The sequence below is a fragment of the Trinickia sp. HAY1-2D genome, assembly GCF_056754935.1.
The window spans coordinates 742,503-800,173 of the sequence record NZ_JBPGWX010000001.1; the positions used below are offsets into that span (position 1 = coordinate 742,503).

Below are 57,671 nucleotides of genomic sequence, written 5' to 3' on the forward strand. Positions count from 1 at the left end.
TGTCCGACTGCGCTTGGAGTTCGACTTTGCCTTTGCCTGCGAACAACTTGATACCGGCGTTTTGCACGAAAAAGCTGAGCTTGTCGCCGACGCTCGCAATCCAGGACTTCGCCGCCGACACATACGTGCTGGAGCCACTCACGAGGTTGATATGTTCGGTAGCCGCTGCGTGCAGCGATTGCTGAGCCGACAATCCCATACCGGAGGGGCTCGCCAGCAGCATGATGGGCTGCGAAAACGAGTTCGCAGTACCCGTGCCGCCGCCAGCGGTGCGGCCACCGCTCATCGTTCCTTGAGCATCGTTCTGTGTGGATGCGGCGAAGTCTTTGATTGCGCTTTGCGCCTCATCCAGCCCCTCAGCCTGGCCGTCTGCGGCCGCGAGCGACCGTCGCTGGATCACGCCGCTCGAGTCCATCAGATGTCGAGTCGCCTCCTTGGCATCGAGCGCCTGACTCGATGTGCCGCCGCGCGCATAAGTCGAAACGTAAAGCCCTTGTCCTGCGCGTACGGTACCCGACGAGTCGGTCTTCAAGTCGAAGCCCGTGCCGAGGTAATTCCCGCGTGTATTGCCGCTGTGGTCGACGAGGTACCCGATGTGGAGATATGAATTTGCCGTCGAACAATAAAGTTGCGCGCGACTTTGTGCCGTCGAGTCATCGAAAACGAGCTGATTGAAACCGTATCCGCCATACTCCTTGGACTTGAAGCCGGACAACAGGCCGTTCGTATGCCAGTGCGGCGTATTGATACCGTTGAAGAGCACGCCCGTGACGACGGGCCGGTCGCAGTCCCCGTCGATATAGTCGATGGCGACTTCGTGACCTACCCTTGGAACGAACACGCCCCCGAACGTGCTCCCCGCATGCGGCGAAACCGCGCGCAGCCAGCATGAAGACGACTGATCTTTGTTCCCCAGCCGGTCCCAATGCATCTGCACCTTCACGCGGTTCAATTCATCGGTGTACACCTCTTCATTGGCCGGCCCGACAACCGTTGCGGTTTGCATGTGCATTGCCGGCTTCTTGTGCTCGAACGGGCTACGATACGGTACGCGCTTGCGTTGCGCCTCGATCTCGACAAGAAAGAAGCTTTCGCCCCCGGTCGGATCGGTCGACGTAAACACCGTCTTGAGGTCCTTGTGTTCCGCGCGAACACGTGCCATTTGCCGCTGCAAGCTGTGCGGAAACGGGCGGCTGTTACCCAGCGGCAGATTGTTCTGGATGTACCAACGAACGGCGATGGTCGCAAATTCCCGGTCTTGAGCTTTATCGGTGTCATGCTCAGGGTGGTCCTTCAAGCGGAACCACCGGCCCGCATCCATGCACCGCACGCTGCCGACGCCAAAAAATCGCTTGCTCCGAGCATCCAACTCTTCGAGGCGAATGCGCACATAGCGTTCGCCCTGGTCCTTGCCCCCTTCGCGCACGGGAAAACTGTAGTGCCCCGCGTACTCATAGACCTCGAGTTCTTGGGGCACTCCGCCGCGTTGCGCCCAGGAAGTTCCCGCGCGCGCTCTCGGCATGCTCGGGAGCTTGTAATCGGCCGTGCGCACAGCGTATGCAACGCTCTCGACGATGCGCTCGCTGCCCCACTCCACGAGTGTATCGATACGGCCTTCTCTCTCGCCACGATAAAACGTGACCTCTTGCGAATCGAGGGGCTTGAACCGGTCAATATCGTCAGTGATCACGACCGTATGCAACTTCCCGTCGTTCGCTTGTTCGATGTACGTGAACCAGCCTTCGGATTCCATCAGCCGGTGGACGAAGTTCGCATCGGTCTCGTACTGTGTGCAGTAAGAGCGCTTGGCGCCCGCGTCCCTGACGTCGAACCGGTAATGTCCCCTTGCGAGCGGATGGCCTTCGAATACCTGCGCAATGATGCCGGCTGTCGTGAGGTCTTGAAAAATTCTCGCGTCCTTTCGGTGCCGCAGAAATCGCATCCATGACGACAGCGAGAGTTGATAGTACGTGAGGCCACCGTCCCCACCGAGGCGGCGAGTTGCGAATACATAACCGTGACAAGGAAGATACGTATCGTCGGGCTGAAGGACCCACAACGTGACCGGCTGCCCCATCAACTTTTTGAGTTCGAGGGTTCGCTCTCGCGAGACGAGGTCGATTATGAGTTCAAAGCCTCGGCCGATACGGGATTCGCCGACCACGCGCTGAGGCAAGAGCGTGGGCGTCCCGTCCGGGGTTTGCAGTATCAGCGTTCGGTTGGCTTGCTCGACTCCCGTCTCGAGCATGAGCGAATGAGCTGATCTACCCATGTCAAATAACCCCTTTCCAGCCACATCGGCAATCAAAAAAATGGAATCTTAAATTAAATGGATGGCAATGGAAATGATTTATGCCACCGGCTTAAATATCTTAAAAATTATTAACTATTTTCGGGAATTTATGCCGGGTGAAAACGTTTTAGGCGGCGTCGAGCTGCGCCGTGGCAGGTATCTTTTGCTTGGTTTTTCGACATGAACGGAACCGTTGACGCCGGAGAAACGGGGCGAAGTCATGGTGCGATGGAAAATCCGCAACAAGAAGACTGGAAAAATCGTCGACGGTGGCGAACGCGGGCGCTACGGTCCGGTGCGGATTTCGACTGCCGCCCGCCGGCAGCACCGTTTTCTGGTTGCACAATCCGGACTACGTGAAGGCCACGGGAGGAAAGGCATACCGATAAAACCCACTATCTTGCTAGTAACAGCGCTGGCCACCATTTCTCTAGGCAACGCTCACGCGGAGGAAACCTACGAGAGCTACGACGCGTTTTACGCCGCCCGACCAGGTGCAGTTTTCGGCGATCCAATCGAGTCCGAGTCTGGCGTGGCCTATTCCGTCCCGGGTAAGCAAGGCGTTCACACCGAACTGACCGCCGCGGTGGAAAAGCAACCGGTGCGGATCGCATTGGCAGCAGACCAAATAACGGCCAACGGCAAGGCCTTTCGGTATGGGAGCGCAACGACGTTCCCCGGTGAACACCCATCGGATTTCGCCCCCAGAGTGCCAACGTTTTTCTCGCCAGACGAACAAGCGCTCACCCCGCCGTCCTCTGCGTGCAAGGAGATAGCAGCGGGTCGGGTGAGTCCGATCGCCACAAACAAATCTACCTACTGGTCGACCCGTTGACGCCCAAAGGCAAAGTGACGTTTTTGCATTTACCGAGCTTGCTCTCGTCGTGCCGAGCAGTAATGGAGGCGAAAGAGGGAGGCTTCGCTTTTCCGAAAAACAGCTATTTGTTCGACGATGCACAGGAGTCGCGCGTCGGTCTGCTGATATCGTATTTCACCTTCGAGCATCGGCGTTTTGTCCCAATGCACAACAAGATGCGGCTTCGCTTTACTCAGCCAGAGGTGCCGTTCCGATTCGCGATTGAGGACAAGAACTGAATCGATCGCACCCTCGCAGCGCTGCGGGCCGACAAACCCAGTCAGGCGTACTGCCATGCAGCCATGACCGCCCTGCGGAAAAGCCTCGACACGCTGCAAGGCAAGAGCTGACCTACGAGGCTACCGCGCTGCAGCCTCACCCGACCCCACACCAACCGTCTGCAATCCCCCATCGGTCACATAGGGGACAAAACCGTCGGCCGCAATCTTCCGCGCGATTTCGCGGCAGCGGGCCGGCTCCTCGGGGGGCAGTAATCGATCGAGACGACAGGCAACCCATATCGGTCGCGAACCGCCCTCGCCTGCCCCAGCAGCCAGTCCCGGTCCGCCTGCGGCACCTCGCCATACTGGCGATTGCCTTGATCCCAGCGGCCGTAAAGCGATTCGAATGCCACCGCCGAAACGAGATCGTGCACCTCGGGCAATATTTCAAACCCGCGATTCAAAATCAAATGCGCATCGGGATAGCGCTTCTTGATCGCGCGAATCACTGCGACGAGGCCGGCACGCTGCCGTGCGCGGTCATGCTCGTTCTTGGCAATCAGCTGGTACGAGTCGAGCGTATCGAGAAAAAAGCCGCGAAACCCGCGTTGCGCGAGCGGCGAAATGACGTGTCTGACGAAGAATGCTGGCCACCCGCGCGCCGACTGATCGACTATCGCGGAGTCCCAGTCCTTGTTGCGCCCGGTCAGCCAACGTCGCGGCATGGCGGAAAAATAATTGCGATTCGCCAACACCTCCCCGACGCTCACATACGCGAACCATTGCGGCCCAGCGCCGGCATGCTCTCGCGGGTCGAATGCCGCATCGGGCTCGACCACCGCCACATCGAAATGCGAGAGGCGATCGACAGGCACACGATCGCCGTAAAAAAACGCCACGGAATCGAAGCGAGGCTCGCCTGTACGACGGTCCTCGGCGTGTGCCTGACGCGTCGGTGCAAGCGTGAGTGCCGCCATGAACGAAACGAGCACCGCCAACGCTCGCGTCAGCCCTCGATTGACTCGTCCCGGCATGAACCCTCGCCTCAGTTGCGCAACATATACGTCTCGTACTCGAGGCGGCCGAAGATGCGATCGAGCGCGAGCACGGACACGGCAACGAGAATCAGCAGCGTCAACGCGAACCCATAGCCGTAATAATCGGGCGCCATCCAGAGCGTGATCGCCGTCAGCGTTCCGTTGAGCGCGACGAATGCCACGCAAATGCGCAGCACGACACGGCGCTCGTCGAGATAGAACAGCACATTGAGGATCCCCAGCAAAAGAATCTGCAGGCTCGCCGCAATGACGTCGATCAGTAGCAACGGCATGTAAAGCGTCGAAATATGTAGCGCCTGAAGCAGACGCGGCCCGAACACCGCGACGAAGAGCAGCACGACCGTCTGGATCTTGACGATTTCGAACAAGCCCGCCCGCACGCTCGTCACCATCATGTCGCGCATATCGTTGATATGCCTCAGCGTCGCGCCGCGTCGCACGGCCTCATAAAACGCATCGTAGTATTCGACGAAATCGGCTTCGATGCGCACGAGAAACGCAGCCATACCCGGCATCACGCAAATATAGGCCATGAACACGGGAATGTCATAGATCACCGAAGCGTGCAGCGGACCGATGACTTGCGCGCCCGTACTCGGCGCATACCAGAACATGAACTTGTCGAGCCAGACGCCGACGTTGAAGCACAGCCCGACGAGCGCAAGGCTCGGATAAGCGAAGCGCCGGTCCAGCATCTCGAACGAAATGAACCGGGGACTGCGGTAGTTGCGATAAATGAGGCCGGACAGTCCGGCCAGCAATACCACGTGCCCCGCCACGAAGCCGCCCAGCAGACCCGAGATACCTTGCCGGTTGAGCAGCAACGAAAAGACGACGGTACACGCGTAACCGAGGACGAACACGAACAAGATCTGCCGGTACTGCTTGACGCTCGACAGGAAAATGACGGCCACCCAGATATTGCTGATCACCACACCGCCCGCCACCATCAGCATCCGATAAGCGAGCGGCTCCCCGCGAAACGCGAGGCCGACAGCGAGCAGACCGACCAGGCCCGACGCGGCGCTCGAGAGAAGCACCACCCCGTTATACGTCGATAGCACGAGATCGTCGCGCTTTTCGAACAAGCGATCGGAGATGAAGCGCGTGAACGAAAGCTGCAACGGCCCGGTGACGATCAGACTACATGCGATCAGATAGGTGACCGAAACCTGGAACTGCACGATCGCGTAACGCGGGATCGTGTAGCCGACGCTCATCAGGCCGATGATCAGGATGCCCAGAATCGACAGAATGAGCGGACCCGAGCTGATCAGACCCGCGTAGGCATATGCCCGCGCCGCACCGGCGAGCGTATCGCCCTTCAATATCTTGCGCAGTTCGAACCCGATACCAGCCATCAGCGCGCTCCCGGTGTCGACGAAGTGGACGATGGCGCGTGAGCCGCGCCGCCCGCATGCATCGGGCAACCCTTGGCTTTGTCCAGCCCGCGCCGTTCGCGCTCCGGCAGGGTGCGCAGCTTTTCATACAGTGCGCGATATCGCTCGATCATCTTCTCTTTGGTATAGAACCGGTGCACGCGAGCGATGGCTGCCTGCTGCGCACGCTCCCATTGCGCCTCGTTGCCCAGCATATCCAGCACGGCCTGGGCGAACGCCGCCGGATTGGCGATCGGCACGATTGCGCCGGCGGACCCGAGCGCGGCATCTTCGGCTCCGTCGCCTTCGATCAATTGACGGCATGCGCCGACGTCGGTCGTCACGGCCGGCACCCCCGCGGCGAACCCTTCGAGCACGACGAGCGGCAACGCCTCGCTGATCGACGTGAGCGCAATCAGATCGATGGACGGCAGCATCTCGTCCATGCGCTTGAACCCATGAAACTCGATACGATCGGCCAATCCGAGGCTTTGCGCGAGCGCGCGGCACTCCTCGGCATAGTCGCGGTCCTCTTCTTCAGGGCCGACGATCCACGCGACGATGTCGGGCATCGTCCGCGACGCAATGAAAATGCCGCGGATGAAGGTCTTTACGTCCTTGATCGGCACGACGCGCCCGACGAGCGCGACGACACGCCGCTTGCCCGTCGAGCGGCGCTCGACCAACGTCGAAAGAGACTTCACATCGACGCCGTTCGGGATGTTTTGTGTGATCGCCGCGTTGGCACCGTCCGCAATCTGGCGCTTTCGATTGGCTTCGTAAAGCGCCACGATCTCATCGGCCGCATCGTACGACATGCGTCCGAGCGCTTCGAAAAAGCGCACCCACAGTTCGCGGAAATAGCTGATCTTCGAGACGTCCTTTTCGAAGGCGCCGCGGTTATCGCTGATCCAATCGCTTTGCAACAAGTCGATCTTGCGCTCTTTCGTGTAGATGCCGTGTTCGGAAACGATCAGGGGACGCCCTGTCCGGTAGTGCAGCAACGTACCGAGAAAACCGGCATAGCCGGTCGATATCGTGTGGTAGATACGCGCCGGCGGCAACGTGCGCGTCATTCGCTCGAGCTGCCACAGCGGCTGGTGCATGATCCGCACCGTCCAGAAGTAATCCGTGAACGACGGGTCCGTGCAGTTTTCCCGATATTGATCGACGATGTAGTTCCAGGCCGCGCGGCTCGACAGAAACGCCTTTTCGTTGAGCGGGCCATCGTCGCCGATCAGCTTCGCGACCTCCGTCATCAGCGCCGTGCCGTCCGCCGCGTCCGCCGAACGCCATGCCGCATGCAGCCGCGCGGAGTGCGCGAAGGCATCCGCATCGCCTGCGATTTCATGAGCCGTCTCATGATCGGCAGGCTTTTGCTCGTAGAGGAACTGCTCCGTGAAGTGAACGACGTTCTCGGGCAACGCAAATGCGGGATCGCCATAATCCTCCCGGCGGCTACCGATGAATGCGATCGCAAAGCGAATATCGGGGAACGCGCGGATCATGCCGTCGACCCAGCTCGACACCCCTCCGCGGACATAGGGAAACGTGCCTTCGAGCAGCAGGCAGACATCGGCATCGGCCGCACGACGAAGCAATGACGAATTCATGACCAGTAGCGCACCAGGGGTTTGAGTATCGGTACGGCCGCCGTATTGCCGAGCGAACCCAGCAGCTCCGCAACGCGCGCGTATTCGCCGCGCAGATAGGCGATTTCGGCGAGCCACGGCACGAGCCGCTCGCGCGGGAATCCGCGCGTCTGTGCCCAGTCGATGTAGCGCCCCGCTTCTTCCGCATTGTTGCTGACGAGCGCGACGCGGCCGCGAATCAACCAGAGCGCGGCGTCGCTGTCGTCTATCGCCAGCGCCGCCTGGGCATGTTGATCGGCCTGTGTCAGCGTATGGCGGTAAACCGGTCCGTGTACGAGGTTCTGATAGATCAGTTCGAAGTAGAGCTCGGCCAGTTGGCGGTGCATGACATGCCGCTCGTGCCGTGCGCCTTCAGGCGTTTGCTCGAGCAGCTTCGTCGTGCGAAAGATCTGCTGCATGATCTCGTTCTCCGCACGATCGAGCGCCCCGTACGCAATGAGGCGAACGTCTTCGATCGGATCGGCGAGCAACTCGCGCAACAGCGCTCCAGTGGTGCGCGTCGGCATGCCCTGAATGGCTACGAGCGCCGACAATCTGTCTTGCGCGGCGACGCGTGTGTTGATGAGCCGCGCCTGCAAACGCGCGCCGCCCCCATGCGAGACGCGCGAGATCAGATAGGAAACGAACTGCGGGCGCGCCACTTCACCATACCGCCGCGAAGTGTCCTCGGCCGGAAAACAGGCCGCCCAGATACAGCCTACGAGCACCACGAGGCCGCCGAGCACGGGCACGAGCGAACATGCGAGCCACAGCCACAACAGCGTCCAACCGCGCGGTTCGCGATAGGCGTCCGGCAAAATCGCACGCACGAGCCACGCCTCGACGATGCCGAAGCCGAACGTGAGCGCGACCAGCGTGAGGAACGGATCGGGCAGCACGGACAGGCTCTGGCCATCCGCGATCACGCGCCAGCCCAGGAAGAACTCGAGCGCCGCCGTCACCGCAAGTGCCGCGGCGCAAAGCGTGCGCGAAAGGGAAGTGGTCTTAGCCATCGATGCCGCTTCGTTTCAAAAAGCGCGCGAGCGCGCGGCCCGGTTCGCCATCGGCAAGATGCAGCGTATGCACGCCGATGCGCGCCGCCTCGAAGTCGACGCGGAACTGGGCCTCGAGGCTGCCCTCGATGCGCGCGAGGTAGCCGTCGACGCCCGTGCCGTCGGTCGCCGGCATCAGGTTGACGATGACGGATTCGTTAGGGGTCCTGAGCGGCCAGATCAGATCGAGCGAACGCCGGCGGCGCAGCACGTGTTCATAGAGCGAATCGCCGGCTTCGTCGCGCGGAAACACCAGTGCGACGAGCGACGATGCAATCCCGCACTCGCGTTCGAGCCGCGAAAGCCGCGCGAGTTCGAGCGCGAAATCGACCGGGCACGCCGGCACGTCGCGCAACACGCTGTCCACGAGCGTCACATGCTCGACGCCATCGGCGTAGTAGCCGAGCATCACCAGCAGCAACTGAAGGTTTTCGAAATTGAGCGAAAGGAACGGCATCCGCTTGATCACGAGCATCGCAGGCATGCTGCCGTCGGCCGCCACGAGCGGCGCGCATACGACGAGCCCGGTCCGGGTCACGGCGCTGTCTTCGTTGCCGTGCACATGCGCGATGTGCTTGCTCTCGAGCGCGCGCACGAGCAACGGATCGCGGCCGTCGAGCTCGAACGAATCGCCGATCGTCGCGAGCGGCCGGCTGGCCAGATGGCCCTTCTCGATTGGATAAAGCGCCGCCACGTCGATCTGGCAGGCCTGTGCCACGAACTCGAGCAGCGCTTGCGCACCGACGATCGCCGCGTTTTCACCATCCGTAGCAGCGGGCCGGGCCATCTCGCCCTCGGCGCTGCGCGTGACCGACAGGCGTCGAAGCTCGGTGATGGCGTCGCGCAGTGTGGTCGGCTTGGTCAACAGATCTTTTTCGAGCCGCTCGTGCGACAGGCGCATCAAGTAGTGGCTGTTCGTCAATGCGACCAGACGATCGTTGAGGTAATCGTTGAGCGCACTGGCGCGCGCGGCGCGATTGCCCCAGGTATCGCCGAAGTGGCCCGCGACGATCGTTTGGACGAGACCACCCAGTAGAAAGGGCGTCTGCCAGGCGGCTTCGAACGTATGCGCGTCGAACATCGCGGCCCCGGTCACCATCGCGCCGCCCAGAAGACCGAGCAGCGTGCCGTAGCGCAATGCGACGATGAGCGGCGCGATCCACAGCCAGCCGAAGCCGGCATGGGCAAGCAACGGATCCTCGGGCGCGATGACGCGCGCAAGTACCAGTACGACGAGCATGAACGCGACCGTCTCCACGATCGCGAGCGGCCGCGCGACGGCCGGTGCGACGAAGCGGCGGAAACGCCCGAGATTTCCGAAGGGGTTCGAATGACGCGGCTTCGATGAGTTGCCCGCATGCGATGGGCTGACGGTGTTCACGATCGGCTCCTGATCCGTGTGTGGACTTACGAACGCGGACGCAGCGGAGAGAGCAAGCCGCCGATCAACGTCGACGCTACACCCGAGAGGCTCGAGCGGCTCCATCCCGTACGCGTACCCGTCGCGCTCCAGACCACGCGGCCCGAGGCGGCATCGATGAGCTCGAGCGTCACGCCGGCAACGGGTTCGCCGTCCACGCCGGTCTTGTAGCGCCACTCTTCGACGGCGCCGCTCAGCACGTACTTGACGTGCTGCTCACGCGCCCAGGCCAGCTTCTTTTCGCCGTTCTCGCGCTGCGCGGTATCGAACATCGCGCTCGACGATTCGTCGGTCGGGGCGATACGCACATCGCTCCATCCGTTCGTGCGCAGCACACCCGCCGCGATAGCCGCCGCGTTGCCGCCCGCCGCCGGCGTCTCCGTATAGTTGACCATCGGCACGACCGCGATCGAATCCTGCACGCCGAGTGCCGGCGCAGCGGTTTGCCTGATCGAGCTGCACGCGCCCAGCGCGAGGACCGACATCGCGAGCGAGACGATCCACTGCAGCGAACGACTCCACCGTTTGTTGTTGCTCATCGAATGACTCCTTGTTGACTCTGTTGATTCTGCTAGATTCGAAACCGCTTGCCGGATCGATGAAACGATCAGTAAAACCAGCTATAACGCGCGCCGATTTGCGTCACCGGCGTGCCCTGCCTGGACACGCGCTGATGCTCGAAGAAGAGCGCGGCGTGATCCCCGCCGAAGACCGACCCCGCGAGCCCGATACTGCCGCCCGGCCCCCATCCCTGATTCGAGTCGTGCATGATGCCGACGTCGAGGAACGGCCGCCAGGCACGCGTGTACCGCGTACGCAAGTCGTCTCCGAAACCGAAGAAGAGTCCGTACTGCGTATACGTCTGCGGCATCAGATCGCTTGCCGTGACGGGCCGATTCGCGATCGGCACGAGCCTCGTCACGAGATCGTCGGCGCTGCCGCTCGCGTGATAGTCGCCGTGGGCGCCGACGAGGCGCAGCGTGTAATCGGGGTAATTGGTGCGAATGCGGTAGCTGAGCTCGCCCGAGGTGAGTAACCCGCTGCCCAGATAGTTGCGGCTCTGGCTGTAAAAACGGCTCGCTTCCACGTTACCCGTCAGCGAAATGCGCTGCGTCAGGCGCCACGTGAAATCGCCGATCGCATTATCTTTCATGCCGCCCACGAACAGCAGCTGATTCTCGTCGACAGTCTGGTTGCGTCCGAGCCGCAAGCCGACCTCGAGCGGGCCGTTGCGGCCGGCCTGCGCGGCAAGCTGCAGCGTATAGAAACTGTTGAGCGCCTCGCGCCGGCCACCCGTGACCGAGAACATCGAATCGAGCGTCTGTCTGCGCAGGCTGAAGGCAATCGAGCGCTCGGTGCTCGGAACGTTGACGAGTTGACTCTGATCGGTCGAGCGCATGAAGCGCTGCACGCCCTCGACCCCCACCATGTATCGGTCGGAAAGCTTGCGACTCGCCGCGAGCGTCTGTTCGACATAGTCGAGCGGATGCTCCACGTGGTTCGTGACCGACGCGTCGATCGATTGCGGCCACGCCAGCATCGTGTCCACGAGGCGCGTGTGCAGTTCGTCGTCGGCGGGCGCGCCTTCGAGACCGGTAAAGGCGAGTTGCTGCGCCTCGCCCGGACGATCGATCGCGGATGCCGCGTCGATCCGCTCATAGAGCGGCAAGCGCGAGCGCGCCTCATCGAGCAAGCGCTTCATCTGCGCTTCGTCGTTGTCGGCCAGCGCAATCGCGAGTTGCGAATCGACGGGCTGCGACAAGCGTGCCGCATACTGCTGGGCCAGCCAGCGCTTGGCGAGCGGATTGGCCTCGCGCGACAACGCCCAGGCAATCGCCACGTCCTTCGCCACCGCATGACGCAGGCGCGTATTGTGGGCAAGCTCACTCCGATCGAGCTTGCCCGGACCCGGCAAACCGTCGACCGTTCCCAAAAGCGAACGCGACGCTTCGGGCACGTTGTTACGCTTATCGCCCGCGAGCAAATCGTCGAGCATGGCGAGCGATGCATCGCCGGTCGCGAACGTGGTCGACAGGGCAACGCGCCGCCCGCGAAGCTCATCGACGACCTCGGCGGGGCGTGCGCCGCGCGTCGCTCGCGTCGACTGACGCGCACTGTCCGGACCGCCCGTTACGTTTCGATCGCGCGCCAGTTGCAGCCAGACTTTATGCCGGATGGACCACGCGAGGTCACTGCGCCCGGCCATCTCCTGCGCATCGGCATAGGTCAGCAACCACAGCGGATCGCGCGAGAGCGAGGCCGACTGACGCCGCAGATACCCGAGCGCGACAACGGGCTTGTGCAACCGCATCGCCGCAGCGGCCAACGGTCCCCACATCGCGGCACTCGTGTCTTCGCGGCCCTGCATACGCCGCAATGCCTCGGCGACTTCCGCGTCGGAACCGTAGTCGACGAGCATCCACAAATAAGCTGAGCGCGTATCGCTGTTGGCACCGGGCAAGCTCAGGGCGGCACGAAGGTCGGCGATTGCCTCGCCGGGCCGCCCGGTCAGACGGTAATATTCCGCGCGCGCGCTCAGTACGGCCGGCGAAGTCTGCACCGCTTGCCGCTCGCTCGCGTCGAGGCTCGCGAACAGTTTCTCGATGCGATCCGTCGCGCCGGCTTCGGTGTAATAGTAGATCGCGTCCTGCAACGCGAGCATGCTGTGGTCACGCCTGAAACGCAGCTCGGCGACACGCGCCGCATCGATCGGGTACGGCTCGTAAAAATGCGTCATGTCGCCGAGATCGTCGGGCGTTGCGGCTTTGCCGGCCAGCAGGTGGCGGTAGGCCAGATTCGCCTCGTCGTCGCGCTTGAGCAGGCGCGCAAGCTCGCCGTAATTGCGCCAGTAGAGCGCATCGTTGTCGGTTGCGGCCGGGCTCGCGGCACGCAACGCCGAGAACGCGCCACGGTAGTCCCCCTTGCGATAAAGCACGCTCGCCGTTCGCAGCGCGGCATCGACATCGCGAGGCCGATGAGTCTGTGCCGAACGATAAGCATCGAGCGCGACATCGTCATGACCGGCACGCTCGGCCAACTGCCCGATGCGGGTATCGAGTGCATCCGCGTTCTTGCCGCGCGGCAGCGAACGCAAAAAGGCAATGGCTTGATCCGGACGTCCCAGCCGTTCGAGCGTCGCGGTCACCGCGTCGACCTTCTTCATATCTCCGGGCGCGGCTCGTGCATCGCGTTCGGCGGCCGCAAGGTACGCCTCGTCATCGTCGAGCATGGGCGCCATGCGCAGGACGTTGCCCCACGCGGCGGGATCGTTGCTGATGCGTGCGTACGCGAGCCAGGCATGCAGCGCGACCGCGGGATCGCGATTCCATTGCGCGGATTGCGCGAGACGCTGCGTCCACAATGCCGAACCCGGGTTGCGTTCGACCTGCGCTTTCGCGAGCTGCTCGGCGCTGGCCATATCGCCCGCTTCGACGAATGCACCATAGGCGACGTCGGCAGGGGTCGGCTTGGCCTTGCTCGCATGCGCGTTGTCAGCCGCCGGAGCGGGGGCCGTCGCTGCGATACGCATCACGCCATAGCCGTCCATTTGCTCGCCGCGAATGACAGCCACTGCACGTGTGGACCATTGCGCGCCGCGTGCCGGCAGCGGCCCATCCATATAGGCGTAGGCACGCTGCTGCGAGACGCCGCGCGTCGGCGCGCCATCTGCCTGCGCATACTTCGCGAGCATTTTCGCGAAGCGATCGACCGCATCGGGGCGGTTCGCGGCCCGTGCCAGATTGACGAGTTCGACGAGGGTAGCCGGATCGTCGGCAAGCGAGCCGAGATGTGTCTCGGCCGCCGCCACGGCGTCATCCATCAGATTCCCGGCGCGCAACGCGCCGATCCCCGACAGGAAGCAGCGTCGCGCATCGTCGCGATCGCGTGCGGCATCCTGCTTGCGGAACCACGCGGCGGCGGCGAGGCGGTATTCGCCGCCTTCGAGCGCATACCGCGCGACATAGGTGTCCCATTGCGGCCGGCCATGGGAGTCGGCGTTCGACAACTGTGCATAGAGCTGCGCTGCAAGCCGCGGATCGCCGGATGCGGCGGCGCGCGTCGCCAGCCAGGACAAATCCTTCTCCGCACGAGCGACCTTCGCCGCCGCGGCAATGCGGGCTCGCCACTCGGCGAGTGCGGCCGGACGGCGTGCATCGGCACTGCTCAGCGCAAAATAGCGCTGCTCGGCGATCGCCACGCGCACGAATGCCGCCGTGCGGTGCGCATCGTCGGAGCGCAGCGTGTCGAGGCGCTCGGCCATGCGCTCGGCGTCGTCGACACGGCCCAGGTGCGCATATTGCGATGCGAGCACCGTCATGAAGGTCTCGTTATCGGGTTGCACGCGCGACCATGCCTCGAGATAAGCGACGCTGAGCGAGCTCGGCGAACCGGTTGCTTCGACGCGCTGCCGAATATCGCCTCGCGGCGTAACCAGGTAGAGCGCGCCGAGGACAGCGCCGCTAAGCAGCGCGATCAGCCAAGCCGGAGCGATGCGCGGCGGTTGAGCGTTGGTCGTGCTCACTTGAGGCCACCTCGCTCGCAGTCGATCTCGACAGGTCGATAAGTCACATGCGATCCCTCTACAGCGGGTACATCGAAACGGAGTTCGCCCGCGTTGCCGCTCGCGGTGACGGGCTTGCCGCCGACTCGCACACGGCATGCCCGGGCATCGGCGAGCTTTACGAACGGCTGGTAGTAGCCCCCGAACTCGAACGCCATACCGTGAGCAGTCCGAACGAAATGCCGCACGAAACCGTTGGCCTGCTCGATATAGGGAGTGGCCGCGCCTGCCGCGCCGTCGAACGTGATCACCGCGGCGCCGTCGTCGATATGGACGTAGGTACCGTCCGGCCCCGGAGCGAAGCCCGTGACGCCGGGCGAGCGCCCGATATCGGGCCGGCTGTTGCCCGGCCAATGCACCTCGCGAACCGCGCCGTTGCCGCGCACGACCCACTGATCGCTGCCCGGCACGATGCTGCGCGCCACGGCAAACGTACGCCAATCGAGCACTTTCTCCGTGTAGTCCGTGATGTGCACGGGCAGGACCGGCTGCTTGAGGACAGCCGAGAAGATCTCGTCGAGCGCACGCAAGGACGCGATTTTCGTGCCGCTATACATGTGGAAGTAGACGTCGATCGGCTTGAACCGCAGCGGCCGCTCGGTCATATCGTACGTTTCGAGCACGCGCGTAAAGCCATAGAATGGCCCGAGCCAATCGTTCGTATAGACATTCTCGTCCTGGTTCGGCGCATAGATCTGATACGCCCCGGGACCCTTGTCCACGCCGATCGGCGCGATGTTCGTCCAGCTGTTGGCGCGCTTCGTGATGACCGTATCGCCGCCGTTGATATTCGCGACGCCGGCCGCGGCCACCTTCCGCACAACGAGCGCGGGCGGCTGGCAATTGCCGGGCCACTGCAGCACCACCGTCTTCTTTCCCGGCGGCGCGAGCCGAGTGTCGATATAGTCGATCGAGCCGCCAATCTCGCGATCTATATTGAACTGATAGTGCGGAATATCGAGCGAGAACGCCGTGTCGCCGCCGCCGCGGTCGACCCGCGTGCCGGTTTTGGCATCGACGAGCGTCCAGTCGAACGGGTGCGAAAAGGTGTGCGAGCCGATCTCGACATAAGGCAGCGCAAACATCTTGCGCGCGATTGCCTCGAGCCGCGGCGATATCGAAGGGTAGCGCCCGGCCGGGCCGACTTCGCCCTCGATGACCGAGAGCGTCATCGGGACGCGATAGCGTGTGAAGACCCTGTCGTACAGCGCATCGCCCGAGTAGTCCTCGCCGGGAAACTCGGCGCGCGAAGCAAAGCCGTCGCCGTCCACGTGCACCATGAACAATCGCCGGCCGTTCTCCGTGGTGACGCTCGGCGAAGGAATGGACCGCAGGCGCAGCGCCGCCGTCAAAAACGCCATCGGCTGAATCGCCCAGCGCTCCTGGTCGATGCCATTGAGCGGCACCACGGTGTAGGGGCTCAACGCGAAGCCGCCCCATGGGGTGATTGCTGCCTGATCGACGATCTCGCTGCCGGCCCGGGCGCGCAGCAGCGAACGACTGTGCGCACCGGCCTTGACGCCGGCAACATCGCGCGCCTCGAGGCCCGGGTCGATTTCGAAGCCGATCATCGGATCGCGCGCAACCACGTCGACATGTCCGGCGAAGGGGCCCGCGACCGGGCTCAGGTCGAGTTTGGCGCCGTCGTCGCCGGCCGCGTCGAAGCCGAATTGGCCGAGCACCGCAACGGGCACATGACTCGCAATGCGCGCATCGAGCCAGCGGCGCCAGGCATCGGCATCGTGCACACCGGCGCCCTCGAACCAGGCAACGACGCCCGCATAGCGGTCGGGCGTCACGTTTTCCGGCAGATGGGCGTCGTTGACGTTTGCGTACTCGACGCTGTAACCAAGGTAATTGAGCGGCGTGGCCAGATCCCGCACACCGGGCGAAAGATCGAGCGGTGCGTCGGGCGCGGTGTCCTGAATGACGAGTACTTTGCGCGGCACGACTTCGATGGCGCCGATCCCGACGACATCGCGCGCCTGATCGGTGACATACGGCGTGACGCCCGTGGCCGCGACCTGCGCGGCCGTGGCGCGGCTGCACTCGCGGTCCGTACGTGGGCAGAATTCGAGCGAGACGACAGGCACGCCACTCGCACGCATGAAGGCCTGGGCCTCGGCTATGCGGCGGCTTCGTTCGGATTCCGAAACATCCGTCGAGCGCACGTTGTCGTCGTCCCAACCGTGCACGAGGGGGCCGCCGACGACCGCATAAACCGTACTCCCATGCGGCGTCGCGGCTGCCAAGGCGTCAGGGCCGCCGATCAGCAGGCGGGCCTCCGGATGGGCCGACCGGATTGCATCGAACGCAGCGACCGCGGCCTTGCTCTCGAGCAGGAAGCCTCGATAGCCGCGCGCCCAGAGCGGCGCGATTTCGCGTGCCGCGAATTCGGCCGGCTCGCCGGCGGCCGTCGCGGTGACGCGCGCTACCCAGACGGTGTGCTCCAGCGGATGCGCTGACGGCGAGAAGCCGGACGAAGGATCGACGACGACCGCATCGAACGCCTGCAAGGCATCGACGGGCAAATGCGCGCCATTGAAAAAGGCAACGTTGACGGACGGATAAGGCGAGCGCGCGCCGACAGTGGGCGCCGCCGCGCCGGCGCTCGCCGAAACCGCGCTGGCCGCCAAACCGGACGCCAGAATGAAAGTCGCCGTCAGCCCGCGCAAGCCACCCATCGTCGAGCTACGCTTCGGTGCGCCGCCTCCCGCAACCTTTCTCCGCCGTGTCTTCAACGCTTGCCCCGTAGCAATTTTTTTGCGAAGCGGGCCCTGATCCGCGCTGGTCCGAGCGCATCAGCCTTCAGCCCTACCCAATTCCGTTTTCACAGACAACAAGGCTCCCCGCGGAGCGCCGGAAGCGCTTGCGCATCCAATCGAAAATCCGGAGGAATGTGTTTCCCGCGAGCAAGCAACGGCGCCCCTCGCAAGAGGCTCAACCAGTCAGCACCAGAATCGGGCAGATTCTAGCCGACATTCATCTTAAAAGTAAAACCTTTGTTACCGTTTTTGGCGAATTCCCTAATTGCAAAACGCATTGCGCTCGGAGGAAAACGTTTGCGAAACCATTGTTTGCAAAAATCGCTCGTTTGCTTTGCGTCGCATGCCATAGAACCGCGCCCAGCCTGCCGCACGAGCGCAGAGGCCAGCGCACGACAACGTTTGCGCACGCAATTCGAATAGCACAAATTACCGTTTTTCAATTGCGGGTCGGACGAACTTTTTTTGGAAATCCGCGATTTAAATAGTCGGATTCGTCAAAAAGGAGACACTCGGTGCCGTCCGACGGATCGGCCGCGGCGCTCACGGGCCCAGGATCAGTCGGCCGAATCGTCCGGGCGCGGGACGACACTGAGCTTGCGCCAGAGCGTGGTCTTGCTGATGCCGAGCATCGCGCAGGCGGCTTCGCGATCGCCGCCGCACGCCGCGAGCGCGGCTCGAACCTCGTCCGCTTCGATATGACGGCTGCGCTCCCGCAGCGTCCGGGTCTCGACTTCGCCCCGCCGCGCTCGCACGAACAATTCGGGCACGATGGCCCGCATCGCGTCGCTCGCCAGGGTCTCGAGCATGGCGTCCGGGCCGTCGGCGTCAGCCAGCTCGACAGCAATCCGTTCGACCACGTTTTGCAGCTCGCGGACGTTTCCTGGCCAGCCGTAGCGGCGCAACGATTGGCTGATGTCGACAATCAGGCGCTCGGCCGCTTCGATGCCCCGAACGCGGTTCGCGAGCCGGGGCTCGCGCTGCGCCGCCTGCAGTAGGAGCTGCGCGGCAAGCGGGACGATGTCTTCTGTTCGCTCGCGCAATGGCGGCAGCGCGATGCTGAGAATGTTGAGGCGGTAGTAGAGATCCGCCCGAAATGCGCCCGTTTCGATCGCATCGGCCAACGACCGGTGAGTGGCCGCGACGATGCGGATATCGATTCGGGTCGGCTCCGTCGCACCGAGCCGCACGACCTCGCGCTCTTGCAACACACGAAGCAGCCGGCTTTGCAACGGCAACGGCATTTCCCCGATCTCATCGAGAAAAAGCGTGCCGCGATGCGCGGCTTCGATCAAGCCCGCCTTGCCACCCTTGCGAGCGCCCGTAAATGCGCCTTCCTCGTAACCGAATAGTTCGCTCTCGAGCAGCGCTTCGGGGAATGCCCCGCAATTGATGGCGACGAACGGAAACTTGCGGCGCGCACTGAGGCGATGCATGCCCTGCGCCACCATCTCCTTGCCCGTGCCGCTTTCGCCGAGCACGAGCACCGTGGCATCCGATTTCGCGTAGCGGCGCATGAGGGTGCGCACACGCTCCATCGGCTCGCTGCGCCCCACCAGATCCTCGAGTCGATAGCGCGCCGCAAATCGATGCCCGAGTTGCGCCGAACGCAGCGTCCGGTCGAGCCGCTCCACGGCTCGCGATTCCTGAAACGTGAGCACCGCGCCCTGCGCTTCGCCGGCATCGGCAAGCGGCCCGCGGTGCACGAGGTAGCTGACGCCGCGCAGCGTCAGCAATGCATCGCCATGTGCGTCCGGCAGCGCAGCGACGACATCGGGCGCCAGCGTCGCCAGCGGCTGCCCCACCGCGAGCGCGGGGTCGATGCCCAGCGCCGCCGCCAACGGCCGGTTGATCGCTTCGACTCGCCCCTGGGCATCGAGAGCTACGACGCCGTCGCGAAGGTGTTGCAGCAAATTATCGATATGTTGGCGGCGGCGGGCTTCGCCGCGCGTGGCCTGCGCCACTTCGAGCGCCGTATCGAAGGCCGCGCGCACCGAAGCGTGCGAGTAGAGAAAGACCGCCCCCATTCCCGCCGCGGCGGCCAGGTCGGCCACGAGACCGGGGCCCACGACGACCTCGACGCCCCGCTCGCGCAACTCGAGCACGCACGCCTGAGCGTCTTGCGCCGAGCGGTACGACGAAAAGACGATGTCGAGCCCAAACGCCGTGACGAAGTTGCGAATCTCGGGCGGGGTCTCGCCAGGACTCACAAGCGCAACCGAGGCCGATTGCCACCGCGCGCGCGACAGCGAATGCATGATGTCGAGTCCCGTCGGACCGATTTGCACCACCGGCACGGGAACGCGCGTCCTCAGATAGGCGGCGTTGGAGCCCCCGGCCACGACGACATCCGGCGGTCGCGAACCGCCCTCGCGCACCTCGCGCACCGCGTCGTCATAAGCACTGGCGATGACACGGATCTCGGCACGCGCCTCGTATTCGCCGACGATTTCGAAGAAAAGTTCGCGCAGTCGGCTGATACCGAACGCCCAGATGACGGGCCGTGGCGAAAGATCGGGTGGAAAATGGCTCAACGCGGATCCCGCTTGAAGTCGACGGAAGGAGAGTACGGCGTATTATGATCCGCCATCGCCATATTTGAAATCGCTGATTTCAAATATGAAACGTGACGCGCACATACGAGAGACGACTTTCCCGCATAATCAGCAGCTTATGAAAGACGATTCACCCTGGCCCACACCTTGCATTGCAGGCACCGGATCATACGGAGCGATTCAATTGAACATCACCTCACAGCAATCGACGAGTGCAGGCGCGCTATTTCGCGCTGCCGTTGCGGCCGAGGGCCCATTGCAGGTCGTCGGCGCGATCACGGCGTACGCGGCGAAGATGGCCGAAGCCGTCGGCTTCAAAGCCGTTTATCTGTCGGGCGGCGGCGTCGCGGCCAACTCGCTCGGCATGCCCGATCTCGGCATCAGCACGATGGACGACGTGCTCATCGATGCGCGTCGTATCACCGATGCATGCTCGCTGCCGCTTCTCGTCGATATCGACACGGGCTGGGGCGGCGCATTCAACATCGCGCGCACCGTGCGCTCGTTCATCAAGGCCGGCGTCGCGGCCGTGCACATCGAAGACCAGGTTGGACAAAAGCGCTGCGGGCATCGTCCCGGCAAGGAATGCGTGCCGGCCGCCGAGATGGTCGATCGTGTGAAGTCGGCCGTCGATGCGCGCACGGACGATGGGTTCGTCATCATGGCCCGCACCGATGCGGCTGCGACCGAAGGGCTCGACGCAGCGATCGAACGTGCCGTGGCCTATGTCGAAGCCGGCGCCGATATGATCTTCCCCGAAGCGATGAAAACGCTCGACGACTACCGGCGTTTCAAGGAGGCGGTCAAGGTCCCGATTCTCGCCAACCTGACCGAGTTCGGTTCCACGCCGCTTTTCACGACGGATGAGTTGAAGACGGCCAACGTCGACATCGCGCTCTACTGTTGCGGCGCCTATCGGGCGATGAACGCGGCCGCCCTCAACTTCTATGAGACGGTCATGCGCGACGGCACGCAAAAAGCGGCCGTCCCGACGATGCAAACGCGCGCGGACCTTTATCACTATCTCGGCTATCACGCGTACGAGGAGAAGCTCGATGCGCTGTTCGCCGCCAGCAAGCCATCGGAGCATTCGGAGACAAAATCATGAGTGAAGCAGGCAAGGACGCGCTCGCGGCAGGTTCATTCAAGCCCAAGAAATCGGTCGCCCTGTCTGGAGTCAGCGCGGGCAGCACCGCGCTTTGCACGGTGGGCCGCACCGGTAACGACCTGCACTACCGCGGCTATGACATTCTCGATGTCGCCACGGCTTGCGAATTCGAGGAAATCGCCCATCTGCTCGTACACGAACAATTGCCGACGGCCGCGGAGCTCGCGGCCTACAAGCGCAAGCTCAAGGCGCTGCGCGGTCTGCCTTCGCCGGTGAAGGCCGCGCTCGAATGCGTGCCGGCCGGCGCGCATCCGATGGACGTGATGCGTACGGGCGTCTCGGTGCTCGGCACCGTGCTGCCCGAAAAGGACGACCACAGCGCGGCCGGCGCGCGCGACATTGCCGATCGGCTGATGGCTTCGCTCGGCTCGATGCTGCTCTACTGGTATCACTACTCGCACAATGGCCGACGCATCGAAGTCGAAACGGACGACGATTCGATCGGCGGTCACTTCCTGCATCTGCTGCACGGCAAGCCCCCAAGCGCGTCGTGGGTGCGGGCGATGCACACTTCGCTGATTCTCTACGCCGAGCACGAATTCAACGCATCCACGTTTGCGGGCCGCGTGATTGCCGGCACGGGTTCGGATATGTACTCGGCCATCACCGGCGCGATTGGCGCGCTGCGCGGGCCCAAGCACGGCGGCGCGAACGAGGCGGCGTTCGAGATCCAATCGCGCTACCGGACGCCAGATGAAGCCGAAGCCGATATCCGTCGCCGCGTGGAAGCCAAGGAAGTCGTGATCGGCTTCGGACACCCGGTCTACACCATCTCCGATCCGCGCAATAAAGTCATCAAAGAGGTGGCGAAACAGCTCTCGCAGGAAGCCGGCGACACGAAGCTCTTCGATATCGCGGAGCGGCTCGAACAGGTGATGTGGGATGCGAAAAAGATGTTCCCGAATCTCGATTGGTTCAGCGCCGTGTCGTATCACATGATGGGCGTCCCCACGGCGATGTTCACGCCGGTCTTCGTGATTTCCCGCACCTCGGGCTGGAGCGCGCACGTGATCGAGCAACGGATCGACAACAAGATCATCCGGCCCAGCGCCAATTACACCGGCCCGGAAAACCTGAAGTTCGTGCCGATCGAACAACGCCGATGAATACCGCCTATCGCAAACCGTTACCCGGCACGGGTCTCGACTACTTCGACGCGCGCGCCGCCGTCGACGCGCTCGTGCCCGGCGCCTACGACACGCTGCCCTACACGTCGCGCGTACTCGCCGAGAATCTCGTGCGCCGGTGCGAGCCCGCGCTGCTCGAAGCCGCGCTCGCGCAGCTGATCGAACGCAAGCGCGAGGTCGATTTCCCCTGGTTTCCGGCACGCGTCGTCTGCCACGATATCCTCGGTCAAACCGCGCTCGTCGATCTCGCGGGCTTGCGCGATGCCATCGCGGCCCGGGGCGGCGACCCGTCCATGATCAATCCGGTCGTGCCGACGCAGCTTGTCGTCGATCATTCGCTCGCCGTCGAATGCGGTGGCTACGACCCCGATGCATTCGCGAAGAACCGCGCCATCGAGGATCGTCGCAACGAAGACCGGTTTCATTTCATCGATTGGACGAAGCGGGCTTTTCGCAACGTCGATGTGATTCCGCCGGGCAACGGCATCCTGCATCAAATCAATCTCGAGCGGATGAGCCCCGTGGTGCAGGTGCGCGACGGCGTGGCGTTTCCCGACACGCTCGTCGGCACGGATTCGCACACGCCGATGGTCGACGCGCTCGGCGTCATCGCCGTCGGTGTGGGCGGGCTCGAGGCCGAAAGCGTCATGCTGGGTCGCGCTTCGTGGATGCGCCTGCCCGATATCGTCGGCGTCGAGCTGACGGGCGCGCGGCAACCCGGCATCACAGCGACCGATATCGTACTGGCGTTGACCGAGTTCCTGCGCCAGCAGAAGGTCGTGTCGGCTTACCTGGAGTTCCACGGTGAGGGTGCATCGCGCCTCACGCTCGGGGATCGCGCGACGATCTCGAATATGGCACCCGAGTACGGCGCAACGGCCGCGATGTTCTATATCGACGATCAAACGATCCGCTACCTCAAGCTGACGGGCCGCGACGAAGCACTCGTAGCGCTCGTGGAAACCTACGCGAAAACGACGGGCCTGTGGGCCGACAGCCTGGGCAGCGCGGTCTACGAGCGCACGCTCACGTTCGACCTCTCGAGCGTCACCCGCAACATCGCCGGACCTTCGAATCCACACAATCGCGTGCCGACCGCCGAGCTCGCCGCACGCGGCATCGCCGGCAAGGTGGACGACGAGCCCGGCGCGATGCCGGACGGCGCCGTCATCATCGCCGCCATCACGAGCTGCACGAACACCAACAATCCACGCAACATGATCGCGGCGGGGCTCGTTGCACGGAATGCGAACCGGCTCGGACTGCTGCGCAAGCCGTGGGTGAAGACATCGCTCGCGCCCGGATCGAAGGCCGTGACGCTCTACCTCGAAGCGGCGGGCCTGCTGCCCGAGCTCGAACGCCTCGGCTTCGGCGTCGTGGCCTATGCGTGCACGTCGTGCAACGGCATGTCGGGGGCGCTCGATCCGGCGATCCAACGCGAGATCGTCGAACGCGACCTCTTTGCCACGGCCGTGCTTTCGGGCAACCGCAACTTCGACGGCCGCATCCATCCGTATGCGAAACAGGCGTTCCTCGCTTCGCCGCCGCTCGTCGTGGCCTATGCCATTGCCGGCACGATTCGCTTCGATATCGAAAACGACGCCCTGGGCGTCACACCCGACGGCCGGCGGGTGACGTTGCAAGATCTGTGGCCGAGCGACGAGGAAATCGATGCACTGGTTTCATCCAGTGTGAAGCCCGAGCATTTTCGTCAGGTGTACGAACCGATGTTCGCACTCTCGGTGGAATCGAACGACGCGACCGATCCGCTTTACGATTGGCGCCCCGACAGTACCTACATCCGGCGCCCGCCGTACTGGGAAGGCGCGCTGGCCGGCGAGCGCTCACTCGCGGGCATGCGGCCCCTCGCCGTACTGGGCGACAACATTACGACGGACCACCTCTCGCCGTCCAATGCGATTCTGCCGACGAGCGCGGCAGGCGAGTATTTGGCCAAAATGGGCCTGCCCGAAGAAGACTTCAATTCGTACGCGACTCACCGCGGCGATCACCTGACGGCACAACGCGCCACATTCGCCAATCCGACGCTGCGCAACGAGATGGTCGTCGAAGGCGGCAAGGTCAAAGCGGGCTCGCTCGCTCGCATCGAGCCCGAAGGCAAGGTGACACGCATGTGGGAGGCCATCGAAACCTACATGGCGCGCAAACAACCGCTCATCGTCATCGCGGGCGCCGATTACGGCCAAGGATCGTCGCGCGACTGGGCGGCGAAGGGCGTACGTCTGGCGGGTGTCGAAGCGATCGTTGCCGAGGGGTTCGAGCGCATTCACCGTACCAACCTCGTTGGCATGGGCATCCTGCCGCTCGAATTCAAGCCCGGCGTCAATCGCAAGACGCTCGCCATCGACGGCACGGAAACCTTCGATGTGATCGGCGAGCGCACGCCGCGCAGCGATCTGACGCTGGTCATCCACCGCAGCAACGGCGAGCGCATCGCTGTTCCGGTGACGTGCCGGCTCGATACGGCCGAGGAAGTCTCGATCTACGAAGCAGGCGGCGTGCTGCAGCGCTTCGCACAGGATTTTCTCGAATCGGCAACTGCCGCGCCGCTCTGATCGAGAGGATCGATGCAGTGCTTTGGGCGGTACCGGTCCGACCAACCGGTACCGTCGATTCTTCCAGGACACCCTCATTCATGACTCACGCACCGCAGATCAGGATTGCCGCGACCTATATGCGCGGCGGCACGAGCAAGGGCGTATTTTTTCGTTTGCAGGATTTGCCCGCGGCGGCGCGCGTTCCCGGCCCGGTCCGCGACGCGTTGCTCATGCGCGTGATCGGCAGCCCCGATCCCTACGGCAAGCAGATCGACGGCATGGGGGGAGCCACGTCGAGCACGAGCAAGACCGTCGTCGTTTCGAGGAGCACCCGCGCCGATCACGATGTCGATTACCTCTTCGGGCAAGTTTCGATCGATCGTCCGTTCGTCGATTGGAGCGGCAACTGCGGCAATCTTTCCGCAGCCGTCGGTCCGTTCGCGATCGCGAACGGGCTGATCGACGCGCAACGCATTGCACGCGACGGGGTGACGACGGTACGCATCTGGCAGGCGAACATCGGCAAGACCATCGTCGCCCACGTACCGATGACCGGCGGCCATGTCCAGGAGACAGGCGCATTCGAATTGGATGGCGTGACTTTTCCGGCTGCCGAGATCGAACTTGAATTCATCGACCCGGCGGCCGACGAAGACGGCGCGGGCGGCGCGATGTTTCCGACGGGCAACGTGGTCGACGATCTCGACGTGCCAGGCCTCGGCATCTTGAAGGCGACGATGATCAATGCCGGCATTCCGACCGTTTTCGTCGACGCTGCCGCAATCGGTTACACGGGCACGGAACTGCAGGACGCCATCAACGGGGACGCCAAGGCGCTCGCGATGTTCGAGGCGATTCGCGCGCAGGGAGCGTGGCGCATGGGGCTCATCGCGACGCCGGAAGAGATCGCGAGCCGGCAACATACGCCGAAGGTTGCGTTCGTGGCCACGCCAGCGGATTACGTTGCGTCGAGCGGCAAGCGCGTGTCGGCCAGCGATATCGATTTGCTCGTGCGAGCGATGTCGATGGGCAAGCTGCACCACGCGATGATGGGCACCGCCGCGGTGGCAATCGCGACAGCGGCGGCGATTCCCGGCACGCTGGTCAATCTCGCGGCCGGCGGCGGCGAGCGCGAGATGCTGCGCTTCGGCCATCCATCGGGCACGCTGCGCGTGGGTGCGCAGGCAAGCCGCCGAAATGGCGAATGGACCGTGACGAAAGCGGTCATGAGCCGCAGTGCGCGCGTGTTGATGGAAGGATGGGTGCGCGTGCCGGAAACAACGTCATAGACCGTTTCGCGATGGGCACATTCCGAAATTTCTCATCGCGCGTGTTCGATCCCTACCGTTAGTATGAACGCCGTTATAGCCGGAGACCGACGATGGCAACGGTAGAGCGTTCGTTACGAAGACTGGTCGAGAAATGGCTCGGTCCAGTGGATCTCACTCGGGTGAGTGCCCGCCAGGTGCCCTCCCGCACGCCGCGACCGAGCCGCTGCGTGCGTGTGCAAGCGGATCGTCCGTCGGGGACCGTGACGCTGCTGCTGTTTCGCCATCCCGATGGCCACTGGCATGTCTTTCCTCCTCAGCCCGCACGGCCGGCGATGAACGCGTGGAGTCGTTCAGCATAAAGCGGCGGTTCGTTCGTACTGCCGCATCGTTGTTCGTTCCAACGCATCGGGCGTCTCTTTCCCCGAAATACGATCGAGGCCATTCCAAAACAGGAGGCTTCGATGCCGATTTCCGCTTCTGGTGGCGCCGACGGCTCGCAATCGCGCTACGTCCCGCCACATCGCTCCGCACCGCCTACTTCGTCTCGAGACGCCTCAGCCGCATCGCCGCCGCCGAGCGCGAGGCAACCTGCTCTGGGCGACCTTGCGGCGCGCGCGAGCCGCGCATCCAGGAACAGCGTAACCATCGGCGGAGAGCCGTGGGACGTTCTCGCACGCGCCGGCCAATGGACGATCGCGACGCAGACAGATCCGGGTACCACAACCGAAAGCGACGAGGTCAGCCGGTACCGCATCGTCAATCTTGGTGAGCGCGGCGACCGCCGTTTCTATGAAATCCGGTCCGGTGTCGACTACAAAGAACCGATCTTGCATCCCGAGCCCGAGAAGGCATTGCCAGTACCCACGGACGTCGTATATGTGCACGGTACGACGGGCGAATCGATGCGGCTTGCCGAACGGATCGCCGGCATCATCCTGAGAGATGGTGAGGGCGGGACCGTCGCTCGCTACAGCCTCACGAATGCGGAATCGAAGAACATCCGCTTGGCGCTCGGCAACAACGGCCGCCTCGAAGTCGACGGGCAGGTTTTTCACCTGCAATCGATCCTCTTGCCGGACGTAAACCGTGTTCGAAACTACGACGCATATTTCGGTACAGAACCGCCTGACGACGGAAAAGTGAAAGTGTGGGAAAAGGGCTATTTGCCGATTTAAAGCGCGACGCCAATCTCCGTTGCGAACGTAAAACCATATCAAGGCAACGCTTACGCCATCTTCCAATAAGAGATCACTCGAGATTCGGCTATGGAAATCAACCCACAGGTGCCTGGCCCGCAAAACCGGGTTCCACCGCCCCCGAAAGAGCATGCTGATAACGGCGACAAAGCCCAGCCTACCGCCCGCAGACGTGCCCAGGGTTCCTCCGAACTGCAGGGTCTGCCCGAAGAGGATTCCAAGGGCGAGGCACGACGCCGATGGCGGTCGCTCTTCAAAACGCCGGCACGCGAGATGCCATCGCCCGAATCCGCGAGTCAGGACACGGACGCATCGAAGAGAAAAATCGTTCGCGCGGTGGACGGTGCGATATCCGAGCAGGCGCAGCCGAACCCACTGGAGGCGCTCAACGGCAGCCTCCCGCAAATCGACGTCGCACTGTCTCAGTTATTGCGCTCGCTGCCGCCTGAATTCGCGGAAACATTCGATGTCGGCGCGATCGAAACGATGGATGATTTCCTCGCTGGCAGCGACAAGCTGCTGGAGACGCTGGAGCAGGCCGGGGTGCTCGATGCGCTGATGGAAGCCATGGGCCCGGAGCACGCCCAATCCGCACAAGCAAACGCTGAGGAGTCCGAACAACGCAGCAGGCTGCGGCGGGCAATTGCTTCGCCGTACGTTCCGGTGATCTCCCTGGCTATCGTTGCCACCCTGCTCAAGACCGCCGCATGGTATGGGTTGCCGTCCATATCGGATGATACGGTGCTCGCGTCCATCGGCCTGGGAGCGTTGGCGCACCCCGCTCTCAGAAAGGTCGTCGCGACCGCAGCGAAGATCGTTGGCAGTTGGCTGATCGCGCTGACCGAATACATTCCGTTCACCACGGCAACCTCCATTGCGGACAAGAACGACATCAATCTGGCCAAATTCCGGGGGATTCTCCAACCGATCGATCTCGGCGCCTTTCTCGGTGCCGCCGCGGTGCTCGATCACGAAAAGATCGGGCCGCACCATTACATCGGCTTTGCCATCGTCATCGCCGGTTCCACCCTTGCCAACTGGCCCGACAACGAGTTGCCGCCGCTCGAGCGCATGTTGCGCGACGCGGCAAAGCCCGATTCGGCGATGTCGAACGCGCTCGCATCGATTCGCGAACATACGCCGATCTTGAAGAACAAGGATCCGCGCGAATCGCGCAGCCAATTGCGCACTCGTCAGTCCGAAGCGCTCGCGCTTGCCCAGTATTTGAATGAGGATGTCACTGCGCAGCTCAAATCGCTGGAAAGCAGTTTGCAACGCGCGCTCGCATCGCGCGAACTCGCGGTCGCTGACGGCGCGGATAGCGAGCCGACAGAACTCGAAGCCGAACTCGGCAAACAATTGAGAAAAGTCCAGAAGATGTTGGCGGCCGCTCCCCGGCTCTCGGAGCAGTTGGAAGACTTGGCCCGGGTGGCCGGGGAGCAATCGGAACAGAAAGCCAAGCGGATGAAGACGATCTTCACTCGCGCATGGTGGATCGCCCAGGGCGCGGCCGCCACCGGGGCGGTCGTCTTCATGTTGAAGGACGACCCGATGGCCGCGGCGCTGAGCCTGTCGGCAGGGGCGACGGGCATCAAAACGCTGGCCTGGTTCAAGCACACGACCAAGAAGGACGAAGAACTCCTGCCCGAGAAGCTGACGCCGACGGATCCGAAGCGGCTCGAACTCGCGTACAAGATCGCCCGCGTGCTATATAGCTGGCGCTACGCGTTCTTCGAATACATCGAATTGACCATCGCCAATGGCGAGGCGGATGTCGTTCCCGTGCGCGGGGCAATCGAAGGTACCGACGCGGTCTGGACAATGGCGTTCCTGTCGATGGTGAAAGGTGCCGAAGTGAAGTTGAAACAGCTTTCGGGCCTGCTGTTGGCCGCGTTCGGCATCTGGATCGCCACCCGATGACGCCGCCGTGGCGCCTGGCGTCGCGCCACCGCGCGCCCGAGGGACCGGGTGCCCATGCTCTGCGCGATACGCGTGACACGCGTGACAAACACCGAACGTTCGTCCACGCTTCTGTTCGCGCCTCAGCACATAAATTCGCTCGCGCGGTGAGCTTTCGCAACCTTCGGACTATCTTGCGTTGCTCATGCTCGGTGCTTTGCCGCACCGCAAGACAGGCCAGTCCACGTAGCAGATGAGGAGAACGATGGAGCTTCGCCGCGCCAACTTGTCCGATGAAACCCCGGTTCGCGCACTCGTCGATGCCGCCTACGCACGCTGGATACCCGTTATCGGCGCGCGACCCGAGCCAATGCTGCGCGATTACGCCGCCGTGCTGCGTCACCACGAAGTATGGGTGCACTGCGCGCCAAAGGGCCGGATCGATGCCATGCTGGAACTCGTCGAGGCCCCCGATCATCTGCATATCGCCAATCTCGCGGTATCGCCCGAGCGACAAGGCCGGGGGCTCGGCAGCGCCCTGTTGAGGTTTGCCGAAAGCCGGGCGTGGCGCTTGCAGATTTTCAAGCTGCATCTTTGTTTGAACCGCGAAATGACGGCAAATCAGCGCCTTTACGAGCGGCACGGCTTTATACCGGCGCATGTAAGTCGAATTGACGGGCTGGAAATCGTTTTTATGGCCAAATCTCTCCGCCCGGTAGGGACGGATCGCATCCCATCGGGATTTGCGCCCGAATCGCCATCGGTTCGCTCCGCGGCATTTGGTCCCCCGGGCACGGTGTAAAGTTCTACTACCCACTAGGCAGCAGGCGACGCAATCATGAAGCCCATCATCCGCAACGTTGGCAATCTCGACGGAAGGCCAATCGGCGAGGACGCGACGGGTGCCAACAAGGCCCCGACGCAACACTCGCCGACCGCTCAATCGCTCCGCGGCTCGCCGCTGACGGAAATCGCCGGGACCCACAAATCGGGGCGTCCGCCTGAAGCGGGACGCGCCGATACCACGCGTGCGGGCGCATTCAGGTACGCCGATGCCGCATCGGACAAGACCGCTGGCACCGCAACCGCCACGAATCTACTGCTGGCTGCATCGACAGTACGCAATGTCGATAATCTACGAGATCTGATCTCCAACCTCGTCGCCTCGGCCAAGGCGAGTGCGGCCGCGCAGTCCGAGCCGTCGCTCGAGGCGCATTGCGAAGTGTTCGAGAAAGCGGCCGACCGGGTAGTCCATTGGACATCGTGGAACCAGCAGGTGGCCGGGCTGCGCGAGCTGAGGCTGGCATTCCGCGAACTGCCGCCCGAGGTGGGACAAACGCGGCTGGGTTCGGCAATCAACGCCGCCCATGAGAAAGCGATCAATTCGCGTGCTACCTACCTCGCCAATCAGATCGAAACGGCGGAGGACCTCCGGCAGGTGTTGGGCACGCCGCTGCTCGGCCAGGACAGCAGCTGGCCCGATTCGCTGCGCGAGCTCGCCCATGCCGCGTTTCTCGAGGCGGTTGTGGACCGCCTCAAGACACTCCCTCCCGATCAAGTCGGCGAATGGCATCAGGTTCTTTCGGAAGCAATCGTCTCGTCGCCGCCATGGGTGGCCTACAGCGCGGACGAGAAGCTCATGCAACTGGAGGCCCACGACCTGCTGCCGCCGGATGTCAGAGCGGCGTTCGAAGCGGGTGAGCGACTCGAGCAGGCAGCCGGATCGGTTCACGATATTGCAGACCTGCACGCACTGCTTGCCGAGCCCGGTATCCTCGGATTCGAGATGCCGGACGGTCTGCTCGGGCTCGTTCGCTCGGAGCACGACGGCAATTTGGGCCTTCAGGCACGACGGCGGCCCGAGCCGTTGGCGGTGGCGGCCACGCTGGTTGGGAGCTTCACGTCGAAGGAGGCGAATCATCAGGCATTTGACGAGATCTTTGCCAAGGTCGACAGCATCGAACCGCCAGGGCATCGCATCGCGTCGCTCATGGCCCTCGCCGGGGCTGCGAGCCGGCTGGGCGACGACCCCGCGCGTGGGCAGGCCTACAACCGTGTGTTGAACAACGCGCGAACGCTGCGCGAGAAGCAGCAAATCACTTCTCAGCAATATGCGTTGGTGCGCGATGCGCTGCATCGGGCCGTTCAAACGCGTCAGGGTGACGATGCCGGGCCCGCGGAACAATCGGCGCTGGACGTGCTGCGTCAAGACGCCGGCGCCCGATCCCGCTACGGCCTCGCCGCCTGAAGCATTCGAAGATCGAAGCTGCCCGCCATCCCAGGCGGGCGGTATTCACCACCTCTCGAAAAGAATCGAGCGCGGCACATAATAAACGCGACAACCCAATTAAATCCCCGCAATTTCACGAAAGCCATTTTTAAGAAACCTCGGATTTTTCGTTAAATCGAAGCAAGCTTCGCAAAAATTCAATCAAGAACACATCCGTGTCATAAAGTTGAATCAAAGAAAACGGATCGTTTCCACGCCTCATTCGTCGGTCGCTTTCGTCGACTGTTTTCATCGAGCACTCAATGGGCTAGCGGGTACGTTTCCCGGTCTCTTCGCAATGGGTGCCCGGAGTGCCAGAGCATTCCAGGCAAACGGGAAATTTGTCGGGCAGGCAACCCACGACTACGAAATATCATAGTCCGGGCCCTTTCATTGCCCGCTAAATTAGCGTATTGGGCGCGGTAAGGAGGAGAGTTTGAGAACCAGCAAGAACATCCAGCACAGCCTGCTGATGTTGGATCGCAGTCAGCGTTGCCTGCCCGAATTCGTCGAGCGTTCCTCGAACGCCGGCCGATCCGCCATTGTCGACGCGCTATCGGCTGCGACTGGCCCTGACCAGCGCCGGCTCGTCATTGCCGCGACCATCGGCACCATCGGCTTCGACTCGGTCTGCTATTGGCGATTTGCCCGCACGGGCGATCTGATGACCCGCGCCCTTTATGTACGCGAATTTTCGGCCCCCGAGTGGCCGGACCTCTACATTCGCGAACGCTATATCGAGATCGATCCGCGCATTGCGTTCGCATGCCAATGCGAATGGCCGTTCATATGGGACCTGGGCACACTCGCACAAAACCCGACCGGAACGCAGACGAATATCGACCTCGTGCGTCTGCACAGCCTCGTCGACGATTGCGACCGCGCCGCCCTGCGAAGTGGAGTCACGCTCGCGCTGTCGAATCCGCGCAGTTCGTTTCAAAGCGTCATCAGCTTCAGCGCCGCGAATGCATCGCGGCATTGGATCACCGATCGGGTGGTCGGGCAGGCTTATGCGGTCGGGCTTGCCTTGCACGAGTTCGTCCTGACACACGCCCCTTCTCTCGAAGAGAACGTGCCGGCCAAACCGATCACCCAGACGCAGCGCAGGATCCTCGGGGCGTTGACGCAGGGCCTGAGCGACAAGGAAATTGCCGATTTACTCGGGACCTCGGCGTATAACGTCGATTACCACCTGCGCCAGCTCAAGCGGCGCTATGGCGCGCAAAACCGCGTGCACCTGGCCTATCTTGCCGGATGCCGAGACGACTGGCGGCGCGACGGCAGCCCCCAGCGGACCGTCGTTCGCGCCGCGGCAACCGCCGCTTCGAACGCCGCGCAGACTTCGACCGTGGCATGAGTGTGACCGGGCTCGAAGCGGCCCGGACTGAACGCGCCAGCTACCGGGCAATCTTCGCGGGCTTGCCGAGGCCGAGCTTTTCCATGGCTTCGTGGGCATCGATGACCATCGCCGAGATCTCGCCGACAGTCGCGCGCAGCTCGGTGGCGCGCGTGCGTATCTGCTCGTACGCTTCGTTCTCCGTCAGCCGGTGCGCTTCGACGAGCACGCGTACCGCCCTCTCGATCTGCCGGCGCGCCTTGATGGCTTCTTCCAGCTTCACAACCTTGTTTTGCAGCCGCTGCTGGTAACGTGCTGCCGCTCGCGCGAGAACCAGAGTGCTGAGAATGCCCGTGGAGCGATATGGCTTCGTGATCACGCCATGCGCTTGCGTATCGAGCAGCATTTTCAGCGCGGTCGGATTCTCGTAGTCGGATAAGGCGATCAACGTCGCCGACGTATCCGCCGCGCTCCAATGCCCCGTGCTTCTCGCCTCCGGTCCGACGTGGAAAAACACGGCATCGGCATCGCCCGGCACCTGCGACGGAAACGGCCAGATCGCCCGCAGCGGACAGCCGAGCCGGCGCAATTGCTCTTCCAGAACATTGCGGTCTTCGCCGGGCGGGTGAATCACGAGTACACGCAGCGTGCGCAGATCCTCGAAGAGTCCGCGAGCCCATGCCGTCATGCGCGCCCTCCATCGAGCCAGAACTCGGAAAATCCATACGAGATCAGGTAGGGATCGGGCTTCACCGGCTTCGGGCTTTCCCAAACGATGTCGAACGAACCGTCCGGCTGGCAAACGGCGATACGGGGCGTCAGGATCGCGTGATTGTTTTCCGGGTCGATTCTGAGCAAGCCCTCGGGCGAATCGAACTCGACACCATGAACCGCATCGACGAGTTTTGCCGCATCGAGACTCTTCGTCCGGGCCAACGCGAGCGCGAACAAATGGACCTGGTTATACGCCATTTCGGACCACATGCTCGCGGGCTGATCGCCGAAGCGCCCGCGCCACGATTCGAGAAAGCGCCGGTTGCCGGCCAGATCGAGTGTATTGAGGTAGCTCGCCGAGACGATATGGCTGCCGCACAACTGCGCGCCGATCATCCGCGTTTCACCCTCGGTCATCGTCAGGCTTGCGATCGGGATGCGCTCCGGATCGATATCGTGCTCGCGATACAGGCGGTAAAACGCACGTGCACCTCGCCCGATCAAGGTGGAAAACACCACATCGGGTTCGAGCGCCTTGATCTGTCGCACCACGCCGACCAGATCGTCGACATCGGCATCGCTCGGCAGATAGACTTCCTCGACGATTTCCCCGCCGTGCTGCTCCACCATGTCCCGCATGATCCGATTCGACTCGCGTGGATAGATGTAGTCAGCCCCCGCGAGAAACAAGCGCCGGCCGTGGTTGCGAAGCAAATACGCAGCCAATTGCATGCTGTTCTGGTTCGGCACGGCCCCGGTATAAATGACGTTGGGCGAATATTCGAAGCCTTCGTAGATGGAGCAATACCAGAGCAACGCATTGTGGCGCTCGATCACCGGCAGCACGGCCTTGCGGCTCGACGACGTGGAACAGCCGAACAACACCGTCACATCGTCTTCCTGCACCATCCGCGTGGCGAGTCGGCGATACTCGTCGGGGTCGCTCTTCGGATCGTATGCCACGGGATCGAGCAGACGGCCATCGATGCCGCCTGCCGCGTTGATTTCCTCGATTGCCAGCACCGTCCCGAAGAAATGCTCGGACTCGGTCGCCGCGGTCACGCCGGTTCGAGAATACAGCACACCGATACGCCATCCGGGCTCCGCCGATGTCTCATTGTTCGAGCGCCGCGGCTTCGACTCCATGGTGTCTTCGTCTCGCATGGCTCAATCGTTCTCCAACGTCGCGGCGAAATGTCCGACATGAGCGCCGACGGCGCGCTCGACGAACGATGCGGCATCGAGGCACACGGCATCGTCCCACGGCCGGCAGATCACCTGCACGCCTATGGGGCCGCCACGCAGACCCCACAACCCCGGAACGCTCACGCAGGGACATCCGAGCAACGTCCAATTGCGATTGAACGAGGGGTCCCCCGTCGAGCCAAGTCCTTCGAGCGCTTCATCGGGCGCGCTCGGCGTGATGAGCGCCGTAATGCCGTCGAATAGCTCGGAAAGCTTTTTCCTCGCCTGCTCCACGAAGGCGCATGCGTTGACGTAAGCGGCCATGTCGACGGTTGCGGCCCGATCGAGAAACGCGCAGAGCATCGGTGAGAGTTCGGCGCGATGGTAGTCGTACTCGTAACCGAGCGATCGATAGGCCTCGTAACGCTGGATCGTTTCGTGCGCGGCGGCAATGTCGGCCATCCAGGGCGCAAAGCGCACGCGCTTGATGCGGCCGCCGGCATCCTCGATCGCGCGGACCGCGGTCTCGAGCGCGGCGGCGGCATTCGCGGATGGCTCGCCCCACGAGTAGCGGTCCGGCAAGCCGAACACCGGGCCGGTGCTGTCTTCGCTGACGGCAAGGCGCCGGCCCGAAAGCACTTGCGCGAAATAAGCCACGTCGCTCACGCCGGCTGCAAAAAGGCCGACCGTGTCGAGCGACCAGGAAAAGCACTTCATGCCGACCGTCGAGAGCATGCCGAACGTCGGCTTGTAGCCGGCTACGCCGCAAAACGAGGCAGGCCGGATCGTCGAGCCGCCAGTCTGCGAGCCGATAGCGAACGGCACGATACCGGCCGCCACCGCAGCCGCCGATCCGGACGACGAGCCGCCGGACGTACGCCCCAGGTCGGAGGGATTGCGTGTCACCGTCGGCGCCATATAGGCGAACTCGCTCGTGACCGTCTTGCCGACGACGATACCGCCGTAACGCCGCAGCCACGTGACAACGGCCGCATCGGATCGCGGCTCGTGCCCGCGATAGATCGACGAGCCATAGCTCGTCACGAATTCGCTCGTGTCGAAAATGTCCTTCACCGCGATCGGAACGCCGGCCAACGGACCTTTGGCTACTATGGCCTGCGCCATCGCAGCGTCGTGCTGAACCACCGCCGTCATCGCCCTGACCTCGGGCTCGACCTCATCGATTCGCGACAGCGATTGACGGACGGCGCGAGTACGCTCGCGCGGATCGTTCGCGATACGCCGGATGAGATCCAGGCCCGACTGCGGTCGATAAAGTGAATGTGCGCTCATCATGCCTCGCCTATCGTGAAGGTCAAACGCGAAGGTGTTCGAAAATGGATGCAGCCGCCGCATCGTCGTTCGCGCTGCCCTGATCGATGATGTGCCCTTGCTTGAGCACCACATAGCGATCCGCGACTTTCAATGCAAAGGGCACGTTCTGCTCGATCAGCAGCAGCGTCGTACCGTGTCGGTTGCGCTCCCAGAGCAATGCGTCGGCCAGCCGGTCGATCACGGACGGCTGCAAGCCCTCCGTGATCTCGTCGAGCAGGATGATCGACGGCCGCATCATCAGGGCGCGCGCCACGAGCAGCATCTTTTGTTCGCCGCCCGAAAGCGTGCCGGCGTACTGCTTCAGGCGGCTCTTGAACACGGGGAAAATCGGCTCGATCTCGGCGAACCGCTCGTCGAACCACGAAGCTTTCACGAGGCCCAGGCGCAGGTTGTCCCGAATCGTGAGATCCGGAAACAACGCATGCTCCTGCGGCGCGTAGGCGATCCCGGCCCGTGCGATCTGATGCGGCGGCAGTTGCGTGACGTCGCGGCCGTTGACGCGGACCGCGCCCGTCTTTTTGGGCAGGTAGCCCATGATGGTCTTGAGCAGCGTGGTCTTGCCCATGCCGTTCTTTCCGACGAGGGCGACAGCTTCGCCGCTCTCGATCGACATCGACAGCTTGCGCAGCACGACCGATGCCTTGTAGCCGCTCGTTACGTCGTCGACATGCAATGCGGTTTGGGGGCTGTTCATGATGACGCCTCTTTTTGAGTAGCAGCCGTTCCGGCGTAAATCGTTTTGACGAGTTCGGAGTTGACCACCTCTTCAAAACTGCCCTGCATGACGATGCGGCCCTGGTGCAACACCACGATGCGTGTGGCAACCTCCGCCACGAAATCGAGATCGTGCTCGACGAGCAGGCAACACAGCCCATATTGGTGAGCGAGCGCTGCCAGCACGCTGCCGATTTGCGTGCGCTCGGTCTTCGTCAGTCCCGCCGTCGGCTCGTCGAGCAACACGATCTTCGGTTCGAGCGTGAGCACCATCGCCAGCTCGAGCGCCTGCTGCTCGCCGTGCGACAGGTCCTTCGCCACGGCGCCGAGCTTGCGATCGAGACCCGTCGTACGGACGACTTCCATCGCGTAGGGCGGCAAACCGAGCGTGTCGGAACGCTTGACGAGCGAAGGCCGTTCGATGATGGTGCCCGCGATCCGCAGACACTCCGCGACCGTCAGCGTCTCGAAGATGTTCGCGTTCTGGAACTTGCGTCCCAGCCCGAAACGCACGCACCGTTCCGGCGGCGCCCCTCGCGTGTCGTTGCCGCACAGTACGACCGTGCCGGCAGAGGCTTCGGCGCCGTCGCTCATGCAGCGCATGAGGGTTGTCTTGCCCGCGCCGTTCGGACCGATCAGACCGACCAGTTCGCCGCCGTCGGCAACGAGATCGATGCCTTGCAGGACCTTGAGTGTGCCGAAATGCTTGGCCACGCCTGTCATTTGGAATGCCGGGCCTGGCGCCCCCTGCGGGGCTTGCACGCTCACCTTCCGTTCGATCAGCTCCGGTTCCGCACCGGCTCCGGTATGCAGGCGCAACGGCTTGAAAACCAGCGGCACGAGACCGCGCGGCAGCAGGACGATTACCGCCACGAACGCGGCCCCGAGAATCAATTGCCACGCGAAAGGCATGCTCCCGCTCAGATAGGCGGTCCCAACGTTGATCAGTATCGTGCCGATCACGGGGCCCCAGAGCGTTCCCCGGCCGCCCAGCGCAACCCAGATGATCAGTTGCGTGCCGAGGACGAAGCCGGTCAGTTCCGGTGCGACGACACCGCTGAACGAGCCGTAGCCGAAGCCCGCGATGCCGGCGACGATGGCGGCCGCGATCAGCAGGACGATCTTGACGAGCGAGGTGTTGATGCCGAGGTACGAGCAACGCGATTCGTTGTCGCGAATCGCCACCAGGACGCGACCCCCGTCGCTGCGCACGAGCATCCATGCCAACAGCGCAATGCCGAGCATTCCCGCGCCGGCGATCCAGAACCATGCTTCGAGGGGCAGCTCGAACGTATCGAATCCGGTGAGACCCGAGCTCGACCCCGTCCATTCCCCGCCCGACAACAGCAGCTGGCTCATCACGATCGGCAGCACGAGCGACATGACCGTTGCAAAGAACGGCGAAGCGCCGCGATAGAACGACAACCATCCGACCAGTGCCGCAACCGCAGCCGACACGGCGATCGCCGCTCCGATGGCGAGCGCCACATAGCCCAGCGAGAAGCCGCCATGCGTAAAGACCAGGCCTGCCGCGTAGGCCCCGATGCCGAAATACGCCGATTGTCCAAACGTCAGATAACCGGTGTAACCCCACAGCACGTCGACCGTAATGGCGACGATGGAAAAGAAAAACGCCTGGACGAGCACGTTCATCAGGTAGGTGCCGAACACGAACGGCCCGGCCACCAGCAACACCAGGGTGAGTACGACGAGAACCGGCAACGCGCGGGCCTGCGTCGCGCGCCGCTTGCGGCGCTCGTCGTCGTGCTGCGTCGCTTGCTGGCCGACGTTGCCCGCCGATAGATCGACTTTAGCCATGAGAAAACCCCTTCGGACGGATACGCAGCGTCAGCGCGGCCAGCACGGCAATGGTCAGGCCGCCCAGCACCGGGCTCACGAACGTGCTGACCAGTACCTGGCACGCCCCGAACACGAGGCAGGTGACAAGCAGGCTGATCATCGAGTAGCCGGCCACCATGACCAGCATGAATGCGCTGACGAGCCACGGCAGCCCCATGTTCGGATCGACGCTCGACAGCGGCGTGATCAACATGCCGGCGAGCGTTCCGAGCGCCGAGCCAAGGCTGAACGTAATGAAGCGAATGCGGCCCGAATGAATGCCGAGACCCCGCGCGAGATCTTCGTTCATGATGACGGCGCGTGTCTTCACGCCAAAGCGTGTGCCGGACAACAGCGCGATCAGCAGCGCGCAGATGGCCAGCGCGATCGGGATCAGCAGCAGCCGATAGGCCGAGTATTCGGTGCCCGCGATCGAGAAGGTGCCCTTCATCGGCGTCTCGACGAACTGCACGCCGCGGCCGAAGGCCATCACGATGAGCTGCCCGATGACGATACCGAGCCCCCACGTGGCCAGAATGGCATCGAGAGGCCGCTTGTAGAGTGGCCGCACGATGACCTGCTCGACGAGCATGCCGACAGCGATGCCCACCACAATGGCGAGCGGCACGCCCATCCAGGGATCGAGCTTCAGTTGCGTGACGACGAAACTCGCGTAGGCGCCCATGGTGAGAAGCGCACCGTGAGCGAAATTGACGATCTGCATCACGCCGAAAATCACCATCAACCCGGTGGTCACGATGAACAGCACCGCCGCGGTCGTGAGAATGTCCAATGTCAAAACCATTTGCGTCTCCGAATGCATCCGCCGCCGGCCCTCCCCGGTCGCAGGCCGGCGGGCGTTTGCGTTCCTTGCTTCGTTTTCGACCAGCCTACTTGAGCTTCGGGCATTGATCGCCCGGATCCACGTCGCTGAAAGTTTGCAGAATCTTCACCGAGCCGTCGGTCTGAATCTGCCCGAGCTGCATTGCAAGCGGCGTATGCCGGCTCTTGTCCATCGATACGCGCTGGCGCGGCCCTTCGAACGACACTTCGCCGAGTGCCTTGACGACCTTGTCGGGATCGGTCGAGCCGGCCTTTTCGACGGCGGCCTTATAGAGGAAGAACGCCTCGTACTGGGGCTCGGACAGTTCGTTCGGTGTCTTCATCTCGCCGCCGAACTTCTTTTTCATGCCGTCGAGGAAGCTTCGATTCTGCTTCGTCGGAATGCTCGTCAGATACGAGCCCGACATGTACATCCCGGAGGCTACGTCGCCCATGGCCTTGGCTGTGCCTTCGTCGATGGCCAGATTGCCATACGGCATGGTGAGCCCGGTCGCCTTGAACTGCTTGGCCAGCGCAACGTTCGGCGCGCCGCCGGCCGTCGCGCTGATCAGCGCGTCAGGATGCGCCGCGCGGATCTTCGAGAGAATCGGCGTCCAGTCGGTGCCATCGATCGGCAGATACTCCTGACCGACGACCTTGCCGCCATGCGCGGCGATGTACTTCGCCGTGAAGTCGAGCATGCCTCGGCCGAATGCATAATCGTTGCCGACCAGATAGAACGTCTTCGCGCCCTTGCTCTTCATGAAGTAATCGACCACCGGGGCGACCTGCTGGTCCGGCACCCAGCCGTTGACGTACATCCACCGATTGCACGAGCGGCCTTCATAAAACGACGTATAGATGAACGGCTTTTTGCCCCGCGCCACGATCGGCAGTGCGGCGTTGCGCGCAGCGCTCGTTTCCATCGAAATGATCGCGTCGACGTTGTCCTTGAACACGAGCTTGTCGTAGGCCTTTTGCGCGCCGACCGCGTCGGACGCATCGTCGGCGATATCGAGCTCGACCTTGCGACCGAGGATACCGCCGGCCGCGTTGATCTCATCGACGGCCAGCTGCGAAGACTGGACGACGGCCGGCGCCACGACACTGTTGGCTCCCGATAACCCGACCGCGACGCCGATCTTGATCGGGCCGGCGTCGGCACCGAACGCGCTCGAGCAAGCGCACATGCCGGCAATCACCGCGCTCGCGGCGGCGAGAAATCTGATCTTGTAGGGCTCCATGGACTTTCCTTTCGTAGTAGTGGGTTGCGGAAACATGCAGGTGTGGGCATACATACCGTCAGACGTCGGACGCGGGCCAGCCCGTGCCCAGCATCGGGTCGTACACGTCCGCGCGGCGATCGCGCATGACGTGGTTGAATTCGTTGAGCGTGCGTTGTGCGCGCGTGCGCGCCAAATCGATCGTGGCATAGAGCACCTCCTCGCTCTCGCGGCCCGCGGGCCCCGCGAGCGGCCATCCGTCGCCGCCTACGATGACACTCTGGCCGATGAACGGCTGACCGCGCTCCGTTCCGACTCTGTTCGCGCAAGCGATCGCCAGGCCGTTGCTGTGCGCGGCGGCCATCGTGAGCGTAGTCGCCATCGCGGGACGATCGGAGGGCTGCGACGGCATCGGCACCCAGTTCGTGGGCACGCAGACGATATCGGCGCCTTGCATGGCCGCGAGGCGATAAGTCTCGGGAAACCAGCCGTCGTAGCAGATCGCGATGGCCACCCGCCCGAGCGGCGTATCGAAGACGGGCACACCGCGGTCGCCAGGCTCGAAGAAGCGCTTCTCGTTGTTCCAGAGGTGCAGCTTGCGATAGACGCCAATGTGCCCCGCGGGACCGGTGAAGAGTGCGGAGTTATAGAGGTGTCCGCCCGCGCGTTCCGCGATGCCGGCGACGATATACACGCCGAGCCGCCGGGCCGTCTCGCCGAAGACTTGCGCGGTTTCGCCGTCGGGCAATGTTTCGGCCAGGGAGACGGCTTCGTCGCGGTCTGCGAAAACATAACCGCTATTGCTGAGCTCGGGCAACACGATCAGCGCCGCGCCGTGCTCGGCGGCCGCCTCGATGTATCGAACCGCGCGCGTCACGTTATCGTGCTTCGCTCCGACGTGTGGCTCCATCTGCACGCATGCAATGACGAGGCCTTCCATGCCGGGTGCTGCGGACTTTTGCTGCGACATCGTTTTTCGTCTCCAAAAGCAAAAAGCCCCCGAACCAGCGTTGGACGCAAGTTCGGGGGCTACGTAGCCTTCCATCTGTAGCACGGCAGCGTTGCCGTGGAATCGTCATGGACACATGGCGATTCGATGTGGGCCAATTTATGAATTCAAATTGTCGCTGTCAAGCGTTTTGAGTATTTCTAGGGGTAAGCCCTGCGTTGGCCCGATGCAGGGACTCACCGTTCATTCACCATCCACAACGTTCGGGACGTTAGGGAGGCAGCCACTCGCATCGATCCATCAATTGCTGTGAAGCTCCATCATCTTGTATGGCGGGTTCGATGGCAGGTCTCCGCCGAGTCGCATGGCCATCTCCTGCACGCCGTTGACGGCATTTGCAATCGCGCCCGGGACAAAGCCGCCCTCAGCGCTCGCTTCTTCATTGATGCAAATGAGTCCGTCCGACGGCTGACGAAGCGAAGCATTGAAGAGCCGCCTCGTGTTGCTGAGATCCCCGGGCGCATCCATCTTGAATGCGCCATGAAAAGGATGCTCCGCGCTCCAATTGATGAACTTGATGGTGTGCTGGTACTGTGTAGCCAGCTTCGCCAGGTTCGCCAATTCTTGACGCGCAGGGTCGTCCGAATCCTCCGCTGCCAGGTTGTTCAGATCTCTGATAGCCAATTGAAGCTGTTCCTCGCCGCTCGTCGCCGATACCTTCGGCGTGTTGTCGCCAAGGCTATAGGTGAAATAAAGGACTGCACCGCCGTTACCATCCGGCACCAGATACATTTGCTGGAACCGTCTGCTTGCCTGGATGTTACCCGGGAGCGGACCTGCCGCCTCCAACGCTTCCCTGGGAATTGCGATGGCACCCTTGGTCGCGCCGACAATGTTCGCCTGCTCCATGGCAACCCCGATCGCGTCCGGCATCACCCGATCCGAATCCACCTGTGGGCCTGTGAGACCCATGTGGGCAGCTTCGGCCGGGCTGCCCGTGAAGAATACCTGGTCGAACTCTTCGATCGTCGTTTCCGCGGTCTTCTTGTTGACCGAGGTCACGTAGTACACGCCGTCCTTCTTCTTGATCTCGCTGACCTCGGTGTTGAGATGAATGGCACCCTCTGCGGCGAGCGATTGCCCGTCCGTCTCGTCCGCAATCATGCTGTGAAACGGGGCATCCGCTCCGCCGACCAGGCCCTCGTGATCCACAAGACGCCCGTCGATGATGAACCGGAATTCCTCGAGAAACGACGTGGTGAAATACCCTTTATATCCGCCGACACCGATACCGACAGTGCCGAATATCAACCAATCCCTCTCGCTCCACTCGATCCCCTGCTCCGCGAGGAGATGCTCGAGACCGGCACGAAAAGTATAGCCATCGAATTTTTTGGTGGCTTGATCGCAAAGTTCGTAGAACAGCGCTGTATCGCCCGCATCGCGCGCCGCCATGATCGGCTCGGTGAGCGATTTCATGGCAGCATTCGCCTGATCGAAGACCTTTCTCAATTCCGGATTCGCGACTTCCTGACCGGGCTCGGTCTTGTAGACCTCATTACCGATGATGTATGTCGTCGATACCGTGTTCGGATTGGGGAACGGCGTAAATGTGTGATCGAAGCGCGCAGCCAAGGTCCGGTGGAGGTTTGTCGGAGAGAAGCGCATCGCCCCAGGGTGAAAGACCGCGGTGGTGCCGTCCGGGTGCGTCCAGGTGTCCGTGGCCATCCGCCCGCCGATCTTGTCAGCCTGCTCGAAAATCTTGGGCCTCACGCCCATGCGGTGCAGCAGGTACCCCGCCGTGATGCCGGCCGGTCCACCACCGACGATGCCCACCCTCAGTTTCTTCGCCACGTCGGGATCCAGCGTCGCGACGCGAAAGTCGGTGGCTTCCAGAAAGCCCGCGTAGTCATATCCATGATGCTCAGGCTGGGTCATACGCAAATCGGTGAAGCGCTCCTTGAGCTGCGTTTTGAGCGCATTGTCGTCCCCCGCCGCCTTGAACGGCATCATGAGCTTGCGCTGCGCCGCCTCGCTACACACGTTGAAAAGACGCCCGGCGCTTTGCTGATCCATGTTGACGACCGTGTGCTCGAGCCAGTCGCGAACCGGCGTGCGAGCTTCCTCGGATGTAGCGGGCTGGGTCGTGTCACCGAGCAAATGAGCTTGTCGCGTTCCAACCGACTCCAGCACGTAGCCCTGCTCGGCCTCCGACAAGCAATGCCAGTGAAGCGTAATCTCACGATGCAATTGTTGTCGTTTCTTGCCCGGTTCCGTGTCGTCCAGCTTGCGCAGATTCTGTATGACCGCGGGTGCGAGTTCCGCGCGCTCGCGCGGCCATTTGCCCGCCGGAGTACGAAAATAGCAGCCAACGGTTTGCGGATTGAGCGGCGGGAGCGGGCGGCCGCCCTCGGCCGGCAGTGCCTCGTACCCATTCCACGGCGGCGGTGCCGAGCCCGCCGAAGCCTGCTTCGCCGCAGCGCGGTCCGTGCGCTCGATCCCCCGGAGAAATGATTTCGTATCGATTCTGGCCGACGGCCAGGCGGACGCCGCTTCCTTTGCTTTCGCAGCCGCGCTGAGCGTCTGGCTCGGAAGCGTTTGATGCAAGCGTGAGGTGGCGCCGGGCGCGGCCGGGCTAACGGCCGTGCGGCGCGCCTGTGGACCGCTCGACGCGCGCGAAGTTGCGGTCGGCGTAATCTTCTCACCGGACGGAGCATCGGCCTGCGGCACCGCCGCAGGGGTCGTTGAATTGATACCTGACGTCGGACGGATAGGGTTCATTTTGGTCTACTCCTGGTTTGGGTTAATTGGCGCGCCATGACGCCGCAATCTCGCGGACATCGACAACGAATCTTTATGCGGTACGCATATCAAACCAGAAGCGGTAGCCTACAATCGATTACAGTCCGAATATTCAACCAGAAACACGAAGTGTTTCCGAGCGTCTTTAACACATCCACCAGTTTTTCTCACGCTTGGTTGATTATGAATTATCAGCCGAAACGGTGCTTCGAACGTGACGGGGGCCGACCATCGACGTGGACGCAACCGACTCAGCCCCGTCCACAAGGGGTCCAGAGGTTTCGCCATAACGTCCTCTTCGTTTCAAGCATTATGTCTTCGCATGCACACCTCGTTTGGCCATTCGTCTTTTTCTTATTTGCATTGACAGCACTTACTCTCGATCACCCGGAAGGCATTGAACACGAACCAACGTATAAAAATGCGAAATAGACGCAATCCCACCTAATTTCAGATGCGAAGAAATCATCTGAAATACGAAATGCGCGTTGACGGCGCGAGCCGATCTCTTACCGGCGATGCGGAAACGATTCCAAGCACATTCCCAGCCAATTAGCATTTCATTTTTGCGCTGCAATGAGCACGAGTTCGCATGCGGGCGCCTCGTGTGGGGGCAATCGGCAGTAAAGTTGCACGTAGCTGCAGCATCCCTAGCAAGCGCTCGACGTGCGGAGCGACTTCAGGTCCGTTGCATTTCCCCGAACGATCAACTGAACCGGTGCGGTGCCCATCCGGCCCTCGCCGCGTTTCGGCGCATACGCCCAAGCGGCGCGCGGTCGGTCTGATCTCGATCGCCTACATGCGAGGCGGTCAATGCCCAGTGTCATCCCGTTGGGTCTTTAGAGCATTCGCTCTGGACGGCCCGTTTTGTCTATGCTTGTCCTCGTCTATCGTATGCGTGGTGAATGGAATTTGTTAGACTTCCTGCCGTTCCGGCACCCATTCCGGTACGGCAATCCCGTCGGCACTCGCTGCAACATGGCCGAACAACTTCCACTGGCAAGCTCGCTCGCAGGCGCGGGAGCGCGGCTCATCGCATTCGATCCACCGGAACGACGGGAATGGTGCAATTGAAGGAACTATTTGCATGGCATCTCAACATGTTCAGCCTTCGGTTCAGCAATGTTTGCCGATTCATGCCGATGTTCTCTCGAAGGATCGCGTAACCGGCACAGATCGCACCGGCTTGTCCGCGAGCCCGTTCGAACCGCCCGAGACGAGCGGCCAAAAAGTCATGACGACGAAGGGCGAAGCGCGCCCTCGAGAAACACTCGATACCAAAGGATTCCGTGTGGAGTCAGTCAGCAGGTCAAGTCACTCCGTTGCACATGGCGCCCAGATCGTCCGCTTTCGCGAAGCGGACATGCAGCGATACGTTTCGAAAGAGGAACTCGGGGCGGACACGCATATCGCGTCCGAATTGGGCGCCGCGGTCACGGCCGACGAAAAGTCGCGCCTGTTACGCAGCATGATCCGCGCGATCGGATTCGATTCGATGCGCTACTTCGCGGTGCGGCTCTCGCCCTCCGGCGAGGCCGAGCGCATCTATCTGATGGAGAGCTACCTTTCGCCGCCGCATTCGCTGTTTTTCGACGATGGGCACTACCTCAACGACGAACGCTTCAAGGCGCTGATGGCAAGTCCCCTGCCTTGCGTATGGGACATTCAGCAACTGGTCCGGCTCTGGCGCTCCGGACCGGGACCGAGTTCGTATCGCGACTGGCTCACGTTGCTGCATACCGACGGCAAGATCAGCGGGATGGCGTTCTCGATGCGCGTGCCAGGCAGCTCGCTGTGCGCGGTCGTGAGTCTCTCGGCCTATAACGCCGATGCGAGCTGGATCAGCGACAGCGTACTCGTGCAAGCGATCACGCTTGGGCTTTCGGTGCAGCAGCGCTGCTCGGCCTACGTTCGGGCGATCGACCAGGATGTCTCGGGCGGCGCGCTGTCCGAGTTGCAGCGACGCGTCCTCGCGCTCGTCGCCGATGGCCTGTCCGACAAGGAAATCGCCGGGCGGCTGGACATGACGCTCTATAACGTCGATTATCAATTGCGTCGCCTGCGGGAAATTTTCGGCGTCACCAATCGAGCGCGGCTGGCCTATATGGCGGGTCGTCTGGGAGTGATGTGATGAACACCATAACGAGCCGTCAGAAGACCGCACAAGCTGCCTCGGCGAATGTCGTGTTTTTCGATGACGAGGATGTCGCCGCCGACGCGGCCGCGCATCCGTCGCCGCTTTTCGTTCCTCGCAATGCATCGCTCGGCCAGATCTCGCAGCAGCTCACCGAGACCGCCGATAGCGGCGAGCGGCGCAATCTCGTACGCAATGTTTTGCGGCGCGCCGGCTTCGATTGGCTCTGCTATTGCCGGATGCTGCGCATCGGGCAACGCGTCGTCGAACTCGCATGGTTCGACAGCTATTCGCCGCCCGGATGGGCCGCGCGTTATTGCAACGAGAGTTTTTTCGCGGTCGATCCGCGTCTGGACATCGCGTGCCGCATCGAATGGCCGTTTCTCTGGGATGTCGACAGCCTGGCGGCGATGGCGCCGGCGCCGCTACGCGGTTCGCGCATCCAGCATCTCGCCGATGCGGCCAATGCCGCCGGTATGCGCAGCGGCGTGTGCCTTGGTATCGGCACCGCCAATCCGCTCGAGCGATGCTTCGCAGTCCTATCGAGCTCCCAGGCAGGGAGATCGTGGATCGCCGATACGACGGCCGGCACGGCCTACGCCATTGCGATCGGCCTGCATACATGGGTTTCGCCCTACGCGAGCCGGCTTCTCTCGCGCATCAGCGCGGATGGTCTGAGCGCAGTTCAGCGCTCGATTTTGCAATGCGTGACCGAAGGAATGAGCGATCGCGAGATCGCTGCGAGCATCGGGCTGCAGCCCCATCGCGTCGCGCAGCATGTGCGTCAACTGCTGACGTTTTTCCGGGCGCACAACCGCGTGCAGCTCGCGTATATCGCCGGAACGGTCAGCGAGCTCGCGGGTATGGAATAAGCGGTGCAGCAGTCACGACTGCGCTGCACCGCTAATATTCACGGGGATGTGAGGGAAGGCTGAGCGTCGACGCGGCCTAGCAACTGCCGCATTGCCTCGCGCACGAAGGGATCCGGATCGTCCACCGTTTCCTCGGCATAGCGATGCCACATTGGATCGCCGAGTGCGTAAAGGCAAAGCGCCTTGAGTTCGTCGCAGCGCCCGTCGGGCAGACTATTGATGTGTTGCAGCGCTTCCAGCGCGCGGCCGCGCCGGATCGCAATCACCGTTGGAAAAGCCAACGCCTCGCGGGCATCCGGATTGACGTCGTACAACTGCGTCAGCAGCGCATCGGCATCGTCGAGACGATTGGACTCAATCGCTTCGACGAGCGCCTTCACGAGTGGTGCGGTTTCGGACTGGCGGGTCGTATCCGTCGACATGGGAACGGTCGCGTCTGTCAGAATTGCCCGCTGGAATCGGAGCCGGATAGTGCGTTCAGGGAGCTTGCGTTCAGCCCCATGCCGCTACCACCAGTGAGCGAACTAGCATCGCGGCTCACCAGCGCCGACTGCGCCATATCGAAAGGGGTCTTGACGACGTCCGCAACACCCTCTCCCACCTTGCCCGGGTTCAGTGTCAAAGCACCGACCACCACTTTCCCCAAACCGTCTAGTAAGCCCATGTGACTCTCCTCTTGCGAAATGAAAGAAGGCGTTCGATTCAAAAGGCCGGCAGGTTCCATAGCCTTCGACACGCGTACCGCCCAATGTAATTCGCGTATCGGTACTCACGCCACCGAGTGCGAAGCCATGGACGAAGATGCGAACCGCGCCTGCCCCAGCAATGCAACACAACATCTACTTCTAGAGATACTCTGCCCCGACTTTCCGAGCGATATGCTCCGCGAGCGGCTCCTCGGTAACTTCAAGAAACTTGCTCGCGATCGTCAGACCGGTGATATCGCTGCTCTTCACGACATCCGCCACGCAGCGGCGCCAAGCCTCGTCGCCCAGCACGTGCAAACACCATCCTTCCAGTGCCGAAACCACGGGCGAGCCGTGCCCCTGCGCTTCGATCTGCCTCAACAGGCGCAAGGCATCGACCCAGCGTTGCGCATTGACGAGCAGCCGGACCTCGCACAGGTCGACAACGAGCTGCTTCGGATGGACGACGCGCAACGCGAGCAGCAGTTCCTCGGCCTCCGCATGAGCCTGCGTGCGCAACGCGCCTGCGAAGATCGTCAGCAGGAAATTCAACACCGCAGGAGTGCATTGAGTGTTCGACATGGCTCAGCCCCGATGGGTACCCGGCCGACAGGTTCGCAGCCGGCAGCAGCCTCTCCTATCCGGCCCCTGTTGCGCTGCATTCTCTCGCTGACATCTACGCGCGCCGTTGGGTGACGCGAAGCCGTCGCCGCCCACGCGAAGTTCGGAGGCTTTGCAAGCCTACCTGTTCGAGTAGATAGGACGAACTCGCTGCCCCAACTCGTATCGGCTCACTCATGCAAGATGCGAAAAACTTCGGATGCCGGCACTTCGCTTCGCATCGGTTCGCGTATGCGAACCCGTCTCCCCTACCCTATCGCCTGAAGTCATCCAATTTGCGGTTCTGGACGTTCCTCGAACAGATGGATCAATTCGATCAATTGTGAGACAGCCATGACAACTTCAGCCCCATCCATTACGGCCCCGAACTCCACAACGGCCCACTTCCTGAACAACACGAGCCCTTATGGTACGCGCGCCAGGATGGATACCGGGGCGACCAACGGTGGCGACATCGAAAGCTATCTTGCTTCGCTCGATGTGTTTGGCGGAGGTACGCCACAGGGAGGCTATCCGAGCGTTGCCGATGGAGCCGAACGCTATCTTGCCTCGTTGGAGGGCGGCCAGTCAGGGGGCTATCCGAGCGTTGCCGACGGAGCTGAACGCTATCTTGCCTCGTTGGAGGGCGGCCAGTCAGGAGGCTATCCGAGCGTTGCCGACGGAGCCGAACGCTATCTTGCCTCGCTGGAGGACGGCCAGTCGGGTGTGCCTCAGGCCGGCCAGCCCGACGCCGCGGGCTTGCGCAACGTGAAGCTCACGACCGCAAAGGGCAAGGAACTGAATTTACAGGAGGACGGCCAAGGCAACCTCTACGATCATGGCAAAGAAGTCGGCACGCTCGATCAGCAAAGCGGCAAGATCACGATGAATTCGTCGGAGCAGGGGCGAAAGGACGCCGACTTGTTGAGAAAGGGCACCAGCCACGGATTCTTGGACTTCTTCCACCATCTGCCCGACAGCAATGGCAACACCACGTTCGGTTCCGAGGTCACCGTCAACGCGGGCGATCTCACGCCGGCCCAGCAAGCCTACGAGAACGCATCGAATGCCGGCCAACCGTTGCCTGGGGGCACACCGGCTGGATATCCCGTTCCTCAAGTCGGCCAGCCCGATGCCTTGGGCTTGCGCAACGTGAAGCTCACGACGGCAAACGGTAAGGAGCTGGATTTACAGGAGGACGGCCAAGGCAACCTCTACGATCACGGCACGGAAGTCGGCACGCTCGATCAGCAAACCGGCAAGATCACGATGAATTCGTCGCAGCAAGGGCGAAAGGACGCCGGCGTCCTGATATCGGGCACCAGCCACGGATTCCTGGACTATATGCACCATCTGCCCGACAGCAATGGCAATATCACGTTCGGCTCCGAGGTTACCGTCAACGCAGGCGATCTCACGCCGGCCCAGCAAGCCTACGAGCAATCCGCCAGCGCTGTCCCCGCACCCCGTAGCCCGAGCTTCTTCCCACTGCAGATGCAGCCGAACATCCAGCCGATTCCGCTGGCCGACGCCTCACAGTCGGACATCGAGTCCGCCTGACTGCCTGACCCGATAGCTACGACGGGACGGTTCCGGCTGCAGCCGGGGCCATCCCATCGAGCGATCGTCGGTTCTGCTTCGCCCTCCCTGACTTCCTCGCCCGGCTGAATTGGCTCGTTCGCGCCAAGGGACGCCCTACGTGTCCGCGTGCGTTGCCTGGCCTTAGGTCAAGCCGAGTCTATTTCAGTTTCAGCGGCTGTTACTCTCGTATCTATTCCCGAGCGCGCCCGAAAAAACGAATGAAGGCCCGGACCTCAGCGAAGTCCAGGCCTTCGTCGCAGACCTGCGGCGGCACGATCTTATAAGTGCTCAAGGCGGACTCAGGAACACGACATTGCCCCTGTTACCGGTATAGGTGTCGTTGGAAACCACCTGCGGTCCGCTACCGCCTTGCGTGTTGTTCGAACCAATCAGCGTAATGGAGCCGTTGTTGTTCTTAGCGACGAGTTCGACGTGCTCCGGCGTACCGCTGCTATCGAGAACGAAACATACATCGCCCGGCTTGGCCTGTGAGCGACTGACGGTGTGCCAGCCCTTGCCCTGGAGCGTACTCTTCAAGCGCGGCGCGCTGTCGGTGTGCTCCGACGACGAAAGGAGTCCAGCCTTTTGAAGGCATGCCGAAACGAAATTCGCACAGCATACGTCTGTCGGGACGCCTTGATGCATCGGCAAGCGCTGGCTCGACATCAGTTGGGCCGCGGATTGCCCCTTCACGCTTTCCGCGATGCCCGCGGGATTGCTCCCGCTGATAGGACCCACATTGGCATCGCCGGTCCCACCCGTGCCTCCGGCTTGAGCGTTAGCCAGCGCCGCCTGGATGAAAAGCGGCATCAATATGCCGGTTGCACTCATCGGCACAGGTACATCGTCGCCACCCTCGTCATCGTCGCCACCGACCGAGGTAAGCTTCGACATCGCCGGTTCCATGATCATGTCCATCATCAAAGCGATGAACATCGCAAGCTCCGAATTGGGCTCGGTAGCCGCACCGGCATCGCCGCCGCTCAATTGAGGGTTGCCGTAGGCAGCCGGCGAATTGGCGTTCGCATTTTTGGGGCGAGGTACGACCGGGTGATAGGTCGGCCATACAGCGGGCACGGGGCTCGTCAACGTAGCTGCGCTCATACGGATACTCCGTCCGTGAAGCCATTACATCCAAAAAATGCACGCCGATGCGCCATCCGCGCGCGGCGTCTCCCCATATGACTCTACGGAAGGCGGAAGCAGCCGCACATCGCTACGCGCAGCGATGTGCGGCAAAACGAAGCGGCACGCAATCGGGTACGAATTTACGCACCGTGTGCGCTTCGCTCATGTTTCGCATCGATATCGCTACGCGTTGCCGTACATGTTTTCGCGTCGGCGGTACACCGTGCCGAGGTTGTTGCAGGTATGCTCGGCCATACCTTCCGCATACGGTTCGTCGATGATTCGCAAACCCCGTAGCAATGGCGCCTTGCCCATTGGCCGCTCGACGCGCACGAGCCACATGACGCCGCCGTTGCGGCTGGCCGCGTTGGCAGCCATGCTGGCCGGCGCACTTGCCGGATGCGCCACGCGCGACATCCCACCTGCGAACACCGCACTCCCCGAATCGCTACGCACCCCGCCACAGGAAGTACTCGAGGATGTCCTAACGGCCGTCGGCGAGACGTTCTATAACTGCCGCCGCGACGGCGCTCAGCTGTCGTGGGTTCGCAAGGGCTCCGAGGCTACGCTGGTCGACCAGGCGCGGCGCAACGTCGGCACCATCGTCCCCGGCCCGCGGTTCCTTGCCTATGACGGCAGTTATGTGTCCGGTCGCGTCGCGGCGCAGGAAATCGTCGCGACCGACGCGCTTCCGTGGGAACTGATCGTTGCACGGCGCACGAGCGGCACCGAGAAAGACACCGGCCGCTTCGCCAAAGTCACATCGCTTCAGCAGGTGCGCACCCGCGGCGGACTGCCGCCGCAGACGCATTGCACCCAGCAAGGCATCTCCCTTCTGGTGCCATTCTCCGCAACGTATCTGGTCTATCGGCCCGCCACGGGTCAACCTCCTACGACACCCGCTCCAGAGAGCGCGACGGCGCCTGTGCCGACAACGACACCGGTGGCAACGCCACTTTCGTCGGCCGCCGGCGCACGAGCGGGAGCACCTGCGGCGACGCCTTCGGCGCCTGCGGCATCGCCTCCCAACGCGGCCCCTTCGAGCCCCATCGCCGCAGCGCCTATAGCAGCGCCCGCAGCCGTTTCGGCATCTTCGCCCGCCCCGATTTTGACCATTGCTTCAGTGTCGGAACCATCGGTAGCCGGCATGCCAACGTTCTTCGACTCCCTCTACATCAGGCCGTAACCGATAGGACGCCGTTTGCGTCCCGAACGCGATGCTTCGTCAAGTCACGAGCCTGCCGGCGTCCTCGCCGAGCGCGCCGGCAACGCGCTCTTTACGGTTGGCCGGCTCGATGCGCGCCGCATCGGCGATCTGCGTTTGCGCTTCAGCGGCGATCAGCCTTTCGAGGATGCGCCGCGCACGGACCGCGCCGGCGTCGATCGGCAGCATAACGGGCCGCAGCGACCAGAAATCTCGATCGCCGATCACTTGCTGTTGCGCTTCAAGCATCGGCAGATCTTCGTCGCGAAACGGCATCATCAATGCCTCGACGCCATCGCGCAGCTCCGCCGCGCCCTCCAGGCCGGCCTGATGGGGCACCCCGAAAACATAGAAGTAATGTGTGCTCCGCACCGTCTCGGGTGTCAGCCAGTGCGCCGAATGGCTCACACGTGCGAACTCGTCGGAAAGCGTCGTTTCGCAAATACGCATGCTGACCGCGTGCAACGCGGGCGGCTGCCACCGAACGTCGAGCTGCCGATTGACCAGCGCCCCATCGGCCACTTTAAACGCTCGTGCGACGAAAGGCGCCAGCGCCTCTTCAGCAATCCTGCGCGTCACCGAGACGGAGTCCCCATCGACGAGACACTCGACTTGCGCCGCGGCGATGTGCTCGCTGCCGAGCGTATTCGGATGCAGAAATTGAAGATGACTGAGATCGAGCACATTGTCGGAACTCAATTGATAGTTCGCGCGCGTGAGCAGATAACCGGTGCTCGTGAAATTCCGGCGGGGATCGACGAACTCGAAATCGGGCAACGGGGTGCTTTCGGCCCGTGATGCTTCGCCCGGCCAGAACCAGATCGCGCCATATCGCTCCCGCGTGGGATAGCAACGCACGGTCGCACCTTCCGGCAGTCGGCCATTCCCGTGCGGATTCATGACGCAAGCACCCGAGGAGCCGAAGCGCAAGCCGTGGTAGGGGCACTCGATCGCGCCGTCGACAACCCGTCCCCGCGATAACGGAGCGAACCGATGAGGGCACCGATCGTCCAACGCAACGATCTTGCGGGCGTCATCGCGGTACAACACAACGGGCAAGCCGACGAGCGTACGCGCAAGCACCTTGCCGACCTTGATTTCATCGCTGAACGCCGCGACGTACCATGCGTTCATCAAAAAAGCCACACTCGCCTCCCGACGACATCCCTTTTTGTGAAAATGCGGCGGACAACCGGTTTCATCGACATGCCCCCTTATTCCACGCATTAACGGTACGCGAAAAACAGGCAAACGCATTTTACGGACCCGTAAGCGACAAATCGGCAATTAGCTCAATACTACGAACTCGCGGATTGACTTCCTCGGCTCCTTCCTTCTTATCGCCGCCTCCTTCCCCCCTTGCCTTCCTTTCGACCTTGAAAGACTTCCCCTTGAAGAACCGGGGCTCGGCCGCTCGGGTCGCTTCCCCGCGCACGCTTTTCAGGTCATCTCCCATGGCACATGCGATCTCGGAGTCTGGCGACCGGGTACGCACCAAATCTACGGATTTTCGAACTCATTTCTTTCAAGGTTCGTGAATTATCATTGAGCCAGCTTATGCGTCAATTCGAATGAAACAAAACGTTACATCCTAAGGACGTCTAAACGTTTACTGTCCGGCTATTCGGAGTCTTTTCTAGCCGGAATGCAGTTTCCCTTCGTGCGAGCACATCGTGCGACCGGAACCACTGGAGGGAAGATGAAACTTGCAGTCATGACCAGAAGCACAGCGCTCTTCCAGTTGATCTGTCAATGCTTCGAGCCGGACGGCGCGCAATGCACCCGGTTCTCGGACGAGGTGGTGTTCGCGCGCGCCATCTACCGCGATGACTACACTGCCATCCTGATCGACGCCGAGACCGGCATGAATCCTATGCGCCCGGTGCTGGCGAGACGCTCGTGTTACGCGGATCGGCGCGCGCCGCTCATCGTCGTGGGCGCCCATCAAAATCGCGAGAACATCGTCGAGCTGTTCGACGCCGGCGCCGACGATATCGTGCTGTGCCCGATCAACTCGGCCGAGCTCGTATTGCGCGTGCATCTCGCGGTACGCCGTTTTCAACCGCTTCAAACGGCCGAAACGGCCGATCGCCTGGAATGCGGCTCCTATCTGCTGGACCGCCGAACCTGTACGGTCTGGGTCGACGACGAGCCGGTCCGGCTGACGTCCCGCGAGTTCGCCATCGCATGGCTCGTATTCGCGTGTCCCGGCGAATACGTGAGCCGCCGCCAGATCGCCGGCGCGGTATGGAGCAGCTCCGAGGATATCGTCGGACGCACGCTGGAACAGCATATCTATAAGCTGCGCAAGAAGCTCAGCTTGAACGGGTCGCACGGCGTGCGCCTGCGCACGATGTACGCACACGGCTACCGCGTCGAGATCGAGCTTCCCAAGGAAGTGAGCGATTCGCGCGTTGCCTCGGAGGAATCGGCACCGGGGATCGCTCAAACGCCCGACGTTCTCTCGGCAATTGCATCGATGCTGCAGGTCGAGGCGCTGGCCACGACTCCGGCGGACAGCTTTGCCTTGCTCGGCTCGTCCCGCGCCGAGTTGCATCCGGCCGACAGCGAAATGGCACGCAGCGCCCGCGCGTGGTCCGCAGAAGACTGCAGCGATGTGCTGAGTGCATGCGCCTCGAGTAACCCGTCGCGCGCAATTACCTTCGGCACGAGCGAACCGGTGCGTGGCCGCGACGGCCACTGACGGCAGACCCTTCTTCCGCGCTCCGCCAACGAGACGGCGCGCTTCGGTGCGCGCCGCATCGGCGTGTCTCGCTTCAGAAATCCAGGATGCGAGGCGAGAGCAGGAAGAGCCGCTCCATATGGCTGTTTTCATGCGAACGATACCGGAACAAGGCCCCCAGGAACGGAATCTTCGACAGCAATGGAATGCCCGTCTCGCCGTTGGTCGAGCTGTCGACGCGATATCCGGCGATCAACAGGCTCTCGCCCTGGTTGACGAACGATTCGGTGTTGATCGTGCTCGTGGTGATGATCGGGATGTTGTCGACCTGCTGTGACGTAACCGTCCCATCTTCAATGTTGACCTTGAGCTTGATTTGCTGCTGGCCGTTTTCCTCGACAACCATCGGCAGCACCCGCAACGACACCCCGGTCGAAATGCTATAGAGATCCGCTGCCGTGTAGCCCGACACGCGCACGAAAAAGCGCGTCTTGTGATCCATGACAGCCTCGACGTTATCGAGCGTCGCGACCTTCGGACTCGCATCGATCTTCGCGAGGTTGCTTTCCTGCAATGCGTTGACGCGCGCGAGCAGATAGCGACCCGCGTTACCCAGCACCGCTGTGAGCGATGCGCCGACCGGCGACGTGTTGATGACCGTAGTGCCGTCTTGCAGTGTCTGCGTGCCGAAGACTGGATTGATGTTGCCGTTGTATCCGTTTTGCTGCGTCGTGCCATTGCCGGTCTGAAAGTCGATGTGGCTGTTATGGGCACGCCAGTCGACTCCGATCTGCTTGAGCGCCGTATCGTCGATCTCGATGATGTGCGCTTCGATTTCGATGAGCTTCGGCTTGACGTCGAGCCGATCGATGAGATCCTGATATTGTGAAAGCCGCTGCGGGACATCGCGAATCAGCACCGAGTTCGTGCGCGGATCGGGTTCGATGACGGGAAGCGACTTGCTGCCGACGATCCCGTTCGAACTATCGGCTTCGCCCATCGGTCCGTTGTTCGACGCGAGCGTGTAGTTCTGCAGCGAAGGCATCGTCGATGGCGCACCGCCCGCCGCCATACCGTTGAGCAGGCCGGCCAAGCCTGGCTGCGGTGCATTCACGCCGTTCATCGACTGCGGCAAAGGCGGATTGATGCCGCCTTCGAATCCACCGCCCGTGGTTGAACCCGTCACGTCCTGCATCGGTTGCATGCGTTGCATCGTCGGGGCTTTTGCCGGACGGCCGCCGTCGAGACCGGTCGAGCCGTTGAGCGTGTCGCTGCTGCCTTGCGGGTGATACATGCGCGAAAGCACGGTTGCCACACCGGGCACCGTGATGGACTTGCCGTCGATCTGCACCTGGTGATCGTCGGCCCATGCGTGATGAAGCGAATAAACGCGAACCGAGGAACCGAGACGTTCGCCCGCGCGATCGTCGAGGCGGTGTGCAATTTCGGCAACGAGCTGAACATAGGGCTGGGGACCGCTTACGAGCGCGGTGCCCTGGGTCGCGTCATAGGTGATCGGAAAGCGCGGATTGCTGATCCGCAACTGCTCCAGCGCACCTTTCAAGTCTTCGGTACTCGCATGGTCGAGTTTGACGACCTGCCGGGTCACACTGTTCGCGTCGCTGATCGACAGTACGTTGCCATCGTAGAACCAGACGAAACCAAACGTCGAGGCGAGCGTGTCGAGAAACCGCTGCGGCGACATATCGAAGCGACCCGTCACCGTGCCATGCACATCGTTCGAAATCGTTGCGGGCACACCTTGTCCGGCGGTGAAGTCGCGCAATACGTCCTTCAGTTCCTTGCCTTCGACAGATAAATGCACCATCGAGCCGTGCCAGCGGATGGGCGCCGCGTACGCATGCGAAGCAGCGAGAGAACATGAGAGGTATGCCGCCACGCAGGCAGCGCGAACGAGCCGTTTTATTTTCATGGCATCCGATCATCGAAGGTTGACATCCCCGTACCGTGCGCGCGGGCAGATGACCGTCTCGTGAAAGACGGGCGGCCCACCTCATGAGAGGATGGCCGCTGCTCGCGTGAGATCAATGTAGCGGAGGTGAACTGCGCACATCTTCAACAAATCTGAGTTCGCGCCCCGATTTGAGAAGGATTGAGATTCATGCGTTCAAGTGCGGCAGCGCGCGGCATCATTTGCCCGCGGCCATTGACGTAGCGATAGCGCGCAGCTGTTCCGCCAGCCCTTTGAGAACGAGTTGATCCTTCACTTCGTTCACGAAAATGCCGACGAAAAGCGCGAGGATGAAGACCGTCACCGCACCCTTGACTGGCTGACTCAAATTGGCGAGGTCGAGCTTTTGCGCACTTTTGGCGGCAAAGCCGATCGCGACGTCGATGAGCACGAGTACGAACATGATCGGTGTGGCGAGCTTTGCGACGGTCTGCATCAGCGTATCGGTCTGGTGCAGCACGAAGCTTTCGATGACGTTCGTCGCCACCGGTGCTCGGGAGATGATCGGCCACCAGTTGAACGACTCGTAGACGACCGCAAGCAGGAACGTCATGCCGCCGAGCACCCAGAACGCGACGCCGGCCACTTGCGAAAGAAGAATCGAAGTCGGCGT

44 protein-coding genes (2 of these 44 cut by a window edge) are annotated in these 57,671 nt (G+C 62.4%); 17 read left to right on the forward strand and 27 right to left on the reverse strand.

What is annotated here, in order from left to right; genetic code table 11:
• Positions 1-2,272 carry the 5' portion of a type VI secretion system Vgr family protein gene (locus ACR9ZC_RS03280; protein ID WP_481579108.1) on the reverse strand. It extends 281 nt beyond the left edge of the window, so the window shows 2,272 of its 2,553 coding nt (coding positions 1-2,272); it begins with the start codon at positions 2,270-2,272; the stop codon falls past the left edge of the window.
• Positions 2,273-2,339: 67 nt separating this feature from the next.
• Between ACR9ZC_RS03280 and ACR9ZC_RS03285 the strand changes: the two genes are divergently transcribed.
• The 3 genes from ACR9ZC_RS03285 (at position 2,340) to ACR9ZC_RS03295 (ending at position 3,388) form a co-directional block, all read left to right on the forward strand.
• On the forward strand, positions 2,340-2,477 hold the full coding sequence (locus ACR9ZC_RS03285; RefSeq protein ID WP_481579109.1) for a hypothetical protein: 138 nt from the start codon (positions 2,340-2,342) through the stop codon (positions 2,475-2,477).
• Positions 2,478-2,513: 36 nt separating this feature from the next.
• A complete protein-coding gene (locus ACR9ZC_RS03290) occupies positions 2,514-3,128 on the forward strand; it encodes a hypothetical protein (protein ID WP_481579110.1) in 615 nt (204 codons plus the stop codon).
• A 62-nt stretch (positions 3,129-3,190) separates the two neighbouring features.
• Positions 3,191-3,388, forward strand: coding sequence for a hypothetical protein (locus ACR9ZC_RS03295; protein WP_481579111.1), 198 nt, complete (start codon positions 3,191-3,193; stop codon positions 3,386-3,388).
• 176 nt (positions 3,389-3,564) lie between these two features.
• Here the strand turns inward: ACR9ZC_RS03295 and ACR9ZC_RS03300 are convergent, their stop codons facing one another.
• The 9 genes from ACR9ZC_RS03300 to prpR form a co-directional block, all read right to left on the reverse strand.
• The gene (locus ACR9ZC_RS03300) at positions 3,565-4,404 is read right to left on the reverse strand and encodes an endo alpha-1,4 polygalactosaminidase (RefSeq protein WP_481579112.1); all 840 of its coding nucleotides are present in this window, start codon (positions 4,402-4,404) and stop codon (positions 3,565-3,567) included.
• An 11-nt stretch (positions 4,405-4,415) separates the two neighbouring features.
• Positions 4,416-5,789 (reverse strand): exopolysaccharide Pel transporter PelG, encoded by a 1,374-nt coding sequence (pelG, locus tag ACR9ZC_RS03305; RefSeq protein WP_173255665.1) that lies wholly within the window; start codon positions 5,787-5,789, stop codon positions 4,416-4,418.
• Positions 5,789-7,420 carry a GT4 family glycosyltransferase PelF gene (gene pelF / locus ACR9ZC_RS03310; RefSeq protein WP_481579113.1) on the reverse strand — a complete coding sequence of 544 codons (1,632 nt, stop codon included), beginning with the start codon at positions 7,418-7,420 and terminating at the stop codon, positions 5,789-5,791. Before pelF ends, pelG begins: the two co-directional genes overlap by 1 nt.
• Entirely contained in the window at positions 7,417-8,451 is a 1,035-nt protein-coding gene (locus ACR9ZC_RS03315; RefSeq protein ID WP_481579114.1) for a tetratricopeptide repeat protein, read from the reverse strand. Before ACR9ZC_RS03315 ends, pelF begins: the two co-directional genes overlap by 4 nt.
• On the reverse strand, positions 8,444-9,871 hold the full coding sequence (locus ACR9ZC_RS03320; protein ID WP_481579115.1) for a PelD GGDEF domain-containing protein: 1,428 nt from the start codon (positions 9,869-9,871) through the stop codon (positions 8,444-8,446). Before ACR9ZC_RS03320 ends, ACR9ZC_RS03315 begins: the two co-directional genes overlap by 8 nt.
• A gap of 26 nt (positions 9,872-9,897) precedes the next feature.
• Positions 9,898-10,449 carry a penicillin-binding protein activator LpoB gene (locus ACR9ZC_RS03325; RefSeq protein ID WP_481579116.1) on the reverse strand — a complete coding sequence of 184 codons (552 nt, stop codon included), beginning with the start codon at positions 10,447-10,449 and terminating at the stop codon, positions 9,898-9,900.
• A 68-nt stretch (positions 10,450-10,517) separates the two neighbouring features.
• Entirely contained in the window at positions 10,518-14,432 is a 3,915-nt protein-coding gene (locus ACR9ZC_RS03330) for a tetratricopeptide repeat protein (RefSeq protein WP_481579117.1), read from the reverse strand.
• Complete coding sequence (locus ACR9ZC_RS03335; protein WP_481579118.1) at positions 14,429-17,155, reverse strand: bifunctional glycoside hydrolase/polysaccharide deacetylase family protein; 2,727 nt, start codon at positions 17,153-17,155, stop codon at positions 14,429-14,431. Before ACR9ZC_RS03335 ends, ACR9ZC_RS03330 begins: the two co-directional genes overlap by 4 nt.
• 638 nt (positions 17,156-17,793) lie before the next feature.
• A complete protein-coding gene (prpR, locus tag ACR9ZC_RS03340; protein WP_481579119.1) occupies positions 17,794-19,770 on the reverse strand; it encodes a propionate catabolism operon regulatory protein PrpR in 1,977 nt (658 codons plus the stop codon).
• 211 nt (positions 19,771-19,981) lie between these two features.
• On the opposite strand from prpR, the gene prpB reads away from it, so the two are divergent.
• The 9 genes from prpB to ACR9ZC_RS03385 all read left to right on the forward strand — a co-directional run bounded on the left by prpB (position 19,982) and on the right by ACR9ZC_RS03385 (position 32,636).
• Positions 19,982-20,899: a methylisocitrate lyase gene (gene prpB, locus ACR9ZC_RS03345; protein WP_481579705.1), complete on the forward strand. Its 918-nt coding sequence runs from the start codon at positions 19,982-19,984 to the stop codon at positions 20,897-20,899.
• Positions 20,896-22,065, forward strand: coding sequence for a bifunctional 2-methylcitrate synthase/citrate synthase (prpC, locus tag ACR9ZC_RS03350; RefSeq protein WP_481579120.1), 1,170 nt, complete (start codon positions 20,896-20,898; stop codon positions 22,063-22,065). Before prpB ends, prpC begins: the two co-directional genes overlap by 4 nt.
• Positions 22,062-24,662: a Fe/S-dependent 2-methylisocitrate dehydratase AcnD gene (gene acnD, locus ACR9ZC_RS03355; protein WP_481579121.1), complete on the forward strand. Its 2,601-nt coding sequence runs from the start codon at positions 22,062-22,064 to the stop codon at positions 24,660-24,662. The genes prpC and acnD overlap by 4 nt, the downstream gene beginning before the upstream one ends.
• 80 nt (positions 24,663-24,742) lie before the next feature.
• Positions 24,743-25,933, forward strand: a complete 1,191-nt coding sequence (gene prpF / locus ACR9ZC_RS03360) for a 2-methylaconitate cis-trans isomerase PrpF (protein ID WP_481579122.1) — start codon at positions 24,743-24,745, stop codon at positions 25,931-25,933.
• Between the two features lie 443 nt (positions 25,934-26,376).
• The gene (locus tag ACR9ZC_RS03365) at positions 26,377-27,090 is read left to right on the forward strand and encodes a hypothetical protein (protein WP_481579123.1); all 714 of its coding nucleotides are present in this window, start codon (positions 26,377-26,379) and stop codon (positions 27,088-27,090) included.
• Positions 27,091-27,180: 90 nt separating this feature from the next.
• Positions 27,181-29,031, forward strand: a complete 1,851-nt coding sequence (locus ACR9ZC_RS03370) for a DMT family protein (RefSeq protein WP_481579124.1) — start codon at positions 27,181-27,183, stop codon at positions 29,029-29,031.
• 349 nt (positions 29,032-29,380) lie between these two features.
• Positions 29,381-29,812: a GNAT family N-acetyltransferase gene (locus ACR9ZC_RS03375; protein ID WP_481579125.1), complete on the forward strand. Its 432-nt coding sequence runs from the start codon at positions 29,381-29,383 to the stop codon at positions 29,810-29,812.
• 36 nt (positions 29,813-29,848) lie between these two features.
• A complete protein-coding gene (locus tag ACR9ZC_RS03380; RefSeq protein WP_481579126.1) occupies positions 29,849-31,258 on the forward strand; it encodes a hypothetical protein in 1,410 nt (469 codons plus the stop codon).
• 457 nt (positions 31,259-31,715) lie between these two features.
• On the forward strand, positions 31,716-32,636 hold the full coding sequence (locus ACR9ZC_RS03385) for a helix-turn-helix transcriptional regulator (protein ID WP_481579127.1): 921 nt from the start codon (positions 31,716-31,718) through the stop codon (positions 32,634-32,636).
• Between the two features lie 40 nt (positions 32,637-32,676).
• Here the strand turns inward: ACR9ZC_RS03385 and ACR9ZC_RS03390 are convergent, their stop codons facing one another.
• The 9 genes from ACR9ZC_RS03390 to ACR9ZC_RS03430 all read right to left on the reverse strand — a co-directional run bounded on the left by ACR9ZC_RS03390 (position 32,677) and on the right by ACR9ZC_RS03430 (position 43,613).
• Positions 32,677-33,303 (reverse strand): ANTAR domain-containing response regulator, encoded by a 627-nt coding sequence (locus ACR9ZC_RS03390; RefSeq protein ID WP_481579128.1) that lies wholly within the window; start codon positions 33,301-33,303, stop codon positions 32,677-32,679.
• The gene (locus tag ACR9ZC_RS03395) at positions 33,300-34,475 is read right to left on the reverse strand and encodes a transporter substrate-binding domain-containing protein (RefSeq protein WP_481579706.1); all 1,176 of its coding nucleotides are present in this window, start codon (positions 34,473-34,475) and stop codon (positions 33,300-33,302) included. The genes ACR9ZC_RS03390 and ACR9ZC_RS03395 overlap by 4 nt, the downstream gene beginning before the upstream one ends.
• Positions 34,476-34,496: 21 nt before the next feature.
• Complete coding sequence (locus ACR9ZC_RS03400) at positions 34,497-35,810, reverse strand: amidase (protein WP_481579129.1); 1,314 nt, start codon at positions 35,808-35,810, stop codon at positions 34,497-34,499.
• 19 nt (positions 35,811-35,829) lie between these two features.
• Positions 35,830-36,543, reverse strand: a complete 714-nt coding sequence (locus ACR9ZC_RS03405) for a branched-chain amino acid ABC transporter ATP-binding protein (RefSeq protein WP_481579130.1) — start codon at positions 36,541-36,543, stop codon at positions 35,830-35,832.
• Positions 36,540-38,216: an ABC transporter permease subunit gene (locus ACR9ZC_RS03410; protein ID WP_481579707.1), complete on the reverse strand. Its 1,677-nt coding sequence runs from the start codon at positions 38,214-38,216 to the stop codon at positions 36,540-36,542. The genes ACR9ZC_RS03405 and ACR9ZC_RS03410 overlap by 4 nt, the downstream gene beginning before the upstream one ends.
• 157 nt (positions 38,217-38,373) lie before the next feature.
• The gene (locus tag ACR9ZC_RS03415) at positions 38,374-39,207 is read right to left on the reverse strand and encodes a branched-chain amino acid ABC transporter permease (protein ID WP_331573836.1); all 834 of its coding nucleotides are present in this window, start codon (positions 39,205-39,207) and stop codon (positions 38,374-38,376) included.
• Between the two features lie 85 nt (positions 39,208-39,292).
• Positions 39,293-40,468 carry a substrate-binding protein gene (locus tag ACR9ZC_RS03420; RefSeq protein WP_481579131.1) on the reverse strand — a complete coding sequence of 392 codons (1,176 nt, stop codon included), beginning with the start codon at positions 40,466-40,468 and terminating at the stop codon, positions 39,293-39,295.
• 58 nt (positions 40,469-40,526) lie between these two features.
• The gene (locus ACR9ZC_RS03425; RefSeq protein WP_481579132.1) at positions 40,527-41,417 is read right to left on the reverse strand and encodes a nitrilase family protein; all 891 of its coding nucleotides are present in this window, start codon (positions 41,415-41,417) and stop codon (positions 40,527-40,529) included.
• A gap of 279 nt (positions 41,418-41,696) precedes the next feature.
• Positions 41,697-43,613, reverse strand: coding sequence for a flavin monoamine oxidase family protein (locus tag ACR9ZC_RS03430; protein ID WP_481579133.1), 1,917 nt, complete (start codon positions 43,611-43,613; stop codon positions 41,697-41,699).
• Between the two features lie 1,672 nt (positions 43,614-45,285).
• On the opposite strand from ACR9ZC_RS03430, the gene ACR9ZC_RS03435 reads away from it, so the two are divergent.
• Together ACR9ZC_RS03435 and ACR9ZC_RS03440 are read left to right on the forward strand one after the other, a co-directional pair.
• A complete protein-coding gene (locus ACR9ZC_RS03435; RefSeq protein WP_481579134.1) occupies positions 45,286-46,329 on the forward strand; it encodes a helix-turn-helix transcriptional regulator in 1,044 nt (347 codons plus the stop codon).
• Positions 46,329-47,204, forward strand: coding sequence for a helix-turn-helix transcriptional regulator (locus tag ACR9ZC_RS03440; RefSeq protein ID WP_440561738.1), 876 nt, complete (start codon positions 46,329-46,331; stop codon positions 47,202-47,204). Before ACR9ZC_RS03435 ends, ACR9ZC_RS03440 begins: the two co-directional genes overlap by 1 nt.
• Positions 47,205-47,242: 38 nt before the next feature.
• Here the strand turns inward: ACR9ZC_RS03440 and ACR9ZC_RS03445 are convergent, their stop codons facing one another.
• The 3 genes from ACR9ZC_RS03445 to ACR9ZC_RS03455 all read right to left on the reverse strand — a co-directional run bounded on the left by ACR9ZC_RS03445 (position 47,243) and on the right by ACR9ZC_RS03455 (position 48,472).
• Positions 47,243-47,626: an HrpB1 family type III secretion system apparatus protein gene (locus tag ACR9ZC_RS03445; protein WP_481579135.1), complete on the reverse strand. Its 384-nt coding sequence runs from the start codon at positions 47,624-47,626 to the stop codon at positions 47,243-47,245.
• A 17-nt stretch (positions 47,627-47,643) separates the two neighbouring features.
• A complete protein-coding gene (locus ACR9ZC_RS03450) occupies positions 47,644-47,868 on the reverse strand; it encodes a hypothetical protein (RefSeq protein WP_481579136.1) in 225 nt (74 codons plus the stop codon).
• 181 nt (positions 47,869-48,049) lie between these two features.
• The gene (locus tag ACR9ZC_RS03455) at positions 48,050-48,472 is read right to left on the reverse strand and encodes an HrpB1 family type III secretion system apparatus protein (RefSeq protein ID WP_331567125.1); all 423 of its coding nucleotides are present in this window, start codon (positions 48,470-48,472) and stop codon (positions 48,050-48,052) included.
• Between the two features lie 372 nt (positions 48,473-48,844).
• Here ACR9ZC_RS03455 and ACR9ZC_RS03460 point away from each other — a divergent pair, with 372 nt between their 5' ends.
• On the forward strand, positions 48,845-50,050 hold the full coding sequence (locus tag ACR9ZC_RS03460) for a hypothetical protein (protein ID WP_481579137.1): 1,206 nt from the start codon (positions 48,845-48,847) through the stop codon (positions 50,048-50,050).
• A gap of 309 nt (positions 50,051-50,359) precedes the next feature.
• Here ACR9ZC_RS03460 and ACR9ZC_RS03465 read toward each other — a convergent pair whose 3' ends face one another.
• A complete protein-coding gene (locus tag ACR9ZC_RS03465; RefSeq protein ID WP_481579138.1) occupies positions 50,360-51,175 on the reverse strand; it encodes a CHAP domain-containing protein in 816 nt (271 codons plus the stop codon).
• Positions 51,176-51,382: 207 nt separating this feature from the next.
• Positions 51,383-51,541 (reverse strand): hypothetical protein, encoded by a 159-nt coding sequence (locus tag ACR9ZC_RS03470; protein ID WP_481579139.1) that lies wholly within the window; start codon positions 51,539-51,541, stop codon positions 51,383-51,385.
• On the opposite strand from ACR9ZC_RS03470, the gene ACR9ZC_RS03475 reads away from it, so the two are divergent.
• Positions 51,540-52,385, forward strand: a complete 846-nt coding sequence (locus ACR9ZC_RS03475) for a DUF3455 domain-containing protein (RefSeq protein WP_481579140.1) — start codon at positions 51,540-51,542, stop codon at positions 52,383-52,385. The genes ACR9ZC_RS03470 and ACR9ZC_RS03475 overlap by 2 nt on opposite strands.
• A gap of 39 nt (positions 52,386-52,424) precedes the next feature.
• Here ACR9ZC_RS03475 and ACR9ZC_RS03480 read toward each other — a convergent pair whose 3' ends face one another.
• Entirely contained in the window at positions 52,425-53,537 is a 1,113-nt protein-coding gene (locus ACR9ZC_RS03480) for an aromatic ring-hydroxylating dioxygenase subunit alpha (RefSeq protein WP_481579141.1), read from the reverse strand.
• 580 nt (positions 53,538-54,117) lie between these two features.
• Between ACR9ZC_RS03480 and ACR9ZC_RS03485 the strand changes: the two genes are divergently transcribed.
• Complete coding sequence (locus tag ACR9ZC_RS03485) at positions 54,118-55,107, forward strand: response regulator transcription factor (protein WP_481579142.1); 990 nt, start codon at positions 54,118-54,120, stop codon at positions 55,105-55,107.
• 73 nt (positions 55,108-55,180) lie between these two features.
• Here ACR9ZC_RS03485 and sctC read toward each other — a convergent pair whose 3' ends face one another.
• Entirely contained in the window at positions 55,181-57,019 is a 1,839-nt protein-coding gene (gene sctC / locus ACR9ZC_RS03490) for a type III secretion system outer membrane ring subunit SctC (RefSeq protein WP_481579143.1), read from the reverse strand.
• 217 nt (positions 57,020-57,236) lie between these two features.
• Positions 57,237-57,671: the 3' portion of a type III secretion system export apparatus subunit SctT gene (gene sctT / locus ACR9ZC_RS03495; RefSeq protein WP_331567141.1), read on the reverse strand. 387 nt of this gene lie beyond the right edge of the window; only the last 435 of its 822 coding nucleotides appear in the window; the start codon falls outside the window, past its right edge; its stop codon occupies positions 57,237-57,239.

Coding starts and splice junctions, on each gene's coding strand:
- ACR9ZC_RS03285 (WP_481579109.1), top strand. CDS start 2,340: ATGGAAATGATTTATGCCACCGGCTTAAATATCTTAAAAATTATTAAC.
- ACR9ZC_RS03290 (WP_481579110.1), top strand. CDS start 2,514: ATGGTGCGATGGAAAATCCGCAACAAGAAGACTGGAAAAATCGTCGAC.
- ACR9ZC_RS03295 (WP_481579111.1), top strand. CDS start 3,191: ATGGAGGCGAAAGAGGGAGGCTTCGCTTTTCCGAAAAACAGCTATTTG.
- ACR9ZC_RS03300 (WP_481579112.1), bottom strand. CDS start 4,404: ATGCCGGGACGAGTCAATCGAGGGCTGACGCGAGCGTTGGCGGTGCTC.
- pelG (WP_173255665.1), bottom strand. CDS start 5,789: ATGGCTGGTATCGGGTTCGAACTGCGCAAGATATTGAAGGGCGATACG.
- pelF (WP_481579113.1), bottom strand. CDS start 7,420: ATGAATTCGTCATTGCTTCGTCGTGCGGCCGATGCCGATGTCTGCCTG.
- ACR9ZC_RS03315 (WP_481579114.1), bottom strand. CDS start 8,451: ATGGCTAAGACCACTTCCCTTTCGCGCACGCTTTGCGCCGCGGCACTT.
- ACR9ZC_RS03325 (WP_481579116.1), bottom strand. CDS start 10,449: ATGAGCAACAACAAACGGTGGAGTCGTTCGCTGCAGTGGATCGTCTCG.
- ACR9ZC_RS03335 (WP_481579118.1), bottom strand. CDS start 17,155: ATGGGTGGCTTGCGCGGGCTGACGGCGACTTTCATTCTGGCGTCCGGT.
- prpC (WP_481579120.1), top strand. CDS start 20,896: ATGAGTGAAGCAGGCAAGGACGCGCTCGCGGCAGGTTCATTCAAGCCC.
- acnD (WP_481579121.1), top strand. CDS start 22,062: ATGAATACCGCCTATCGCAAACCGTTACCCGGCACGGGTCTCGACTAC.
- prpF (WP_481579122.1), top strand. CDS start 24,743: ATGACTCACGCACCGCAGATCAGGATTGCCGCGACCTATATGCGCGGC.
- ACR9ZC_RS03365 (WP_481579123.1), top strand. CDS start 26,377: ATGCCGATTTCCGCTTCTGGTGGCGCCGACGGCTCGCAATCGCGCTAC.
- ACR9ZC_RS03370 (WP_481579124.1), top strand. CDS start 27,181: ATGGAAATCAACCCACAGGTGCCTGGCCCGCAAAACCGGGTTCCACCG.
- ACR9ZC_RS03375 (WP_481579125.1), top strand. CDS start 29,381: ATGCTGCGCGATTACGCCGCCGTGCTGCGTCACCACGAAGTATGGGTG.
- ACR9ZC_RS03380 (WP_481579126.1), top strand. CDS start 29,849: ATGAAGCCCATCATCCGCAACGTTGGCAATCTCGACGGAAGGCCAATC.
- ACR9ZC_RS03390 (WP_481579128.1), bottom strand. CDS start 33,303: ATGACGGCATGGGCTCGCGGACTCTTCGAGGATCTGCGCACGCTGCGT.
- ACR9ZC_RS03395 (WP_481579706.1), bottom strand. CDS start 34,475: ATGGAGTCGAAGCCGCGGCGCTCGAACAATGAGACATCGGCGGAGCCC.
- ACR9ZC_RS03400 (WP_481579129.1), bottom strand. CDS start 35,810: ATGATGAGCGCACATTCACTTTATCGACCGCAGTCGGGCCTGGATCTC.
- ACR9ZC_RS03405 (WP_481579130.1), bottom strand. CDS start 36,543: ATGAACAGCCCCCAAACCGCATTGCATGTCGACGACGTAACGAGCGGC.
- ACR9ZC_RS03410 (WP_481579707.1), bottom strand. CDS start 38,216: ATGAACGTGCTCGTCCAGGCGTTTTTCTTTTCCATCGTCGCCATTACG.
- ACR9ZC_RS03415 (WP_331573836.1), bottom strand. CDS start 39,207: ATGGTTTTGACATTGGACATTCTCACGACCGCGGCGGTGCTGTTCATC.
- ACR9ZC_RS03420 (WP_481579131.1), bottom strand. CDS start 40,468: ATGGAGCCCTACAAGATCAGATTTCTCGCCGCCGCGAGCGCGGTGATT.
- ACR9ZC_RS03425 (WP_481579132.1), bottom strand. CDS start 41,417: ATGTCGCAGCAAAAGTCCGCAGCACCCGGCATGGAAGGCCTCGTCATT.
- ACR9ZC_RS03435 (WP_481579134.1), top strand. CDS start 45,286: ATGGCATCTCAACATGTTCAGCCTTCGGTTCAGCAATGTTTGCCGATT.
- ACR9ZC_RS03440 (WP_440561738.1), top strand. CDS start 46,329: ATGAACACCATAACGAGCCGTCAGAAGACCGCACAAGCTGCCTCGGCG.
- ACR9ZC_RS03445 (WP_481579135.1), bottom strand. CDS start 47,626: ATGTCGACGGATACGACCCGCCAGTCCGAAACCGCACCACTCGTGAAG.
- ACR9ZC_RS03450 (WP_481579136.1), bottom strand. CDS start 47,868: ATGGGCTTACTAGACGGTTTGGGGAAAGTGGTGGTCGGTGCTTTGACA.
- ACR9ZC_RS03455 (WP_331567125.1), bottom strand. CDS start 48,472: ATGTCGAACACTCAATGCACTCCTGCGGTGTTGAATTTCCTGCTGACG.
- ACR9ZC_RS03460 (WP_481579137.1), top strand. CDS start 48,845: ATGACAACTTCAGCCCCATCCATTACGGCCCCGAACTCCACAACGGCC.
- ACR9ZC_RS03465 (WP_481579138.1), bottom strand. CDS start 51,175: ATGAGCGCAGCTACGTTGACGAGCCCCGTGCCCGCTGTATGGCCGACC.
- ACR9ZC_RS03475 (WP_481579140.1), top strand. CDS start 51,540: ATGACGCCGCCGTTGCGGCTGGCCGCGTTGGCAGCCATGCTGGCCGGC.
- ACR9ZC_RS03470 (WP_481579139.1), bottom strand. CDS start 51,541: ATGTGGCTCGTGCGCGTCGAGCGGCCAATGGGCAAGGCGCCATTGCTA.
- ACR9ZC_RS03480 (WP_481579141.1), bottom strand. CDS start 53,537: ATGAACGCATGGTACGTCGCGGCGTTCAGCGATGAAATCAAGGTCGGC.
- ACR9ZC_RS03485 (WP_481579142.1), top strand. CDS start 54,118: ATGACCAGAAGCACAGCGCTCTTCCAGTTGATCTGTCAATGCTTCGAG.
- sctC (WP_481579143.1), bottom strand. CDS start 57,019: ATGAAAATAAAACGGCTCGTTCGCGCTGCCTGCGTGGCGGCATACCTC.